The sequence below is a fragment of the Streptomyces sp. NPDC002911 genome (assembly GCF_053591835.1).
This window is the reverse complement of the sequence record NZ_JBSFUO010000003.1, coordinates 1-57,671: the sequence shown is the minus strand read 5'-3', so window position 1 is coordinate 57,671 and position 57,671 is coordinate 1. Positions and strand designations below refer to the sequence as shown.

At 74.1% G+C, this 57,671-nt stretch carries 7 protein-coding genes (1 of these 7 running past the window's edge); 6 read left to right on the top strand and 1 reads right to left on the bottom strand.

The genetic code is table 11. The features are described 5' to 3' along the window. The 6 genes in view from ACWD04_RS05550 to ACWD04_RS05525 are tightly spaced (at most 57 nt apart) and all read left to right on the top strand, a layout consistent with a single transcriptional unit that may run on beyond the window. Positions 1-1,244, top strand: the end of a protein-coding gene (locus ACWD04_RS05550) for a beta-ketoacyl synthase N-terminal-like domain-containing protein (protein WP_451128418.1). The gene continues 4,750 nt to the left of window position 1, outside the view; only the last 1,244 of its 5,994 coding nucleotides appear in the window; the start codon falls outside the window, past its left edge; its stop codon occupies positions 1,242-1,244. A 57-nt stretch (positions 1,245-1,301) separates the two neighbouring features. After that, positions 1,302-14,405: an SDR family NAD(P)-dependent oxidoreductase gene (locus ACWD04_RS05545; RefSeq protein ID WP_451128416.1), complete on the top strand. Its 13,104-nt coding sequence runs from the start codon at positions 1,302-1,304 to the stop codon at positions 14,403-14,405. Further along, entirely contained in the window at positions 14,402-19,126 is a 4,725-nt protein-coding gene (locus ACWD04_RS05540) for an amino acid adenylation domain-containing protein (protein WP_451128414.1), read from the top strand. The genes ACWD04_RS05545 and ACWD04_RS05540 overlap by 4 nt, the downstream gene beginning before the upstream one ends. Next, positions 19,126-38,574 carry an SDR family NAD(P)-dependent oxidoreductase gene (locus tag ACWD04_RS05535; RefSeq protein WP_451128412.1) on the top strand — a complete coding sequence of 6,483 codons (19,449 nt, stop codon included), beginning with the start codon at positions 19,126-19,128 and terminating at the stop codon, positions 38,572-38,574. The genes ACWD04_RS05540 and ACWD04_RS05535 overlap by 1 nt, the downstream gene beginning before the upstream one ends. Next, positions 38,571-45,524 (top strand): SDR family NAD(P)-dependent oxidoreductase, encoded by a 6,954-nt coding sequence (locus ACWD04_RS05530; protein WP_451128410.1) that lies wholly within the window; start codon positions 38,571-38,573, stop codon positions 45,522-45,524. Before ACWD04_RS05535 ends, ACWD04_RS05530 begins: the two co-directional genes overlap by 4 nt. Continuing rightward, positions 45,521-54,805 carry a type I polyketide synthase gene (locus ACWD04_RS05525; protein WP_451128408.1) on the top strand — a complete coding sequence of 3,095 codons (9,285 nt, stop codon included), beginning with the start codon at positions 45,521-45,523 and terminating at the stop codon, positions 54,803-54,805. Before ACWD04_RS05530 ends, ACWD04_RS05525 begins: the two co-directional genes overlap by 4 nt. Positions 54,806-55,043: 238 nt before the next feature. Here the strand turns inward: ACWD04_RS05525 and ACWD04_RS05520 are convergent, their stop codons facing one another. Further along, complete coding sequence (locus ACWD04_RS05520) at positions 55,044-56,258, bottom strand: cytochrome P450 (RefSeq protein ID WP_451128406.1); 1,215 nt, start codon at positions 56,256-56,258, stop codon at positions 55,044-55,046. Positions 56,259-57,671: the final 1,413 nt, after the last annotated feature.

Sequence of the window (57,671 nt, the reverse complement as noted above, 5' to 3'; positions counted from 1 at the left end):
CGTCCGGCGGGACCGGACGGAGCCAGAGCAAATGGGGCGGATTCCTGGACGACGCCGCCCTGTTCGACCCGGAGTTCTTCGGATTCGACGCCGAGGCGGCACGCCACCTGGACCCGTTGGCACGCAAGGCGCTGGAAGTGTCCGTGGAGTGTCTGCGGGACGCCGGGTACCGCGAGGAGGAGGTGCGGGGAGCGCCGGTCGGCGTCTTCGTCGGCACCCGTACGGGAAACCACCGCGCGCACTTGCAACCTCCGCAGCGGCCGTACATAGCCGGTGTCAACCAGAACTTCGTCGCGGCCCACATCTCGCACTTCCTGGACCTGACGGGGCCCAACCTCGTGATCGACAGCGCGTGTTCCTCATCCCTGGTGAGCATTCACCTGGCCGCCCGGAGCCTGGCCTCGGGGGAGACCTCGATGGCTCTGGCCGGTGGTGTGGACCTGCTCTTCGACGAGGAGCCGTACCTCATGCTCAGCGCCGGCAAGGCGCTGTCGCCGAGCGGCCGCTGCCGCACCTTCGACGAGTCCGCGGACGGTCTCGTCCCGGGGGAGGGCGCCGGGATGGTGCTGCTCAAGCGCCTCGACGACGCCCGGCGTGACGGGGACCGGGTGCTCGCGGTGATCGAGGCCTCGGGGGTCAACAACGACGGCCGGACGATGGGGCACACCACGCCCAGCGGTCCCGCCCAGCGCTCCCTGATCGCGGACGTGCTGAGCCGCGCGGGGGCAGACGCCCGCAGCGTGGGCTATGTGGAGGCGCACGGCACCGGCACGATGATCGGTGATCCGATCGAGCTCCAGGCCCTGACCACCGTCCACCGGAAGTACACCGAGGACCGCGGCTACTGCGGCATCGGCAGCGTCAAGAGCACGATGGGCCACCTCCTCAGCGCCGCCGGGGTCGCCGGATTCATCAAGGCGGTACAGATCCTGCGCCACGGCCTGCTCGTACCCACGCTGCACTGCGACAGGCCGAACCCGCGCTTCGCCTTCGCCGAATCGCCTTTCTTCCCCGTCACCCGGGTTTCGGACCTGCCGCCCGGCAGCCGGGTCGGTGTCAGCGCCTTCGGGTTCGGGGGCACCAACGCCCACGTCCTGCTGGGCCCCGGTGCCCCGGGCGAGCCGGGGCGGCCTCCGCTGGCACCGCCCGCCTACCGGCGCAGCAGGTTCTGGCGCCTGCCCGCCGAGCCCGGACCGGCCGCACGGCCGCTCCGCTCGGCCCGGCTCGACCTGACCTTCCCGTAGCCCGGCGCGGCCGGCCCCGAGCACGCTCCCGCATCGCCGACCACCAGGAGAGAACACGTGGACCGAAGGTCCGTTCGCTGTGCCCTGCACCTGAAGCGGGACAACCCGCTCGTCGACGACCACCGGGTGCACGGGGTGCGCACCCTGCCGGGTGTCACCTTTCTCGACATCGTCTACCGGATGCTCGCCGCACGCGATGTCCCGCTGGACCGAACCGGGTTGAGCGACGTGCTGTTCGTCGAACCAGTGGTGACCACGGACTCCTTCGACCGTGAGCTCACCGTCGACATCGCACCCGACGGCGCCGTCTTCCGGGTGACGGCGACCAGCCGCAGGATCCGCGACGGCGCCCCTGCGGACGACACCGTGACCACCCACTTCCGGGCCACCCTGCACACCGACCTGCCCCCGCTCGCCGAGGTACCCGCTCTCCCGGAGTCGGGCACCGCGAGCGATGTCGGCGAGGTCTACGCCACCGGACGGTCGGCCGGTGTCGAGCACCGGGCGTTCATGCGCTGCGAGGGCACCCTGCGGGCGACGGCGGGCCGGGTCCGCGCGCAGCTGGCACTTGGCGCCGAGGCACGCACCACGGCCGGTGACTTCCTGCTGCACCCCGCGCTGCTCGACGGCTCGACCATGCAGTCGTACGCGCTCGCCTTCGACGGATCGGACGCGGACGGACGCCCCCTCATCCCCCTGCACATCGGATCCTTCCGTGCCGCCCGCACCCTGGGGGAGGCCTGCACCGTCGACCTGCGCCTGCACCCGGCCGGGCCCGGGGCCGGGGACGACGTGGTGAAGGCCGACATGGAACTCCGCGACACCACCGGCGTGCCGGCCGCGACCTTCACGGACCTGACCTTCAAGCGGGTCCGCTCCGCCGCCGCGATCACCCGGCTCGCCGGCGAGCGGACCGACGCGGCCGCGAGCGCCTTCACCCCGGCCGCTCCCGTGCATCCGCCGAGCCCCGCCGGTCCGCCGGCCCGCGCGACCGGCGCGGGGGCGGACATCAGGGCTGAGGTGGCCGAGCTCGTGCGCCGCGCGGCAGCCGACCCCGCACTGGTGGTGGAGGACGACCGGGGCTTCTACGACCTCGGGCTCGACTCCTCCCAACTCATCACTCTTGTCAGGATGTTCGAGGAGAACTGGGGCATCACTCTCTATCCGACCCTGCTGTTCGAGTACCCGACCGTCGAAGCGGTCGCGGCCCATCTCGCAGGGCTGCTCCCCGCCGAACGCTCCGGCCGGCCGGCCGGCGTCGCCGCGCCGGCGGACGCTGCCGAGGCCCCCGCCCGTATCCGCTGCCTGACCGGGCTGTGGCAGCCGGCCCCCGGCCCGCCCGCGGCGACCGGCCCCGCACGCCTCCTGGTCATCGGTGACCTGCGTGTGCGACCCGACCAGATCACCGTCCGGCGCGGCCCCGCCTTCCGCCGGGTCGCCCACCACACCTATGAGCTCCGCCCGTACGACACCGGGGACCTGGGACTCCTCCTCGCCGACCTGGCCGACCGCGGCACAGCCCCGCAGGCGGTCCTGCACGCCGCGGAGCAGGGCGGCGGCCTCCCCGAGACCGTACGGTCGGCCTGCGGCGAAATCCTCGCCCTGGCCCAGGCCCTGAGCCGCGGGCCGATCCCCGTGATGCACGTGGGACCCGCCCCGGTCGCCGCCGCCGTGGCCGGACTGGCCCGCACCGTGAGCCTGGAGCAGCCCAGCCTCGCGATCACCGCTGTCGAGTGCGACGGCACCGCCGATCCGGACGCCCTGCTCGCCGAGTTCGCCGGCGACCCCGAGCCCTGGGTGCGGCACACCCCCGGCGGCCGCCACGTACGCCGCTACCGCGAGGCGGACCTCGGCGCCACCACCCCGATCCGGCCCGGCGGCGTCTACCTCATCACCGGCGGCGCGGGCGGCATCGGCCGGGAACTCGCCGCCCGGCTGACCGGACACGGGGCCACGGTCGTCGTCGCCGGGCGCACCCAGCGCCCGGAACACACGGAGAGCGCGTACGTCCGCGCCGATGTGACGGTCCCCTCCGAGGTGGACGCGCTCGTCGCCGGCGTCCTGGAACGGCACGGCCGGCTGGACGGCGTGGTCCACGCGGCCGGCGTGCTGCGGGACGGCCTGTTCACCACCAAGCCCGCCGCGGACCTCGCGGCGGTCCTCGCGCCCAAAGTGCGCGGAGCCGTGCTGCTGGACGAGGCGACCCGCCACCTGGACCTCGACTTCTTCGCCGTGTTCTCCTCGGTGACCGGCGTCGGCGGCAACGCCGGACAGAGCGACTACGCGGCCGCCAACGCCTTCCTCGACGCCTACGCCCGCGAACGCGGACTCACCTCCTTCGCCTGGCCGATGTGGGCCGGGGGCGGCATGCGCACGGACGCGGCCACCGAGGCCCTGTTCCGAAGGCAGGGCCAGGTCCCCCTGCCGACCGAGGCCGGCCTGGACCTGTTCGAGCAGGCCCTCGGGCTGACCGGCACCGAACTCGTCGTGCTCCACGGCGACCCGGACCGGGCCCGCGAAGCCCTGGGCCTCGCCGCCGCCGACATCCCCACCGGTGAGCCCGCTGCCCCCGCCGCCGGGCCCCTGCCCGTCCGGATCCCGGACACGGGGGAGACGGCCGACCGGGACATCGCGGTGATCGGCGTCGCCGGCCGCTACCCCATGGCCGAGGATCTCGACCGGTTCTGGACCAACCTCCGGGACGGCAGGGACTGCGTCACCGAGGTGCCGGCGGACCGGTGGGCCTCGGACGGGTTCTACCGGCCCGACCGCGCGCCCGGCCACTCGTACAGCAAGTGGGGCGGATTCCTGGAGGGCATCGACGAGTTCGACCCCGGCTTCTTCCGGATCACCCCGCGCGAGGCGGCGGGGATGGACCCGCAGGAGCGGCTGTTCCTCCAGACCTCCTGGCACGCCCTCGAAGCGGCGGGCCTGACCCGCGCCGATGTGGCCGGCCGCATGGTGGGCGTCTTCGCCGGAGTGATGTTCAACCAGTACCAGATGCTCGGTCTGGGCGCCGAGGAGCGGCTGCCCGTACTGCCCACGTCCTTCTCCTCCGCGGTGGCCAACCGCGTCTCCGCCTTCCTGGATATGCGCGGCCCCAGCCTGGCCCTCGACACGATGTGTTCCTCGTCCCTGACCGCGCTGCACCTCGCCTGCGAGAGCCTGCGGTCCGGGGACAGCGAGATGGCACTCGCCGGCGGAGTGAACCTGATCGTCCACCCGTACAAGTACCTGCACCTGAGCCAGGTCGGCTTCGTCTCCTCCGACGGCCGCTGCCGCGCCTTCGGCGACGGCGGGGACGGTTACGTGCCGGGCGAGGGCGTCGGTGTCGTCGTGCTCAAGCCGCTCGCCCGCGCGCTGGAGGACGGCGACCGGGTCCTCGCCGTGATCAAGGGCAGCGCCGTCAACCACGGCGGGCGCGCCGGGGGCTTCTTCGTCCCGAACCCCGCGGCACAGGCCGATGTGGTGCGCCGCGCCCTGCACCGGGCGGACGTGGACCCGGCCTCCATCGGCTACATCGAGGCACACGGCACGGGCACCTCCCTGGGCGACCCCATCGAGATCACGGCCCTCTCCCAGGCCTACGGTGCCGCGCCTGCCCGGCTCGGATCGGTGAAGTCGGGCATCGGTCACCTGGAGTCGGCCGCCGGTATCGCCGGACTGACCAAGGTCCTTCTCCAGTTGCGCCACCGCACCCTGGTCCCCTCCCTGCACGCAGACCCGGTCAGCACGAGCATCGACTGGGACTCGGTGGGCCTGCGCGTGCAGCGCGAGAGCGCGCCGTGGCCCGCCGCAGCCGGTGTTGCACGCCGCGCCGGGATCAGCGCCTTCGGCGCGGGCGGGTCCAACGCCCACGTCATCGTGGAGGAGTTCCCGCAGCAGCCCCCGGCCGCCGGGACCGCGTCCGCCGGACCGCAGGTGGTGCTGCTCTCCGCCCGCACCCCGCAGGCGCTGCGCGAACTGGCGGGGAGGTACGCGGAGCCGGCGACGGCCGACCGCCCCGCCGACGTGGCCGGCATGGCCGAGGCGTTCGGTCTCGCCGACGCCGATCCGGAGGCCGAACTCGACGAACTCGGCCTGGACGTGGCAGACCTGCGCCGGCTCTCCAGGATCCTTGCCGACCGTTTCCCGGGCCGCGCCCCGCACGTCGACGCCCGCTCGACCCTCGCGGGCCTCGCCGAGGCGGCGTCGGCCTGTGCCGGACCGGAAGCCGCGCTCGCCGACATCGCGTACACGACGCAGATCGGCCGGGAACCGCTGGAGGAGCGGCTCGCCGTGGTCGCCTCCGACGTCGCCGGACTCCGTACCGCCCTGCGCGCCTTCCTGGCCGGTTCGGAGACGGCCGCCGGCCATCGGGGCACCGTCACCGGGCAGCACCCCGCCGCCGTCCCGCTCCCCGCCGATCCCCACGCCTGGGCCCGCAGCTGGGCGGCGGGCGGCGCCCCCGACTGGCGCGAGCTGCACCGGGACCGGAAGCCGCGCAAGGTGCCGCTTCCGCAGTACCCGTTCGCCCGCGTGCGGTGCTGGGTCGACGCCGAGCCTTCCGCACAGTCCCCCCAGGCCACCCTCGCGCCGCCCCGGGAGCCCGCGGCCGAGGTGCCCGCGGCCGCGGCCGACGTCCCGGCCGAGGTCCTCGGGCTGGACGTGCCCACATGGGAGGCCGTCCCGGAGGCCACCCTGCCGCGGCTTCCGGACGGCCCCGTAGTGGTGCTGCACGCCCCCGCCCGCGCCGCCCTGGCCCGCGAACTGGCCGCCCGGCACGAGGGAGCCCATCTCGCCGAACTGGGCACGCCCGTCCAGGCGACGCCGCGTCTGGTCTATGTCCTCACCGGCCCCACCGCCCCCACAGGGAACGAGGCTGAGCGGGTCGTGCGCGGCGAGGAGGCGGGCGTCAAGGCCCTCGCCCCGTACGCCCGCGCCTGGTCCCGCGTCCACACCCTCGACTGGGTGATCGCCACCACCGGGGCCGCGGCCCCGCCCGGCCGCCCCGTCAGCGACCCCTACACCGCCGGGGTCACGGGCTTCGCCCGGGTCATGGAGAACGAGCACAAGGGCTGGTCGGTCGCCTGCACCGACCTCGACCCCACCCATGTGTCCGCCGGCCTCCTGAGACCCGCGCCCCGGGGTACGCGCCTCGCGTACACCGCAGCCGTCCGCCACATCCAGGTCCTGCGGCCGGCCGCAGCCGCGGCCGGCCCCGTCCCGCTGCGCCGGGGCGGCACCTATGTGATCGTCGGAGGCGCCCGGGGCATCGGCCTGGCCATCGCCCAGCGGCTCGTCGAGGAGTGGGATGCCCGGGTGGTGCTCGTCGGCCGCCGCGAGCTGTCCGACCCGGGCCTCGGGGACCGGATCCGCTACGTCCGGGCCGATGCCACCGATCCCCGCCGGCTGGCAGCCGTCCTCGACGAGGCGGGCCCGGTGCACGGCGTCGTCCACGCGGCGCTGGTGCGCCGGGACCGGCTCGTCCGCGACCTCACCGACACGGACCTCGCGCAGAGCCTGGCCGCCAAGTCCGGCGTCGCCGCCGCACTGGCCGACGCACTGCGAGGACGGAACCCGGACTTCCTGCTGTTCTTCTCCTCCGCCCAGTCCTTCCTCGGCGATCCCGGCCTGGCCAACTACGCCGCCGGCTCCACCTTCCTCGACGCATACGCCCACGCCCTCGACGCCCGCGTGCCCCACCCCGTGCGCACCGTCGACTGGGGCTTCTGGGGCACCGTGGGGGCTGTGGCCGACGACACCCACCGGGACCGCCTCACCGCGGCCGGCTTCCGGTCCATCACACCCCGGGCGGGCTTCGCCGCACTCGTCGAGGCGCTGCGGGGAGCGGCGCCCCAGAGCGCCGTCGTCCCCGGTACCAAGGCTCTGCGCGCGCGCATGGGAGCCCACAGGGAAACGGAGAGCACCGACGTGACGCCCACCGACGCGCGGCCGAACGCCGCCGACCTGCGCGTGGTGGAGGACTTCTCCGCGCTCGACCGGCAGATGACCCGCATCGCGGGCGGAGCGCTGCTCGCCCTGCTCGACGGCCTGGGCACCTGGCACGGCCCCGACCCCGACCCCGGCGAGGTGGTGCGCCGGGTGGGCGTCGCCCCCCGGTACGAGCGGCTGCTGCGCACCCTGCTCGACGCGCTCGTGGAACACGGCCTGCTCACGGCCCGCCACGGACGCCTGCGTCCCGCTACGGACGCCCTGGCCGAGGCCCGTGCGGGCGGACACCTCGGGCAGCTCGCCGCCCTTGCCGACGCGCACCCCGAATCCGCCGTGTTCGTACGGCTCCTGGCGCTGTGCCTGGAGCGCTACCCGGAGCTTCTCCGGGGCGAACTCCTCGCCACCGACCTGCTTTTCCCCTCCTCCGGCACCTCACTCATGGAACGCGTGTACCGCGGCAACCCCATCAGCGACCTCTACAACGACCTCCTCGTCCGGCGCCTCGCCGGCCACGTCGAGCACCGGCTCACGGAGCTGCCGGACACCGCCGCCGTCCGGATCCTGGAGGTCGGATCGGGTACCGGAGGCACATCCGCCGGACTCCTGCGCGCCCTTGCCCCGTACGGGGAGCGAATCGAGTACTGGTACACCGATCTGTCGGTCACCTTCCTCGCCCACGGCCGCAGGGAATTCGGCGAGCGGTATCCGTTCCTGCGCTTCAAGCGCCTCGACCTGGACACCGACCCCGTCGGCCAGGGCTTCGACGAGGCAGGCTTCGACCTCGTGGTCGGCGCCAACGTCCTGCACGCCACCTCGGACGTCGGCCGTGCCCTGCGCCATCTGCGGCGGACACTGCGTCCAGGGGGCGAGCTGCTCCTGAACGAACTGACGACGGTCACCCTGTCCGCCACGCTCACCTACGGGCTCTTCGACGGCTGGTGGGCCCACGGCGACACCGCGCTACGGCTGCCCGGCTCGCCGCTGCTGGACGTACCCGGCTGGACCGCGGTGCTCGGCTCCGCCGGATACGACGCCGTGTCCGCGGTGCCCGACTCCGCCCTGACCACCCAAAACCGCCAGCACGTCCTGGTGGCCAGGGCGGCTGCGGACGGCACGACGGGCGCACCGGCCTCCGGGACCGGCTTCACCGACATGCTGCTGGCCCTGACGTCGGACGCCTCCGGCATCCCCCTCGGCGAGCTCGATCTCGACCGGCGGATCGGGGACTACGGCTTCGACTCGGTCAGCTACAACCTCCTCGCGAGCCGGCTGAACGAGGCCTTCGACCTGGACGTGACGCCCGCGCTGTTCTACGAGACCCCCACCCTGCGGGCCCTCGCCGACCGGCTCGGCCACGACTTCCGCGAGCCGCTCCCCACTCCGGGCCCCGCTCCCGCCGTCGCTCCCGCGACGCCCACCGGGACTCCCGGCACGCGTCCCGCCGACCCCGGGGCGATCGCCGTCATCGGCATGGGCGGCCGGATGCCGGGCAGCGCCGACCTGTACGAGTTCTGGGACCATCTGGTGGCGGGTGACGACCTCGTCACCGATGTGCCGGCCGACCGGTGGGACCCGGACGCGCTCCCGGAGGGTGTGCACGCCCGCCGCGGCGGCTTCATCCACGACGTCGACCGTTTCGACCCCCTCTTCTTCGGTATCTCCCCGCACGAGGCCGAGGGCATGGACCCCCAGCAGCGACTGGTGCTCGAAGGGGTCTGGACGGCGCTGGAGGACGCCGGGATCGCGCCGGGCAGCCTCGCCGGATCCGACGTCGGCCTGTTCATCGGGGCGGGATCGAGCGACTACGAGAAGGTCCGGGAGGCTGCCGGCCTGCCGGTCGACGCGCACGCCGCCACCGCCACCACGCACTCCATCCTCGTCAACCGGGTCTCCTACCAGCTCGACCTGCACGGACCGAGCGAACCCGTCAACACCGGATGCTCCAGTTCCCTCGTGGCGATCCACCGGGCCGCCGAGTCCATCCGCGCGGGCGAGTGCGACATCGCCGTGGCCGGCGGAGTCAACCTGATCCTGTCACCGCACAACCACGTACTCCTCGGCACCACGGGCATGCTGAGCCCGTCCGGACGCTGCCACACCTTCGACTCCCGGGCGGACGGCTTCGTACGCGGCGAAGGCTACGGCCTGGTGGTGCTGACCAGCGCCGAGCGGGCCCGGGGACACCGGGTCCGGGCCTGGCTGCGCGGCACCGCAGTCAACCACGGCGGCCGGGCCCGGTCCCTGACCGCGCCCAACCCGGCCGCCCAGGCGGCGATGATCGTACGGGCCCACGAGCGCGCCGGAACCGACCCCGCCACCCTCGGCTATCTGGAGACGCACGGCACCGGGACCGAGCTCGGCGACCCGGTGGAGATCAACGGCCTGCGGCTGGCCTACGACGAACTGCTGAACCGCCGTGGAGCGCCCCGGCAGGCCGAGCCGCACTGCGCCCTCGGAGCGGTCAAGGCCGGCATCGGCCATCTGGAATCCGCCGCCGGCGCCGCCGGGGTCATCAAGGTGCTCCTCGCGATGGAGCACGGGGTGCAACCGCCGCTGACCGGTCTCCGGGAGCCGAACCCGCAGCTGCGCCTGGACGGCGGCCCCTTCCACCTGCTCCGTTCCGCACGGGCCTGGCCGCTCCCGGCCACCGGGGGGCCGCGACGCGCGGGCGTCAGTTCCTTCGGCTACGGAGGCGTCAACGCCCATGTGGTGCTGGAGGAGGCCGAAGCCGAGCACGGGGCCCGACGGCCGAGCGGCCCGTGGGTCTTCCCGCTGTCCGCCCGGACCCCGCAGGACCTGCGCCGGTACGCGGCCGCGCTGCTCGCGGCCGTGGAACGGAAGGAGCGGACACCGGAATTGTTCGACGTGGCGCACACCCTCCAGCACGGCCGCGACGCCATGGCGGAGCGGCTCGCGGTCACCGCCGCCGACCGGTCCACGCTCACCGCCGCCCTGAGAGCCGCCGCCGAAGGCGCCGGCCACCCCGCACTGGCCCGGGCCGGGGGTGTCACGGACGCCGACCGCTGGGTGGCCGGTGAAACGGTCGACTGGCCGAGGGGCGGGCTGGCGGTCCCGCTGCCCACCTATCCGTTCGAACGCCGCCGTTGCTGGGTCACCCCCGGGCGCACCCCCCGGCCGGCGCCGTTCGCCGCCGGGAAAGCGACGGCCGCGGCGGGTGTGTACGCCCCACGTCGGCAGCCCGTAGCCGACATGGCGCCGAACGGCCCCGCCGACGGCCCCGTCTGGGTGCTCGGCCCCGTCGAACTGCCGGGTGACGAGGTCCACCGGATCGGCGACGCACCTCTGGACTCCCTGCCGACGCCCATGGCGGTGCACGCCGTGGTCGACGGCGAACGCGGGGTCCTGGATCTGTTCCGGACCGTCCACCACCTCCAGGCACGCCCAGGCGGGGCCGGGGAACTCGCGCTGACCGTCGTCACCCGCGCCGCGACCGACCCGGCGTCGGCGGCCGCGCTGGGCCTGGCCCGGTCGCTGCGGCAGGAGTGCGAGCGCTGGCGGATAGCCACCGTCGACCTCGGCCCCGACGACCCGGCGTCGGTGCGCGTCGCCGTCCCCGGTGACTACGCGCTGCGCGAGGGACGCTGGTACCGGGAGGTGCTCCAGCCCCTCGACGCGGCGGCGTCCGTGCCCGTACTGCGCGAGGGCGGCACGTACGTGATCGTCGGCGGGACCGGAGACGTCGGTCTGGACGTGGCCGAGCAGCTCGTACGGCGCCACCGCGCCCGGGTCGTCCTCGTCGGGCGCTCCGAACCGGATGCCGAGAGGGCGGCCCGGATCAGGGCCGTCGACCCCTCGGGCACCAGGGTGGAGGTGCACCGGGCGGACGCCGCGGACCCGGAGCGGCTACGAGCCGTCCTCGACCGGGTGGGCGTCGTCCACGGGGTCCTGCACTCGGTGACCGTACCGAGCGACCGGTCGCTGGCGGCCATGGACGAGGAGTGGTTCCTGCGGGGCATGGCGGCGAAGAGCCGCACCACAGAGGCGCTCGCGGACGCGCTGGGAGACCGGCCGCTGGACTTCCTGGCGCTGTTCTCCTCGGTCCAGTCCTTCCTGGGCAACCCCGGACAGAGCGCCTACGCGGCCGGGTGCACTGCCCAGGACGCCATCGGGCGCGCGCTCGCGGCACGGCTGCCCTACCCCGTCCGGGTCGTGAACTGGGGTGCCTGGGCGGGATCCGCGCTCACCGAGCGCCACCGCGGCCGACTGGCCGCGGCAGGGGTCCACCCGCTTTCGCCGGAGGCGGGATTCGAAGCGCTGAGCCAGGTGCTCGGCCGACAGGAGGTTCAGGTGGCGGTGGTCTCGGGAACGGACGAGTTCCTCGCCGGGATCGGTGTCCCGGCGACCGGTGCGGACGCGCTCTTGCAGTCCGCAGACGAGGGCGAGGCGGGGCCCGCGGCGGCGTCCGGGGCCGTGGCCTCGTGGCGGGCGGCAGCGGTGGACGAGATGCTGGCCTTCCTGCGCGAGGTGGCCGGCATCCGGCCCGACGAACTCGCCCCGGACGATCTGCTCAGCCGCTTCGGCTTCGACTCCATCACGTACACGAGGCTGAGCCACCGCATGAACGCGCGCTGGGACCTCGATCTGACCCCGGCCACGTTCTTCGGGGTGGCCACCGCCGACGACCTCATCGACAAGATCCTTCGGCACCACTCGGACGCGCTCGCGGGGCACTGGAGCGCGAGCGCCGTGCCCGAGGCCCCGGCATCCGAACGGACCGCCGCACCCGGGCCCGTACCCCCGCAGGCCGCGGCAGCCGTCGCCCCGGGCCTTCAGGCGGTGGTCACCGTCTCCCCGGCCACCGCCCCGCCGGCCGCTCCCGGCGAGCCCGGAGCCATCGCCGTAGCCGTCGTCGGGATGGCCGGTGTGCTGCCCGGCTCCGACGACATCGATGAGTTCTGGGAGCACCTGAGGGCGGGCGACGACCTGGTCGGCGAGATACCCGCCGACCGCTGGGACTGGCGCCGCCTGCACGGGGAGCCGCAGCCCGGTGAATTCCGCACGACGGCGAAGTGGGGAGGATTCATGCGCCGGGCCGACCTGTTCGACCCGCAGTTCTTCGGCATCTCGCCCCACGAGGCCGTGGCGATGGACCCGCAGCACCGCCTCGTGCTGGAGGCGGCCTGGACCGCGATGGAGAACGCCGGCATCCGGCCGTCCGCACTGGCGGGCTCCGACACGGGCGTGTTCATCGGCAGCAGCACCTACGACTACTTCGAGCTCCAGCACGCCCTCGGCGTCCCGCTCGACGGCTACAGCACCGTGGGCAGGGCCCACGCGATCATGTCGAACCGGGTCTCGTACCTGCTGGACCTGCACGGCCCCAGCGAGACCATCGACACCGCCTGCTCCTCCTCCCTCGTCGCCGTCCACCGGGCGGCCGAGGCGATCCGCAGCGGCGATTGCGAGGTCGCGCTCGCGGGAGGCGTGAACGTCATCGCCTCACCGACGCTGTTCGTGGACATGAGCCAGGCCGACATGCTCAGCCCGGACGGCCGCTGCCGCACCTTCGACGCGCGCGCCAACGGCATCGTGCGCGCCGAGGGCGTGGGTTTGGTGGTGCTCAAGCGCCTCGACGCGGCCGTCGCCGACGGCGACGTCATCCACGGTGTCCTGCGGGGCAGCGCCGTCAACCACGGGGGCCGCACCAACTCGCTGACCGCCCCGAACCCCGACGCGCAGGCCGCCTGCATCGTCAAGGCGCACCGCCGCGCGGGGGTGGACCCGCGGACCGTCACGTACGTCGAGACGCACGGCACGGGTACCGAACTCGGTGACCCCGTCGAGGTCGAGGGCCTGAAGTCGGCGTTCGCGGAGCTGTACGCCGATCACGGCGCCACCCCCGGGCCGGCGCACGTGGTCCTGGGTGCGGTGAAGACCAACACCGGCCATCTGGAGGCGGCCGCGGGCGTCACGGGCCTGATCAAGACGCTGCTCGCGATGCGGCACGGCGTCATCCCCGGCAACGTCCACCTGGAGACGCTCAACCCGTACCTGCGGCTCGACGGCAGCCCGCTGCGTCTGCCGGCCGGGAACGAGCCCTGGCGACGGGTCCGGACGCCGGACGGGGCCGAAGCCCCGCTACGGGCGGGAGTGAGCTCCTTCGGCCTCGGCGGGGTAAACGCGCACCTGGTGGTGGAGGAGTACCGGCAGACGCCGGTCCTCCCGACGCCGGGGGAGCGGCTGTTCGTCCTGTCGGCGAAGACCCCGGAGCGGCTGCGCGCCTACGCCGGGCGCCTGGCCCGCTGGGCCGCGGCCCACGAGGACGTCGACCCCGACGCCCTTGCCCACACGTTGCGCACCGGCCGTGATGTCTTCGCCGAGCGCCTCGCCGTCGTCGCCGACTCGCCGCGCGCACTCGCGGCGGCCCTGGAGGCCTGGCAGACGGACGGCCCCGTCCCGGGGGTGTTCGCCGGGGACGGCAAGGACGCCACCGTCGCCCTGCTGCTGGACGGGCCCGAGGGCCGGCGGTACCTGCAGTCCGTGGTGGACGCCGGCCGGCTGGACAAGGTCGCCCGGCTGTGGGCGGTCGGCGCTCAGGTCGACTGGGCGCAGGTGTGGCCGGGCACGGCGCCCCGGCGGGTGCCCGCGCCCGCCTACCCGTTCGCGCGGGAGAGCTACTGGCTGACGCCCGGAGCGCGCTTCGACACGGTCCAGGCCACCGAGACGGGCCTGGTCGCCGGGGCCGAGCCGGCAGCCGGAGCCGAGGCCGGGCCGGGGACCGGTGCCGCACCCGTATCCGTGGCGGAGACCGCCCCCCCTGCCGGAACAGCCGCCCACCCACGGCCGGTGACGGCCGGGGACCCCGCAGATGACGAGGCCGGGGGCGCGGAGGGCGCGGTCCGTACGCACGTTCGCGCGCTGCTGGCGGCGCACCTGGGCATGCGGCCCGACCGTCTTTCCCTGGACCGGGTGCTCTCGGACGCCGGGGTGGACTCGCTCGGCCTGCGCCGGCTCGCCCGCCGCCTCGGCGCTGACTACCAAGTGGAGGTACCGGCCCGGATGTTCGGGGTGGCCCAGACGGTACGGGCGGTGTCCCGCGCCGTGTTCGAGACGTACGGGCCACTGCCCGCGCCCCGGGAGCCGGATCCGGCTCCCGCCGCCGCTCCGGCGGCCGACAGCGTGGCCGCCCTGCTGGCGGGGCTGCGTGACGGAACCGTCCGCGTGGACGACGCGCTGGCCGTACTCGAAGGAGGGAGGGGCCGATGAGCACCGATCTGCGTGAACTGCTGACGGCGATCGCCGCCGGCAAGGTGTCCGGCGAGGTGGCCGAACTGCTGGTACGGGGCCTCGTCGACCCCGCACCCCCGGCAGCCGCACCCCCGGCAGCCGCACCCCCGGCAGCCGCACCCGCGGCGGCCTGCGGCGCCCCGGCGCCCCGTGGGCCCTACGCGCTCAGCCGCGGGCAGGCCGCCCTGTGGGCCCTGCACGCCGACGATCCGCAGACCCTCTCGTACAACCTGCCCCTGGGTCTCCGGCTCGGCGAGGGCGTCGAGGAGGACCGGCTCGCCGAGGCACTGGCCGCGACCGTGCGCCGCCACCCCGAACTGGGTGTCTCCGTACGCCTGGACGCCGCCGGACCGGTGCAGGAGGTCACCCACCGGACCTGTGAGGTGACCCGGCTGGACCTCGGCCACGTGACGGACGGGGAGTTCGCCGCCCGCGTACGCAACCTGGTGCGGGCCCCGTTCGACCTGGAGCAGGACCCGCTGTACCGGATGTGGCTCGTCGCCGCGCCCGGCGGGACCACCCTGCTGCTCCTGGTGTTCCACCACCTGATCACCGACGGGGTCTCCAGCCACCTCCTGCTGCGCGACATCGTCGCCTGCTACGACGCGCTGGCCGCCGGCCGAGAGCTACCTCCCGTCGAACCGGCCGCGTCCTATGCCGAGTTCGTGGACTGGCAGCGGGCCATGCTCGCCGCCCCGGAGGCCGAGGGGCACCGCCGGTGGTGGCTCGACCGCCTGACCGGTGCCTCCACCGCGCCGGTGCTGGAGGCGCTCGCCGACCGCAGGCGCGGCGGCCCCGCCTCGCACGTCCGGGGGGAGATGGTGCAGCTGCGGCTCCCGCACTCCACCTGGGCCGCCGTTCAGGACACCGCACGCCAGGGGGGACTGACTCCCTTCAGCGTCGTGCTCGGCGCGTTCCTCGCGCTGCTGCACCGCCACTCCGGGCATCGGGACCTCAGCGTGATGGTGCCCACGGACGGCCGTCCCGCCCAGCGCTTCGACCGCACCGTCGGCTACCTGATCAACCCAGTGGTCCTGCGGGTGGACTGCGACCCCGGCCACAGCTTCGCCGGGCTCATGGCCGAAGTCGGCAGCCGCATGGCGGAGGCCGACGAGCACGGTGCGTACCCGTTCGCGTCCGTCGTCGACGACCTGCGCCGCACGACCGACGCCGGGGCCGGCTTCGACATCGGCTTCTACCTGCAGCAGGGCGTCGGCGGCGACCAGGACATGGCGGTCGGGCAGACCCTCTTCCGGGACGCGCTCGAATTGACCCAGGAGGGCGAGAACGACCTCGTCGTCGAGGTCGTCGTGCGAGACACCGGCGCGCTCCTCTACCTGAAGTACGATCCGGAGCTGTTCGACCGCTCCACCGTCGAACGGCTGGCCGAGCACTACCGGCTGCTGCTGGACGCGGTGACGGCGGATCCCTCCGCACGCGTCGGGGACCTCGACCCCGCCACCCCCGCGGAACGGCGTACGGTCGAGCGCGCCAACGCCACCCGCACCGAACGGCCGCGCGACGTCACCGCCGCCGACCTGGTGCTGGCCCACGCACGGAGCACCCCCGGGCGCACCGCCGTGGTCGACACGTCGGGACCGCTGACCTACGCGGAACTCGCCGGACAGGTCCACGCCCTCACCCGGATCCTCACCGAGCAGGGGGTGCGCCGGGGTGACGTCGTCGGGGTTTTCGTCGGCCGCAGGGCCGCGCTCGTCGTGGCCCTGCTCGCGGTCCAGGCCGCGGGGGCCGCGTACGTTCCCCTCGACCCGGGCTTCCCGGCGGCCCGGCTCGCCCATATCGCCGCGGACGCGGCGCCGGCGGCGATGATCGTCGACCCGCACCTGGCCGAACGGCTGCCCGGGGACGCGCCCGGCGTGCGCATCCCCTTGACCGGCCTGCAATCCGAGGAGCGGACCGTGCCCCCGGTCGCCCGCCGGGACGGCGACCTCGCGTATGTGCTCTACACCTCCGGGTCCACGGGGGAACCCAAGGGTGTCGAGGTCTGCCACGGCAATCTGGTCAACCTGCTGGCCGCGACGGCCGAACGGCCCGGCTGCGCCGAGGACGACATCCTGCTGGCCGTCACCACTGCGGGGTTCGACATATCGGGTCTGGAACTGCTGCTGCCGCTGACCCGTGGTGCCACCGTCCACATCGCGCCCGAGGACGTGGTCCGGGACGGGCCGGCACTGGCCGAGCTGATCGGCACGGCGGGCGCGACGGTCGTGCAGGCCACCCCCGCCACCTGGGAGATGCTGCTGCACGCGGGCTGGACCGGCCGGGTGGGCAGGCTGCTCTGCGGCGGCGAGGCGCTCACTCCCGGACTCGCGGACCGGCTGCTGGACCATTGCGACGAGCTGTGGAACATGTACGGGCCGACCGAGACGACCATCTGGTCCTCCGCGCAGCGGGTGCGGCGGGGAGGGCCCGTCACTGTGGGCACCCCGCTCGCCAACACCACCTTCCGCACCGCCGGTCCCGACGGGAGCCCCGTACCCTTCGGCGCGGTCGGCGAACTGCTCATCGGCGGCGACGGCGTCGCCCGCGGCTACCGGGGCAAGCCGCAACTCACCGAAGAACGCTTCGTCCGGGACTCGGCGTCCGGGGAACGGCTGTACCGCACCGGCGACCTGGCCCGATGGTCGGCAGGGGGCGACATGGTGCTCCTGGGGCGCGCCGACCGGCAGGTGAAGCTGCGCGGCCACCGCATCGAGCTCGGCGAGATCGAGGCCGCCCTCCGGCGCGCGGGCGAGGCGGGCGCCGATGGTGGCATCGGCGAAGCGCGGGTGGCGCTGCGCGAGGACCTGCCGGGTCAGCCGCGCCTGGTGGCCTTCGTGACGGCCGCGCCGAAGGCCGCGGAGGCCGCGGCCGACCGAGTCCGGAACTGGCTGCCCGACTACATGGTCCCCTCCCGCACGATCGCGCTCGCCCGTCTCCCGCTGACGCCCAACGCCAAGGTGGACACCGGTCCGCTGGTGGAACTCCCTATCGGGGAACTCGTACGCCGCTTCGGCCACGGGGACCTCACCACCGCGGCGGAGGAGGCCGCGGAAGGCGAACCGGACCGCGGGACCGGGCCCACCGGTCACGGTGGGCTGGCGGCCCGGCTGCGGCAGAGCGCCGCCGACATCGCCGGGCTGCCGGCGGAGGAGATCCCGCTCGACCGGCCGCTCGGCGAGGTGGGGTTCGACTCCATCGGCTTCACCCGCCTCGCGGTGGCGCTGCGCGAACGGTTCGGCATCACCGTGCGCCCGACCGTCTTCTACGCCCGGCCGGACCTCACCTCGCTGGCCGCCCACCTGAGCACCACCCACCCGGAGGTGTTCGCCGCGGCGGGGCGGCGGACCGCCTCCAGGACCGCACCCGGCCCGGCCCGCCCGGCTGACGCCGCTCCGGCCGCCGCGCCGCGCGGATACCCGCCGGTGGCCGTCGTGGGCATCGGCGGACGACTTCCCTCCTCCGCCGATCTGGAACAGTTCTGGCAGCACCTCGCCGCCGGACGTGACCTCACCCGCCCGTACCCGATGGAACGGGGCTTCTCCGCACGGGTGTTCCCTCAGGGACTGCGCGGTTCCTTCGTCGACGACGTGGACGCCTTCGACGCCGGACTCTTCCGCGTCTCGCCCCGGGAGGCGGCGCAGATGGACCCCCAGCAGCGCCTGCTGCTGCACGCCGCGCACGAGGCCGTGCTCGACTCCGGCCAGATCCCGGCGGCGCTCGGCGGCAGCCGGACGGGGGTGTTCGTCGGACTCAGCGGTACGGACTACCTCAGCCTGCTCGGCCCCGGCTCGCCGGAGATGGGGGACCACTTCCTGATCGGCAACGTCCCCTCCATCGCGGCGAACCGCATCTCCTACGTGTTCGACCTGCACGGCCCCTGTTCCGTCTTCGACACCGCCTGCTCCAGCTCGCTCGTCGCCGTCCACCGCGCGGCCCGCGCCCTCCAGCAGGGCGACTGCGAACTGGCCCTGGCCGGCGGGGCCAACCTCCTGCTGTCCCCGCACGGGTTCACCGGCCTGCGCCGCGCCGGGATGCTCAGCCCGGACGGCCGCTGCAAGACCTTCGACGAACGTGCGGACGGCTACGGCAGGGGCGAGGGCGTGGTGCTCCTGGCTCTGAAACTCCTGGACCGGGCCCTGGCGGACGGGGATCCGGTGCACGGCGTGCTGATCGGCTCGGCGGAGAACCACGGCGGGCAGACGCACTCGCTCACGGTCCCCAACCCGCAGGCACAGCGCGACGTCGTGCTCGCGGCGCACCGGGCGGCCGCGGTGGCGCCCGACACGATCGACTACATCGAGGCGCACGGCACCGGGACCCCGCTCGGCGATCCGATCGAGGTCGACGCCCTGAAGGAGGCGTTCGACCGTCTCTACACCGACTGGGGAACCCCGGTCGTTCCCGGGCGCACCGGCCTCGGGTCGGTCAAGACGAACATCGGCCACCTGGAGGCCGCGGCGGGCGTGGCCGGCGTCGTGAAGGTCCTGCTGGCGATGCGTCACCGCACCCTCCCCGGCCTGGTGGACCTGCGGACGCCGAACCCGATGCTCGACCTGGCGGGCAGTCCGTTCCGGATCCAGGCGACAGCACAGACATGGGAAACAGCTGAGGGGAGTCCGGCACGGGTCGGCGTCAGCTCGTTCGGTATGGGAGGCAGCAACGTGCACGTGGTAGTCGAAGAGGCGGGACGGCGTTGATGAGCGGCACCACCGAGGACAGGACCGCCCGACTGGTCGTGCTGTCCGCCGACGGCCCCGAACAGCTCGACGGATACCGGGCCGAACTGTGCGCCTGGCTGGAGGAGCACCCCTCGGCCTCCCTTGACGGCGTCGCGCACACCCTGCGTGTCGGCCGGGAGCCACTGCGGGACCGGCTCGCCGTCGTCGTGGAGAGCATCGCCGAACTCGCCGCGCGCCTGCGCGACGGGAACGGCGTCGCCACCGGCACCGCGGCGGCCAGGCCCTCCGGCGACGACGAGCGGCCCGTCACCACCGAGGACCTGGCCGAGGCCGCCCGTCTGTGGGTCGAGGGCCACGAGATCGTCCTGCCCGAGCCCCCCGGGGACCGGCCCGCACGGCTCTCGCTGCCGAGACCTGCCCGGCCGACCCGCCGCTACTGGATCAAGCCCCCCGCCGCCCTGGCGGACGGGCCGTCGGAGCGGCTACTGACCGGCGACGAGTTCTACCTCCGCGACCACGCCCTGGGCGGAATCCGGATCCTGCCCGCCGTGGCCGCCCTCGAATTCGCCGTGGCGGCCGCCGAACAGCGCGGCCACGGCCGCGCCACCGGCATCGACAACGTGCTGTGGTCCCGTCCCGTGCTCGTCGAGGACAAAGCGGTGCGCGTACGCCTGCATCTGGTCCCGGTGGCGGACGGGGTGTCCTACGAGCTTCGCCGGGCCGACGACGACACGGACGGCACACTCTGCTCCACCGGGACCCTCCGCTTCGGAACCCGCCCGGAGGAACCGCGACTCGACCTGGACGCGATCCGGGCCAGGCTGCCGCGTACGGCCACCGCACAGGAGTGCTACGACGTCTTCTCGGCGCTCGGCGGCGGCTACGGTCCCAGCCTCCAAGGCCTGCGTTCCGTACGGTCCGCGCCGGGCGAGGTCCTCGCACATGTCGCCGTACCCGAGGCCGCGGACCTTCCGTTCTCCGACTTCGCTCTCCACCCGTCCCTGCTCGACGCGATGCTCCAGTCCTGTCTGTGGACCGACGAGGACCCCCTGGCCCCGCGCGCACGGGAACTGCCCTTCTCCCTGGACGCCGTCGAGATCCTCGGCCGGCTCCCGGAGCAGGGCCACGTGCACGCCGTCCGGACCCCGGCCGGCCACGACGTCGCCCTCGCCGACGACCAGGGCCGAGTCCGCGTACGGCTGCGCGCCGTGGTCACCCGGCCGGTCGACGGCGCCGCCCGGCTGGACGGCACCGTAGCCGCGCACCTGCTCGTCCAGCGCTGGCAGGACGCCCCGGCACCGGCTGGGGGCCCGGCCGCACGCACGGTGGTGCTCGGCGGGGCGAGCTTCCCGGGAGCCGAACGCGGCACCGGGGACTCCGTCTTCCCCAGCGACGGGGAACTCCTCGTCGTGCACACCGCGGACGGCGACCCACTGCCCGCCCTCACCGGGCTGTACCGCTCCTGGGCGGCACAGCCGGTACGCCGTCCGGTCCGCGTGCTGCACGTGTTCCGCACGTCCGGCGGTGTGGAGGACGCGCGGGCCCAGGCCCTGGACGGCTTCGCGCGAGCCCTCGCCAACGAGGACCCGCAGTTCCTCGCCTCCGCCGTCGACGCGGGCACGGCAGACCTCGCCGCCGTCGTCGGGTCCGAGGCGCGCGCCGACCACGAGTTCCGCGTCCGGTACACGGCCGGGGGCAGGCAGGTGCCGCGCTGGCAGCCCGTCGCCCCGGCACCCGCCCCGGCACCTCTCGCACCGCACGGCACCGTGCTGGTCACCGGAGGCGCGGGCGCGCTGGGCCGCCGGCTCCTCACGCATCTGGGAGGCGACGCCCGCTACGTCCTGACGGGCCGTTCGGCACGGGCCGACCTCACCGAACTGCGTGCCGCCGGGCTCGACGTCCACTACCTGCCCGCGGACCTGGGCGCCCCTGGCGCCGCCGCGGACCTCGTCGAGCGGATCCACGGCGCCTTCGGCCCGCTCCACGGGGTGCTGCACCTCGCCGGGACCACCGACGACGCGCTGCTCATCGGCGGGAACGACCGGCGGAGCACGGCCGTGCTCGGTCCCAAGGTGCGCGGCACCGTCGAGCTGGACCGGGCCACCGCCGACGACCCCCTCGACTTCTTCATCTCCTTCTCCTCGATGTCCGGCGCCGCGGGGAGCCCCGGCCAGACCGACTACGCCTACGCCAACCGGTTCCTGGACGCGTTCACGGCCTGGCGCCGGGGCAGCGGACGCCCCGGCCGCAGCCTCTCCGTGCTGTGGTCGCTGTGGGCGGACGGAGGCATACGCGTCGAAGCCGACGAGGCCACCGCCGACCGGACCGCCCGCCGGATCGGCCTGGTGGCCATGCCGACGGACGCCGGTCTCAAGGCCTTCGACCAGGCGCTGGGGCACGACGGCGACCACGTCCTGGTGGCGTACGGCACCCTGGCGCGGCTGCGCGAGGTGCTGAACGCGCCGGTGCCCGCGCCGGCCGCCGCTCCCTCTGCCCACGCCCCGCGCGCCACGTCGCCGGACCCGTCCACGGAGCCGGCGTCCGTCGCCGCCGACGCGGCCGAGGACTTCCTGCGCGAGGTGCTGGCGGAGGTCTTCGAGCTGCCGGCGCGGGAGATGGAGACCGACGCGCCGTTCGAGCGCTTCGGTATCGACTCGCTGCTGATCATGGACCTGACCCGCCGGCTGGAGGAGTACTTCGGATCGCTTCCGAAGACGTTGTTCTTCGAATACCAGGACCTGCGCTCGCTCGCGGGCTGGTTCACCGAACACCACGGCCCCCGCCTGGCGGAACTGGCGCCCGCGCCGCGGCCGATGACCGAGCCGGCGTCCCCGGCGGCCGTCGCGGCGGAGCCCGAGGCCCCCGTCCCGGCGGAGTCCGTGACCCACGCACCGGCGGTGCTCCCCACCGCCGCCGTGACTCCCGACCCCTCCGGGCCGATGCCCATCGCCATCGTCGGTGTCGCCGCCCGCTTCGCCGAGTCGGACACCCTCGAACAGTTCTGGGACCACCTCGAGGCGGGCCGCGACCTGATCACCGAGATCCCGGCAGACCGCTGGAACTGGCGGGACTACGACCGCGCGACCCCCGCCGACCGGGCGGCCCCCTACAGCCGCTGGGGCAGCTTCCTGCGCGGCATCGACATGTTCGACCCGCTCTTCTTCGGCGTCTCGCCCCGCGAGGCGGAGATCGTCGACCCCCAGGAACGGCTCTTCCTCCAGATCGCCTGGCACGCCATGGAGAACGCCGGACGCACCCGCGCCGACCTGCGCTCCCACCGCGTCGGTGTGTACGTCGGCGCGATGTACGGGCTCTACCAGCTGCACGAGGCCGAGGACGGCCGGATCGGTGCCTCCTCGCACGCCTCCATCGCCAACCGTGTCTCGTACACCCTCGGCCTCACCGGCCCCAGCCTGGGCGTGGACACGATGTGCTCCTCCTCGCTGACAGCCATCCACCTGGCCGTCCGCGACCTGCGCGCCGGGGACACCGACCTGGCCGTCGCGGGCGGCGTCAACCTGCACGTCCACCCGTACAAGTACCGATTCCTGGGCCAGGGCGGCTTCACCTCCAGCGACGGCCGCTGCCGCAGCTTCGGTGCCGACGGCGACGGCTACGTCCCAGGCGAGGGCGTCGGCGCGGTGCTGCTCAGGCCGCTGGCGGACGCCGTCCGCGACGGCGACCACATCCACGGCGTCATCCGCGGGACCAGCGTCAACCACGGTGGCCGCACCAACGGCTTCACCGTGCCCAACCCCGTCGCTCAGGGCGAACTCGTCGCGCAGGCACTCGCCGAGGCGGGCGTGGACCCGGCCACCCTCGGCTATCTGGAGGCGCACGGCACCGGCACGGCCCTCGGCGACCCCGTCGAGATCCGCGGGCTGGCCCGCGCGCTGGCCGAGGCCGGCCTGCCCGCGCGCAGCCTGCCGATCGGTTCGGTCAAGTCCAACATCGGCCACCTCGAATCGGCCTCCGGCATGGCCGGGCTGTGCAAGGTGCTGCTCCAGATGCGCCACGGCCGGCTCGTTCCGTCGCTGCACGCGGACCCGCCGAACCCGAACATCGACTTCGACTCCACGCCACTGCGCGTGCAGCGCGACCTCGCCCCCTGGCCCCGGCCGAACGGGGCACCCCGGCGCGCGGGCCTCAGCTCCTTCGGCGCGGGCGGGGCCAACGCCCACCTCGTGGTGGAGGAGTACGTCGCCCCGCCGGCCGCCGCACCGGATTCGGGACCCCACCTGTTCCCGCTCTCCACCCGGGTCCCCGAGCAACTCCCGGTGCTCGCAGCCCACTTGGCGGACGCCCTGGAACGAGGCCTGGCGGACGGCTCGGCACCCCGCCCCGCCGATGTGGCGTTCACCCTCCAGCGGGGACGCGAGGAGTGGGCGGACCGCATGGTCGTGCAGGCCTCCACCCTCACCGAACTGGTGGCCCGGCTGCGGGGGGAGGACACGACGGGCGTCTGGACCGGCAGCGCACGAGGCCGCGCCTCCTCCCGGGCCGCCGCGCCCACCAGCACCGACCCGGGGGAGATCGCCGCCGCCTGGGCTGCCGGAGCCCCGGTCGCCTGGCCGACGCCGGACGGCAGTCGCGTACCGCTGCCCGGATACCCCTTCGAGGAACTACGCTGCTGGCTCACCGATGCCATCTGGTCGCCGCCCGCCGGGCGGCCCGCGGCGGGTCCGCCGCACCCGCTCCTGGACGGGATGGACGCGGCCGAGAGCCTGGACGGTCTCACCTTCCGGACCGCCTTCGGCCCCGAACACCCTTACATCGGCGGTCACCGGCTGGGAGGCACCCGACTCCTGCCGGCCGCCGCCGTACTGGAGATGGCCCGGGCCGCCGCCGAGGCCGCCGGGACGGGGGAGCGGCTGCGGCTGACCCACGTCCGCTGGCTGCGGCCTTTCGTCGTGACCGGCGCCGAGCGAACCGCCCGTACGCGGCTGCGCCGGACCGACACCGGCACTCGGTTCGACCTGCGCGAGGACTCCGGCGAACTGCTGGCCGAGGGCCGGGTGGAGTCCCTGTCCGAGCAGGCCGGGCAGACCCTGGACATCGATGCCGTGCGGGGCCGCCTCGGCCGCCGGCACGAGGGCACCGACCTCTACGACGACCTCACACAAGCCGGACTGTTCTACGGGCCCGCTTTGCGGGCCGTCGAGTGGATCGCGGCCGGCGAGGGCGAGGCGCTCGTACGCCTGCGGATCCCCGCCGAGGCCGCCCCGTTCGCCGGCTGCGCCCTCCACCCCTCCGCGGTCGACGGCGCGCTGCACGCCTTCGCCGTGCTCCGGGACAGGGACGACGGCCCGGCGATGGTCCCCTACGCCCTCGCCGCGGCCGAGGTCCACGCCCCCGTGACGGACCGCGGATACGCCCACGTACGCACCATCGGCGCCGACCGCTACGACCTGACCCTGACCGACTCCGAAGGGCACGTCCGCGTACGGCTGCGCGACCTGTCGCTCAGGCCCGCGCCCGGTGTCGCGCCTTCGCGGCCGGCCGTAGCCACCGCCGGAGCCACAGCCGCCGCGACGGCCGCCGCGGACGACCTGATGTTCGTACCGCGGTGGACCGAACTACCCGTTCGGACCCCGCAACCGCTCCCGGCCGGGAGCGCCACCTGGCTCGTGCGCGGACCGGACACCGCACCTCTCGCAGCCGCCCTGCGCGCCCGCCTCGGCGGCGACGTCGTCGAAATGGACCACGACCGTGTCGCCACCGCGACCGGCCGGCCCGGCCACGTGATCCTCCTCGCCCCCGGCGCCGGACCCCGGACAGACGACACCGACGCGCTCGAAGCGGCCCAGGAGCGCGGCGTCCTCGCCCTGTTCAGGCTCGCCAAGGTCCTCCAGGGGACCCGCTCGGCGGTCCGCCTCACCGTGATCACCGAGGACGCCCTCACCACGATGGGCGAGCCCGTCGGCAACCCGTACGCGGCCGGTCTGCACGGCCTCGCGCTGTCGCTCGCCCAGGAGCACCCCCGCTGGCAGGTGGCCGTCGTCGACCGGTCCTCCGCCGACGCCCCGGCCGCGGACGTCCTCGACGCCCCCGCCGGAGGCCCCTACGCCCTGCGCGGCGGCGTGCTCCACCACCGTCGCCTCGTCCCGGTCACCGCGACACCCCCGCGCGAAGGGATCCGCCGGGACGGCACCTACCTGATCCTCGGCGGGGCCGGTGGCATCGGCCTGGAACTCAGCGCGTGGCTGGTACGGGGCCACCGGGCCAAGGTCGTCCTGCTCGGCCGCAGCGAACTGGACGCCGAGCGCCGCGCACGGCTGCGTGCCATCGACCCGGACGGCACCCTCGTCTCCTACCGCAGGGCCGACGCGACCGACCCCGCCGCGCTGCGCGAGGCCGTCGAGTGGACCAGGACCACGCACGGCGCACTGCACGGGGTCTTCCACGCCACCATCGTCCTGCGCGACCAGACCGTCGCCACGATGACGGAGGAGACCTTCCGCTCGGTCCTCGACGCCAAGGCCCACACCTCGGTCGCCCTGCACGCCGCCCTGCGCGACGCGGCGGACCTGGACTTCGTCCTCTTCTTCTCCTCGGCGGTGGCCCTGTCCGGCAGCGCCGGCCAGGGCAACTACGCGGCCGGATCCACCTTCGAGGACGCCTTCGCCCACCACCTCGACGGAGTGCTCGGCGCCCGGGTGGCCGTCATCAACTGGGGTTACTGGGGAACCGTCGGCATCGTCGCCGACGAGCGCCACCGCGACCGGCTCGCCGCCGCCGGAATCCACTCGATCACCCCGGAGGAGGGGATGGCCGCCGTCCACGCCGTGCTCGGACGCGAGGACCGGCAGGTCGTCGTGGTCAAGGCCGACGCGGCGGCACTCGCCGCGGTCGGGGCCCAGCCGCGCCGGAGCGCCGACGCGGACCACGAGGACGACACGGATCCCATGGACCCCGGGACGCCCTCCGACGACATCACCCTGGTGCCGTCGCTGGCGCAACTCCCTCCGGTCGCCCGGCTGCTCACACAGGCCGACGACGCCCGGCTGACCGAGATCATGTGCGACTGGCTGTGGACGCTCTTCCAGGGCGAAGGCGTGTTCCTCGGCGACGCCGAGAGCTGGCGCCCCGCCGCGCTCGCGGAACGGCTGCGCGTGGTCCCCGCACAGCAGCGGCTCTTCACCGAGCTGCTGCGCCAGCTGGCCGAGTGCGGCTTCCTGTACGACCGGGACGGATCGCTCCTCGCCGCCGGGCGCCGGGCCTCCGAGGACCCCGAGGGCGACCTGGTCGGCCTGTGCGAGCGCAAGCCCGCGCTGAACCGCTTCGACCGGCTGCTCCGCCCGTGCATGCGCAACCTCTTCGGCGTGCTGCGCGGCAGCGTCCATGCCACCGACGTGATGTTCCCCGGCGGCTCCAGCGCCCTCGTCGAGGGCGCCTACCGGGGCAGCCCGGTCGTCGACCGGGCCAACGAACTCGTCGTGGGAGCGGTACAAAACCTGCTGCCCCGCCACGAGGGCCCCCTCACCGTCATCGAGATCGGCGCGGGCACCGGCGGCACCACCGCGAGCGTCCTTCCCGTCCTCGCCGCCTCGGACACGGAGGTCACCTACGTCTACACGGACATCTCCCGCGCCTTCCTGCGGCACGGCGAGCAGCGGTTCGCCCAGACGCATCCGTATGTCCGCTTCCAGCGGCTGGACATCTCCGCCGACCCCGAGGCCCAGGGCTTCGCGCCCGGCAGCGCCGACCTGGTCGTGGCGGCCAACGTGCTCCACGCGACCGCCGACCTGCTCGCCACCCTGCGGGCCGTGGCCCGGCTGCTGAGGCCCGGTGGCCGGCTCGTTCTCAACGAGGCCAGCAGCAACGTCCTCACTGCCACGCTCACCTTCGGCCTCCTGGACGGCTGGTGGCTGCACGAGGACGCCGGACTCCGCCTGCCCGGCTCGCCGTTGCTCTCCGCGCCGGGATGGCGAAAGGCCCTGCGTCTCGCTGGTTTCACCCGCAGCCGGGCCCTGCCCGCGGACGAGGGGCTGAGCCAGCACGTGGTGGTCGCGGAAACGGCGCCGGAAGGCGCGGCGCCCGCTCCCGCCGTGGCGGAACCCCCGGCCGAACACCCGGTCACGGCGGAGCTGCCGAAGCCTCCGGCACCGTCGGGCGGGGACACCGACGAACTGCTGGAGGCCGCGCGCGCGTACGTGAGGGACGCCTTCGCGCAGATCCTCCAGATCCCTCGCGAACGGCTCTGGCTGGACGAGACGTACGAGAACTTCGGCGTCGACTCGCTGACCGTCCCCCTCATCGTGGACGTCCTCGCGGAGGGCATGGGCGAGTTGCCCGTGTCGTTGCTGTTCGAGTACCCGACGGTCCGCGAGGTCGCCGACTACCTGGTCGAACGGCATGCGGACCGGGTGCGAGAGCTGGTTCCCGCTCCGGCCGGCCAGCCTGCCGCACCGCCCGCCGCGCCGAGCGTTTCGGTGCCCGGGAGGGCTTCCGAAGCGGTGTCCGGGCCGGCTTCCGCATCGGCGGGCCTGCGGCCGGCGGAGCCCGTGGCGGGCGCCGATCACCGTGTCGCGATCGTCGGGATCGCCGGCCGCTACCCCCAGGCCGGGGACCTCGACGCCTTCTGGGCGAACCTGCGCTCGGGCCGCGACTGCGTCAGCGAGGTTCCGGCCGACCGCTGGGACCACCGGTCCGCCGCCGACGCGGACGGCCGCCCGGCCGGGCGATGGGGCGGATTCCTCGACGGCATCGACGAGTTCGACCCCCGCTTCTTCCAGATGTCCCTGCGCGAGGCCGAACTGACCGATCCCCAGGAGCGCCTGTTTCTCCAGACCTCCTGGCACACGCTGGAGGACGCGGGGTACACCCGGGCACGCCTGCGGGGCAGCCGCGTCGGCGTGTACGTGGGTGTCATGTACGGGCACTACCAGCTGTTCGAGGACGAACGGGGCCTCGCCGGAGGCATGGGGTACGCCTCCATCGCCAACCGGGTCTCGTACTTCTTCGACTTCAACGGGCCGAGCCTGGCGATCGACACGATGTGCTCCTCCTCCCTCACGGCCATCCACCTCGCCTGCGAGGCCCTGGCGGCCGGGCGCACGGACTACGCGCTCGCCGGCGGTGTCAACCTCGCCCCGCACCCGCGCAAGTACCGGCAGCTGGCGGCGGGCGGCTTCACCGGCGACAGCGGCCGGTGCCGCAGCTTCGCGGCGGACGGCGACGGCATGGTGCCCGGCGAGGGCGTCGGCGCCGTCCTGCTCAAGCCGCTGGCGGCGGCCGAACGCGACGGGGACCGCATCCTCGGCGTGATCCTCGGCAGCTCGGTCAACCACGGCGGCAAGACGGGCGGATTCGCCGTGCCCAGCCCCGGCGCCCAGGGCGAGGTCATCACCCAGGCCCTGCGTACGGCCGGCATACCGGCCGACGGGATCTCGTACGTCGAGGCGCACGGAACCGGCACCGCCCTGGGCGACCCGGCCGAAGTGGCCGGACTCGTCAGAGCCTTCGGCGATCTGCCGGCCGGCTCGGTCGCACTCGGCTCGGTGAAGTCCTCGGTCGGCCACCTGGAGTCGGCGGCCGGCATCGCGGCCCTCACCAAGGTCCTGCTCCAGGTGAAAGCCCGTGAACTGGTGCCCTCCCTGCACGCGGACACCCTCAACCCGGCCGTCGACTGGAACGCGGTGCCCTTCCGGGTGCAGCGCGAACTCGCCCCCTGGACGGGGCCCGGGCCCCTGCGCGCGGGCATCAGCGCATTCGGCGCGGGCGGCTCCAACGCCCACCTCGTGATCGAGGAGTACCCGGTCGCGGCCCCACCGCCCGCTGCCGCGGGAGAACCGGCCGTCTTCCCCCTCTCCGCGCGGGACGAGGACGGCCTGCGCCGTGTCGTCTCCGGCCTGCGGACCTGGCTGGGTTCCACCGGTACCGGCACCGGCCCCGAGGACATCGCGGCCGCAACCGGGGTCCCCGTCACCGCGGTGGACGAGCCTTTCGACGAACTGGGCCTGGACCCGGCCACGATGGTGCGGCTGATCGGCCTCGGCGACCTCGCCGGGGCGGGCTCCGTTCACGGCGGCACGACCCTGCGCGAGCTCGCGGGACGCGTCGGAGGCGGAGCCGGCGTCGACCTCGGCCGGCTCGCCCACACCCTTCAGACCGGGCGCGAGGCCATGGCCCACCGGTTCGCCGTCGTGGCGCGATCGGCGCGGGAACTCCTCGACGCGCTCGACGCGTTCCTGGCCGACCGGCCGGGCGGCCACACCGGCGTCGTGACCGCCGAGCCCGGACCGGCAGTCGCGCCCTCCCCGGCCGGCCCGGACGACACGGCCCGCCGCTGGGCCGGGGGAGAGGCCATCGACTGGGGTGCGGGCCGGGCCGTTGCGCCGGCACCGCTGTCCGTGCCCGGATACCCCTTCGCGCGGACCCGCTGCTGGATCGACGCCGTGACCCCGGCCGCTCCCGCCGCAGCGCACGTGGCTGTCGCGAGGGCCACGACGGCCGCCGGGCCCCCGGCCGGACGCGTCGGCGGCACCCCGCTCCTGGACACCGTCCTGGCCCTGCTGGGCACGGCCAGCGGCTACGCACCCGCCGACCTCGACCCGGCGGGCTCCTTCCACGACCACGGCCTGGACTCCCTCGGCCTGATCCGGCTCGCCGACGAGGTCTCCAACGCTTTCGGCGTGCCCGTCGGCCCCGACCAACTGCTCGCCACGCCCACGCCCCTCGCACTCGCCGCGTGGCTGGAGAGCGAGCACCCGGACGCCATCGCGACCCTCCCGGCGGGCGCCACGGGGGACCGGCCGCCCGAGGACGATCCCGTCGTGATCGTCGGCATGGCCGGCATCCTGCCCGGCGCACGCGACCTGGACGCGTTCTGGGCGGCCCTTCAGAAGGGCGGCGATCTCTTCTCCGAAGTGCCCGCCGATCGCTGGGACAGTCAGGCCCACTACGGGGACCCGGCCCTGCACCCCGACCGGACCCGGATCACCCGGGCCGGGTTCATGCCGGACATCGACCGCTTCGACCCGCTGTTCTTCGGCATCTCGCCACGCGAGGCCCGCTGGATGGATCCCCGCCAGAGGCTGCTGCTGAGCACGGTCTGGTCGGCGCTGGAGCACGCGGGCATCGACCCGACCCGGCTCGCCGGCACCGACACCGGACTGTTCGTCGGCGTGGGGGCGTCCGAGTACGCCGAGCTCGTGCAGCGCTCGCGCACCGCCACCGACGCCTACTCCTCGACAGGCCTGACCCCCTCCATGCTGGCCAACCGCATCTCCTACCACCTCGACCTCCGCGGTCCCAGCGAACCCGTCGACACGGCCTGCTCCAGCTCCCTGGTGGCCCTGCACCGCGCCGCTGAGGCCCTGCGGCTCGGACACTGCGACACGGTCATCGCGGGCGGTGTCAGCCTCATGCTGTCCCCGGTCACCTTCGCCTCCCTCGAACGGGCGGGCATGCTCAGCCCCGACGGGGTGGGCCGGGCCTTCGACCGGGACGCCGCCGGGTACGTACGCGGCGAGGGCGTCGGGGCCGTCGTGCTCAAGCGGCTCAGCCGCGCCCGCGCCGACGGAAACCCGGTGCTCGCCGTCCTGCGCGGCACCGCCGTCAACCACGGAGGACGCTCCAACTCGCTGACCGCGCCCAACCCGCGCGGCCAGGCCGAGGTGATCGTGCGCGCCCACCGCGAGGCGGGCGTCGACCCGGCGACCATCGGGTACATCGAGACCCACGGCACGGGCACGGTCATCGGCGACCCCGCCGAGACCAACGGCCTGCGCCAGGCCTTCACCGAGCTCTACCGCGACTGGGGCCACCCGGCCCCGGCCGCCCCGCACTGCGCCCTGGGAGCCCTGAAGAACTCCATCGGCCACCTCGAACCGGCGGCCGGCATCGCGGCCGTACTGCGCGTACTGCTGTCGATGCGCCACGGGCGGATCACCGGTGACCCGCACGGACCGGAGCGCAACGCCCACCTGGCGCTGGAGGGCACGGCCTGCGAGATCGCGGTCGAGGCCCGGGACTGGAAGCCCGTCGCGCCGGGTGTCCCGCGCCGCGCCGGGGTCAGCTCCTTCGGCTACGGCGGGGTCAACGCCCACGTAGTGCTGGAGGAGTACCCGGCCGACGAGCCTCCGGCCGGGCACTCCTCGCCGGCCGTGTTCGTCCTCTCGGCCCGCGACCCGGAGCGGCTGAACGCCATGGCGCTGTCCCTCCTCGACACCCGGGACACCTGGGAGCACGACCTCGCCGGAACCGCCCACACCCTTCAGGCCGGCCGGGCGGAACACGCCGAACGCCTGGCGTTCGTCGTGGACTCGGGGGAACAGGCGGTCGACACCCTCCGCCGCTTCCTCGACGGGGACCGCTCCGGCGTCCACCTGGGGCGCGTCGAACGGCACGCCGACCGGACGCCGTTCGAGGGGCGCGGCGACGAGGAGACCGCCGCCGCGTGGGTGCGCGGCGCGGCGGTCGACTGGTCCGCCCGGTGGGACCGGAAGCCGAGGCTGCGATCACTGCCGTCGTATCCCTTCGCCGCGGACCGCCACTGGTTCACCGACGGGGCGACCGGCTCCGCGGAGCCGACGACGGCGCCGACGCCCGTGAACCCGACCGTGACCGCCTCCGGACCCCCGTGTGCGACCGTGACCGTCCCGGCGCCCGTCAGCCTGTTCACGGCCTCCTGGATTCCCGAGCCCGTGCCGCCCGCCGCACCGCACGCGGGCCGGGTGCTGGTCTTCGGAGACCTGCCGGTCCCCGGCGCCGTCACCGTACGAGCCGGATCCGCGTACGCGGAGGAGGGCTCCACCGTCACCATCCGCCCGGGTGAGGCCGAGGACTACGTACGGCTGTTCGCCGCCGGCGCGGACCGGATCGTGCACCAGTGGCCGCTGCTCCGGCCCGAACGCCCGGACCTGGGCATCGATTCGGTCTTCCTCCTCGTCCGGGCCCTGACGGCCTCCCGTGCCGCCGCCCGGATCCAGGTGCTGGTGCCCGAGGGCGCCGTAGCGGAGGCCCTGGGGGGGTTCGACACCTCGTTGCGCGCAGCACTGCCCGGCACCGCCTTCGGCGTCGTGCGCGTCGTCGGCCGGGCCGAACCGGCCGCCCTGCTCGCCGAGGTGGCTGCCGAGCGGCTCTCCTCGGCCGCGGTCCGCCTCTCGCCGGCCGGGCGCACCGTGCGCGTACTCACGGAAACCGATGTCAGCCCCGTCACGGACTCCCCGCTGCGCCCGAAGGGTGTCCACCTGGTCACCGGCGGCGCCGGGGGCCTCGGGCTGCTGCTCGCCCGCACCCTCCTGTCGCGCGGCGCCCGGGTGGCCCTCACCGGCCGTTCCCCGGCGGCCGACCGGGCCGGGGAGCTCGCCGGGCTGCGCGCCCTCGGTGATGTGGCGTACTTCCAGGCGCACGTGGACGACCCGGCCGCCATGGCCCGGGTCGTGGCCGAGGTCAAGGAGAAATGGGGTGCGCTGCACGGGGTCTTCCACCTGGCCGCGAGCGCCTCGCGCACGCCGCTGCCCGGCAAGGACCTCGCGGAGTTCCGCTCCCACCTGCGGGCCCGGTTCGAGGGCTCCCGCGTCCTCGACGAGGTGACCCGCGACGAGCCGCTCGACGTGTTCGTCCTGTACTCCTCCCTGGCCGGGCAGCTCGGCGACTACGGTCTGGCCGACTACGCGGTCGGCGCCCGTTACCTCGACGGATTCGCCGAAGAACGCGGGGAACTGCTCGCAGCGGGCCGCCGCAGCGGGCACACGGTCTCGATCGACTGGCCCATGTGGCGTGCCGGAGGCATGCACGTGGACGCCGGGGACGAGCGCCGCTACCTCGCCGATACCGGCTTTCGCTATCTGGAGGCCGACGAGGGCGAGAGACTGCTCGACCTCGTCCTGCGACTGGGACGCCCGCAGGTCGCCGTGCTGCCCGGAGCACCCGAACGGATGCGCGAGCAGGTCGAGGCGATGCGGATTCGGGAGCACGGGCACCACGTACGGCGGGCCCTCTCGCCGGCGGCCGTCACCACCCCTGCCCCCACCGTTCCCGCCGACGCCGTCCCAGCCGCCTCTGTCACCGCTCCGGTCGCGGTGAACCCAGGCGAACTGACCGACCGGCTGCGGGACCTCGTCGCCGGGCTGCTGGGCCTGGCACCGAACGCCCTCGACCCGGAAGCGGGCTTCGGCGAGTACGGCCTGGACTCCTTCGGGCTCCAGTCGCTCTCCGCGGCCCTGGAGAAGGAGTACGGCGCCTCAGTGCCGACGACCACCCTCTTCGGCGAGAACACCCTGGAGAAGCTCGCCCGGTACCTCCTCGCGGAGCACCCCTCCCTGGCGGACCGGGCCGGGGTGCCCGTCGCCGTGGATCAGGAGCCGGGCCTCGTACCCGCCACGGTCCGGACCCCGGCTCCGCCCGCCGCGCCCCCGGAGGACGCCGTCGCCATCGTCGGCATGTCCGGCCGCTTCCCCGGCTCGGCGGACCTGGAGGAGTTCTGGCGGCACCTCAGGGAGGGACGGGATCTGATCACCGAGACCCCTGCCGACCGGTGGGACTGGCAGGAGGTGTCCCGGCGCTTCGGCGGCACCGCCCGCTGGGGCGGCTTCCTCGGCGACGTCGACCGTTTCGACGCGCGGTTCTTCAAGATCTCGCCCGCCGAGGCGGAGGTCATGGACCCCCAGCACCGGCTGTTCCTGGAACACACCTGGGCGGCTCTGGAGGACGCGGGCTGCCGGGCCGACCGGCTCGCGGGGCGCCGCGTGTGCGTATTCGCCGGCGTGCAGTTCAACGACTACGAGTCCATGGTGCTGCGCGGCGAGCGGGTCAACCCCCATGCGGGCACCGGGCTCGCGCGGACCATCCTCGCCAACCGCATCTCCTACCTGCTGGACTTCAGGGGTGAGAGCGAGAGCATCGACACCGCCTGCTCCAGCTCCCTGGTCGCGCTGCACCGCGCCGTCCGAGCCCTGCGCGCCGGGCAGAGCGAACTCGCTGTTGCGGGCGGTGTGAGCCTGGTGCTCTCACCCCAGACCGTCGTCGCGGGCAATCAGCTCGGTGTGCTCTCCCCGGACGGCCGCTGCAAGGCCCTGGACGCCCGGGCCGACGGGTATGTGAAGGGGGAAGGAGTCGGCGTGCTGGTGCTCAAACCGCTCTCCCGCGCCCTCGCCGACGGCGACCGGGTGCACGCGGTGATCCGCGGCAGCGCGGTCGGCCACGGCGGGCACGCTTCCTCGCTGACCGCCCCCAACCCACTGGCCCAGGCAGATCTGCTCGTCGAGGCCTACCGGGACGCGGGGGTGCCCGCCGGGACGGTCTCCTACACCGAACTTCACGGCACCGGCACCGCCCTGGGCGACCCGGTGGAGATCGACGGTCTCGTCCGGGCCCACCGGACCCTGGCCGACGGGCCCGCCACCTCCTGCGGCATCGGCACCGTCAAGAGCAACATCGGGCACCTGGAGCCGGCCGCGGGCATCGCCGGAGTCATCAAGACGGTACTGGCGATGCGGCACCGGACCCTGCCGAGGACCCTGCACCTGCAGACCCTCAACCCGCTGATCGACCTCACCGGCACTCCCTTCCGGCCCGTACGGGAGAGTGAGCCATGGGCACCGAAGGACGCCGGAGGCGAGCCCCTGCCGCTGCGCGCGGGCGTCAGCTCCTTCGGGTTCGGCGGCGTCAACGCGCACGTCGTCCTGGAGGAAGCGCCCACCACCGCGCCCCCGGCCCCGTCCGGTGCCGAGGCGGGAGAGGTGTTCGTACTGTCGGGCAGGGACGAAGCCGCCCTGCGCCGGTACACCGCCGCGATGGTGGAATTCCTCGACGCGGCCGATGCCGCGGACGCCGACGAGGCTGCCCCCACTCTGTCCTCGCTCGCGTACACCTCCCGGACCGCACGCGTCCCCATGGCCGCTCGGCTCGCCGTGGTCGCCCGCTCCACCCGTGATCTGCGTGAGCAGCTGGCGGCCCGCCTCGCGGCCGAGCACACCCCCAGCGCTCCGGGCGGCGGCCACGCGTGGCTGTCCGAACCGGAGGGGGCCGAGTACCTGGCCCGCCTGGTCCGGGAAGGACGGCTCGACCGGCTCGCACGGCTCTGGCAGGAAGGCGCCGACATCGACTGGGCCGCGCTGCGTGCCGACAGGCCACCGCTGGCATCCATGCCGACCTACCCGTTCGCCCGCGAGCGGCACTGGCTCGCGACGGAGACCGTCACACGGGCGGCGCCCGCCCCGCAGGACACCTCGCTGCTGCTGGTCAAGGACTGGGAGCCGGCGTCACTTCCCCCCGGCGAGCCGCCCGCCGGGCTCCTGGTGCTCGCCCGCGCAGAGAACGAGTCCCTCGCCGCGCGGGCCTTCGGGCCCGCCACCGTGGTCCGGGTGGACGACGGCGACGCGCGCGACGAGGACGCCGTCGCGCGCATCGTGGAAGCGGGCCGCCGCGCCACGGCCGTCATCGACCTGGCCGACGTGTCGGCCGTACCCGTCACCGCGCCGCGGCCCGACTGGTCACGGATCACCCTGTTGCGCGAACTGGTCGCCGCGAACCGCACCCGCGGATTCGCCTACCTCCACCTGACCCGGGGGCTCATCACCTTCCGCACCGGGCAGCCGACGCTGCGCGGCGCCGCCTACGCGGGCCTCGTACGGATGCTCACCGCCGAATACCGGGGCCTGTCCGCCCGCACCCTCGACCTCGACACCCTGGACCCGGCCGCGATCCGTGAGGCGGCCGCCGCCGAACTCGCCGCGGCCGACCCCGTCACCGAGGCCTGTGTACGGGAGGGCGTGCGCTACCGCCCGGTGCTGCGCCGGGCCGACCGGGCGCCGGTGTCCGTCGACTGGTGCGCGGACCTGGCCGGCCGGACCGTTGTCATCACCGGAGGGACAGGAGCGCTGGGCCGGCTGCTCGCCGCCCGGCTCCTCGAGCGGGGCGCCGACCGCCTCGTGCTCCTCGGACGCACCCCACTGCCCGCCCGGTCCGAGTGGCCCGCGCTCCTCGCGGACCCCGGCACCGATCCTGCCCTGGCGGCCAAGCTGCGCGACATCGAGGCTCTCGGACGTCCTGGGGTCCAGGTGGCCGTCGAGGCCGTCCCGCCGGACGGGATCGCCGAAGTGCTCGACCGCGCCCGGCGTTCGATGGGCCCGATAGCGGGGATCGTGCACTGCGCCGGACTCGGCGTCATGCGCGACCCGGCCTTCATCGGCAAGCAGATCGAGGACGTCCAACGGGTGCTGGAACCGAAGACGGCAGCACTCCAGGCCGTCCTGGACGACTGCGCCGGGGACCCACTGCGGTTCGTCGTGCTGTACTCGTCCGTCGCGGGTGCCGTGCCCGCACTCGCCGCGGGCATGAGCGACTACGCGCTGGCCAACTCGGTGCTCGACCGCGTCGCAGAATACCGCTCCGCCACCGGCGGAGCCGACGCTCCCGTCATCCGGTCCCTGCAGTGGCCGAGCTGGCGCTCGGCCGGCATGCCCGAGGCCGACACCCCGGCCTACCGGAACCTCGGCCTGCGGACCCTGGATCCGGAGGCAGGACTGGACCTGCTGGACCGCGCCATGAGCGGGTCCGACCCGGTAGTGCTGCCCTGCGTGGTGGACGACACACGCTTCGACGCGGCCCGTCTGCTCGCGGTGCCCGCACCGAACCGCCCGACCGGGGCGGTGCCCCCGCCGGCCCCACCGGCGGACCCGCGCGCGGTGCCGGCCGCCGGGGACGTCCTCGTCCGCCGCGTGAGCGAGGTCGTCGCCGCGACGCTCGGGCTGGACCCCGAAACGATCGGCGGGGACGAGGACTTCGCCGACCTGGGCGTGGACTCGATCATGATCGCGCAGATCCTCGCCGCGCTGGAGCGGGAACTCGGCGTCGTGGCGGAACCCTCGGTCGTCCTGGAGAACCCGACCGTGGCCCTCCTGGCCGAGGCGCTGCGGGACCGTGTGCCGGACAGCACGGCCTCATCGCGGGACGCGGCCCCGGCCGCCCCCGTCGCTCCATCGGCCCCGGGCACAGTGCCCGCCCCTGCCGGGGCGACCGCTCCCGCCGTGGCAGTCGCGTCCGTCGCTCCCGACGCCGCGGCGCCCGCGCGGCGCGAGGAACTCGCCGTCATAGGCATCGCCGCGCACTTCCCCGGCGCCCCCGACCACGGGACGTTCTGGCGGAACCTGGTGGCCGCGACGGACTCGGTGACCGAGGTGCCGTCCTCCCGCTGGGACCCGGACCGCTTCTGGCGGCCCGATCCCCGGCCTGGCACCACCGTCAGCAAGTGGGGCGGCTTCCTCGACGCCATCGAGGACTTCGACCCGGAGTACTTCCGGATCGACCCGGCCGGCGCCGCGTACGTCGACCCCCTGGTCCGTCAGGTACTGGAGACCGGTGTGGAGTGCCTGGCCGACGCCGGGCTCACCCCCGAGCAGGTCGCGGGACGCCGGGTGGGCGTCTTCGCCGGCGCCCGTACGGCGAACTTCGGCGCGCACATCGCCGCCGCCGGTCCGCACTCGATCAGCGGAATGGCGCAGAACTTCATCGCCGCGCAGCTGTCCCACCATCTCGACCTGCGCGGTCCGGCAGTGGTCATCGACACCGCCTGCTCCAGCGCACTCGTCGCAGTGCACCTGGCGGCCGGAAGCCTCCGGACCGGGGAGTGCGACCTCGCCTTCGCGAGCGGCGTCGACCTCCTCCTCGACGAGGTGCCCTTCGTCGGCATGAGCGGGGCGGGCGCGCTGTCGCCCACCGGACGCTGTCACACCTTCGACGAGCGGGCCGACGGGATCGTCCTCGGTGAGGGCGCCGGAACACTGCTGCTCAAGCGGCTGTCCGACGCCGTGCGGGACGGCGACCGCGTCTACGCGGTGATCGAGGGCAGCGCCGTCAACAACGACGGCCGCACGATGGGCATCACGACGCCGAACCCGCGCGCGCAGCGGGAGGTGATCGAGGCGGCCCTGGCCGACGCGGGAGTCTCCCCGGCCCAACTGGGCTACGTGGAGGCCCACGGCACGGGCACCATGATCGGTGACCCGATGGAACTGAAGGCGCTCACCGAGGCCTTCCGCGCCCGCACCGACGAGTCCGGCTTCTGCGGAGTGGGCAGCGTGAAGACCAACATCGGGCACACCCTCAGCGCGGCCGGCATGGCCGGGCTGATCAAGACCGTGCTGTCGGTCCACCACGCGCAACTGCCGCCGACGCTGCACTGTGCGACCCTCAACCGCCGTTTCCGGTTCGAGGACTGCCCGTTGTTCCCCGTACGGGAGCTGAGCGGTTTCACCGGCCGGGACGGTACGCGCCGGGCGGCGGTCAGCTCCTTCGGCTTCGGTGGCACCAACGCGCACATGGTGGTGCGCCAGGCGCCCGACGGCCACATGCCCTCGCGCGCTCCGCTGGACCCGCCCCGGTACAGGAGGCGGCGGTTCTGGTTCCAGCCGCCGGCCCACACACCCGTGCCCGTACCGGAGCCCGCGCCTGCGCCCGTACTGCCCCCCGCACCGTTCTTCGAGCTCCAGTTCTCCACCGTGCCGGAAGGAAAGAAATGAACGCGTTGGACGGCCTGACCTGCACCGTGGTCGTGCGCGGGACGGACCCGGTGCTGCGTGACCACCGGGTGCACGGCACGCGGATCCTGCCCGGTGTGGTGTTCCTCGACATGATCTACCGGATCCTGCGAGCCTGCGGTGCCGACACCTCCCGGGTGGAGCTGCGCCGTGTGCTGTTCCGGAACCCGGTCGCCGCCGGACCGGATTTCGACACCGAGCTGCGGGTGGACTTCGCCGCCGACGGGGACGGCCACCGGGTGTCCGTCACGGGAACCCGCCGCCCCACGGGCGAGAGCGAGCCGGTACTCGACTGCCGGCTTCATCTGGACGTCCCCTTCCAGGCCGAAGCGGTCGACCTGTCCGCCCTGCGCGCGGGCATGTCCCGTACGGCGGACATGGCGGACCTGTACACGCTCGTCCGCCGGACCGGCATCGAGCACGGGGAGTTCATGCGGGCCCGCGGCACCCTGCACGTCGGTGACGACGAACTGCTCGCGGACCTGTCGCTGGGCCCGCAGGCCGCCGCGTACGCCGACTACTTCCACTTCCACCCGGCCGCGCTGGACTCCTCGACACTCCTGCCGACGCAGTTCGCCACGGCGGACGCGGGCGCGTCCACCCGGCCCTACATCCCGATGCTCATCGACTCCTTCCAGGCCGGTGGACCGGTCGGGGCACACACCCTGGTGCACGCGACCCCGCCCCGCGCCGCCGGCCCGGACGGCGACCTGACCACCTGCGACCTCCGCTTCCTCGCCCCCGACGGAGCCGTGCTGCTCCGGCTCCGGGGCCTCACCTCGAAGCGGGTCCGTGAGGAGGGTGCCATCACCCGGCTGGACAGCTCCGCGCGGATGTCCGGGCTGTCCGGGGCCACGACGGACACCGGGGCCCCTGCGGGGGAGAGCGCCGAGAGCGTGGTGCGCGGATTGCTCGCCGAGCGCCTCGGCCGGGCCGAGTTCGACGAGGAGGCGGGTTTCTACGAACTGGGGCTGGACTCCACGGCGCTGCTGGGCATGGCCGCCGATCTGGAGCGGGCGTACGGCACCGATTTCTCACCCACCCTGTTGTTCGAGCACAGCTCCCTCACAGCGCTGACCGCGTACCTGCGCGCGTACGAACTGCCCAGGGGAGCGAGCCCCGGGCAGGCAGCCGCGCCCCGGGAGGAGCCCCGCGAGGACACGCCCCGCGAGGTCGTCTGGTTCGAGCCCCACTGGCGTGACACACCGCTGCCGCCGGCACCGGCACCGGACCCCGTCCTGACCGTCGACGCGAGGACCCCGCGCGACTGGGATGCCCTGCTCACCGGGAGTGCGGCCTCGGACGTGCTCTGGACGCCCGCCGATCCGCAGGACGTGGAGGGTGAGGCGGTCGCCCTCACCGCCTTCGCTGCGGCCCTGGCGGCGCACACCCGGCGCGGTCCCGTACGGATCGTCTGCCACCTGCCCCCTGGCGCACCGGCCTCGGCGGTCGCGGGTCTGCTGCGCACGCTCCGCAGCGAGCAGCCCGGCGTACGCGCCGCCGCGGTGTGCTCACCGGACCGGGCCGACGCCCTGGCCGAGCTCGCCGCGGGCGCACCCGACGTGGAAGTGCGGTACGAGGCGGGGCGGCGCCTGGTGCGCGAGATCCTGCCGGCCCCGGCCCCGGACCGGCCCGCCCGTCTACGTGAGCGGGGCGTGTATCTGATCACCGGTGGGCTCGGCGGCGTGGGCCTTGCCCTGGCCCGCCACCTGGCGGAGACCGTGCGGGCGCGTCTCGTGCTCTGCGGACGGACGGCCGTCGACTCTCCGCGGACCGCCGCGCTCGCTGCCGAACTGACCGCACTAGGGGCCGAGGTCACCGTCGTCGGCGCGGACGTCTCCCGTGCCGAGGACGTGCGCCGGGTGGTCGGCCACGCGCTGACCCGGTTCGGCGCCCTGCACGGGGTGGTGCACGCCGCAGGCGTGCTGCGTGACGGGCTGATCGTGGGAAAGAGTGAGGCGGACGTACGCGCCGTACTCGCGGCCAAGGTCACCGGAACCCGCCTGCTGTACGGGGCCACCCAGGCGCTGGGGCTGGACTTCCTGGTGCTCTGCTCGTCCACGGCCGCCGCCTGGGGCAACCGGGGCCAGTCCGACTACGCCTGCGCCAACGCCTTCCTCGACGGTTTCGCGGAGGGCCGGCCCGGGGTCGTCTCGATCGGCTGGCCCGGCTGGGCGGACGGCGGCATGCCGCTCGACGCTGCCGCCCTGCGCCGGATGGGACTGCGGGCGATGGACACCCCGACCGCCGTGGACATCATGCTGCTGGCCGTCGGCAGCGGCCGGCCGCATCTGGTGGCCCTCGTCGGCTCGGCGGCCGAGATCACCGCCCGCTTCACCCCGGAGGCCCCGGTCGCACCCCTCGCCCCCGGCGCCCCGGCTCTCGAGCCCGGCGCCCCCGCAGCAGCCCCGCTCGCCTCCGCGCCGGAGGCCCGGAGTTCCGGCGGTGACGAGGGAGACGCCATCGCCGTCGTGGGGATCAGCGGCCGTTACCCGGGCGCCCGTACGCTCGACGACTTCTGGGAGAACCTGCGGTCCGGCCGCGACGGCATCACCGAGGTGCCCCCCGGCCGCTGGGACCACCGGGCGATCCACAGCGACACCAAGGGCGTGCCCGGACGCTCGTACGGCCGCTGGGGCGGATTCATCGAAGGAGCCGACGAGTTCGACGCCGTGTTCTTCCACATCTCGCCCAACGAGGCCGCCGTCCTCGACCCCCAGGAACGGCTGTTCCTCCAGGAGGCGTGGCACGCCTTCGAGGAGGCGGGACACGCCCCCTCCGCCTGGCGGGGACGCGGCGTCGGCGTGTTCGCGGGTGTGATGTACAACCAGTACCAACTGCACGGCGTCCGGGAGGAACCGGGGCTCGTGCCCTCCTCGTTCAGCGCTTCGATCGCCAACCGCGTCTCGTACTTCCTCGATCTCAAGGGGCCGAGCATCGCGCTCGACACCATGTGCTCGTCCTCGCTGACGGCGCTGCACCTGGCCGTCCAGGCCATCCGGCGCGGCGAGTGCGAGGCCGCGCTCGCGGGCGGAGTCAACCTGCACGTACACCCCAACAAATACCTGCTGCTCAGCCAGTCGTCGTTCCTCTCCACCGACGGCCGCTGCCGTGCGTTCGGCGAGGGAGGCGATGGCTACGTGCCCGGAGAGGGCGTAGGCGTGGTGCTGCTGCGGCCACTGCGCGACGCGCTGCGAGACGGCGATCACGTGCACGCCGTGATCCGCGGTACGGCCCTCAACCACGGTGGCCACACCGGTGGGTTCTCCGTGCCCGGTCCGGCCTCGCAGGCCGCCCTCGTCCGCGACTCGCTCACCGGCGCGGGCGTGGACCCGGCCGACCTCGGTTACATAGAGGCCCACGGCACCGGCACCGGCCTGGGCGATCCCATCGAGGTGACTGCCCTGGAACAGGCCTTCGACGCCGTCGGCGCCGGCCGTGGTCCCTGGCCCATCGGTTCCGTCAAGTCGAACATCGGGCACCTGGAGTCGGCGGCGGGCATCGCCGCGCTGACCAAGGTCGTCCTCCAGATGCGCCACCGGGAGCTGGTGCCGTCCCTGCATGCCGAGCCGCTGAACCCGGCGGTGGACTGGGCCGGTTCGCGGTTCCGCGTCCAGCGTGCCCTGGAATCATGGACCCCGCGTACGGGAGCCCCGCTCACCGCCGCGATCAGTTCGTTCGGGGCCGGCGGTGCCAACGCCCATGTGGTGCTGGCCGAACACCCGGTCCCCGGGACCCCGCGGGTTTCCGCAGCGGACCGTCCCCGGCTCTTCGTGCTCTCGGCGAAGGACGACGCCCGGCTGGACGAGACCGTCGCCCGGCTGCTCGCCCACCTGGACCGGGCGGGCCGGGAGGACGGTTCCGCACTCGTGGACCGGATCCTGACCGAGGTCGTGGGCTTCTCGGTCGACGCCGACGAACCGTTCGCGGAACTCGGTCTCGACTACCCGCGTCTGTCCCTGCTCGCCCGGCGCGTGGAGGAGGAGTCCGCGGTCCGCCTCGACATCGACGGGGGAACGACCCGGGCCGGACTGACGGAACGCCTGGCCCGGGCCGGTGCCGCCGTGGATCCCGCCGCGCTCGCCTTCACCCTCTGGTCCGGCCGCGACCACCTCGACGAGCGGCTCGCCGTCGTCGCCACGACGACCGCCGAGTTCGCGGAGGCGCTGCGCACCGGTACGGGGTGCGTCCGGGGCCGCAGGCGGCGCTCCGCCGAACCGGCCCACGGCGAGGACCTGCGCGAGCTCGCGCGGGCCTGGGCCGAGGGCGCCACGATCACCCTGCCGGTGCCCGACCGCCCGCACCGGATCTCACTGCCCGGCTACCCCTTCGCCCGCGAACGCCACTGGGTCGAGACCGTCCGGCAACCATCCGCGAACGCGCCCGGCGCGGCCGGAGCGCCCGAAGCCGTCGAGCTGCCGGACGGGCACGTCCTCAGCACACGGATCACGACGGCGGAGCGGCCCTGGCTCGCGGACCACACCGTCGACGGCGCCGTGATCGTCCCCGGGACGTACTTCGTGGACCTGGCCCTCCAGGCGGGAGCCCTGCTCGACTGTCCCTGGATCGCCGAACTCGTCACCCACACGCCGCTGGCCTCGAGCGAGGCCGACCTGCGCCTCGTCGTGGACCTCGCCGGCGCCGACGGGAAACGGGCCTTCCGGATCCACGCCCGGACGGGGGACCAGGCCGGCTGGACGGACCACGCCACCGGCGTCCTCGCCCCCGCTCCCGAAGACGCCCCGACCGCACGGCCGATGCCCGAGGACGCCGAGGAACTCGACGTCGGCCGCCTCTACGAGACGCTCACCGGGTACGGTCCCGCCTTCCGGGGCCTGCGCCGCGCCTGGCGCACGCCCGGCGCCGTCCACGCCGAGGTCGTCGTACCCGAGGGCGGATCCGGGACGCACGCACTGCATCCGGTGCTCCTCGACGCCGCTCTGCACACGGTGGCGCTCACCTCCGCCCTCGACGGCGACATCCCCTATCTGCCGTTCGCCTGGTCCGGCGTACGTGTGCACGCCCCCGGTGCGACCGCCGCCCGGGTACGCGTCGTCCACCACCGGGCCGACACGGTCGAGCTCCGGCTCACGGACGCCACGGGCGCCCCGGTGGCGTCCGTCGACTCGGTGGTCCTGCGCCGGGCGGGCGCGCCGGCCGAGCCGCTCCACCACGTGGAGTGGCAGCCCGTCGGGACTCCCGAGCCGCACCGGGGGGCCCGCTACGCGGTCCTGGGACCCGACCCGGACGGGGTCGGCGCCGCCCTCGCCGCCTCCGGTGCGCACCTGGTGCGGGCCGATGGACCGGGCGCGCTGACGGAGGTCCCGCCAGTGGTCGTGCTGCCCGTCGTGTCCGACGCGTTGGCCGGGCCGCCGTCCGACGCCGCCCGCACCCTCACCGCCGAGGTGCTCGACCGGCTCCAGGAGTGGCTCGCGGATCAGCGGTTCGCGTCCGCGCGCCTGGTCCTCGTCAGCACCACCCCGGACCTGGCCACGGCCACCGCCTGGGGGCTGGTGCGCTCCGCGCAGTCCGAACACCCCGGGCGTTTCGGCCTGGTGGAGGCCGAGGACCTCGCGCAGCTGCACCGCGCGCTGGGTTCCGACGAGCCGCACCTGTGCCTGCGCGACGGCCAGGTGCTGGGCGCCCGGCTGGTCCGTGTACCAGCGTCCGCACCGGCGGCCGAGCCGTGGCTGCCGGGTACGGTCCTGGTCACGGGTGCGAGCGGCGCCCTCGCCGGACGGGTGGTCCGCCACCTCGTGGAGCGGCACGGCGTACGCGACCTGCTGCTGGTCAGCCGCAGCGGCCGGGGTCCGGCCGGGCTGGCCGGACTGGATGCCCGTATCGAGACGGCGGCCTGCGACGTGGCCGATCGGGATGCCCTGGCGGCCCTGCTGGCCGGGCGGCCGGTGACCATGGCGGTGCACGCGGCCGGCGTGCTCGACGACGGGGTCGTCACCGCCCTGGACACCGAGCGCCTGGAGCGGGTGCTGCGGCCCAAGACCGAAGGCGCCGCCAACCTCCACGCGCTGCTGCCCGAAGCCCAACTGGTGCTGTTCTCCTCGGTGGCGGGCGTGCTGGGCGGCCCCGGCCAGGGCAACTACGCCGCTGCCAACGCCTTCCTCGACGCCCTCGCCCGGCAGCGGGCCGCGTCCGGAGGGCGTGCGGTGTCCGTGGCCTGGGGGCCGTGGGCGGTGGACGAGGGCATGGCCGCCGACCGCGACCGCCTCGCGCGCGGCGGCATCGAGCCGCTCCCGTCCGAGGCGGCCCTCGCGCTCTTCGACGTCGCCCTCGCCGGACCGCACCCGGCGGTCACCGCCCTCCGGCTCGCGCGCGGCCCGGCCGCCGTCGTGCCGCATGTGCTGCGCGGCCTGATACGGGCGCCCGAGGCGGCGCCGGTCACCGACCCGGGTCTGGCCGGCCTCGGCCCCGCGGAGCGCCGCGCCAGGCTGTCGACGCTGGTCCGCGGACAGGCCGCGGCCGTCCTCGGCTACGGCGGCGCCTCGTCGATCGAATCGGACCGGTCCTTCCAGGAGCTCGGTTTCGATTCGCTGAGCTCCATCGAGTTCCGCAACCGGCTGGGCGCGGCCGTCGGTCTGCCCCTGGAGGCCACACTCGTCTTCGACCATCCGACCCCGGCCGATCTGGTCGACCACCTCGACGAGCGGTTCGCCGGCGAGTCCGGAGCGACGGACCTGCCGACCCTGTTCGCCGCCTTCGACCGCCTCGCCGTCGCGCTCACAGCGGCGGCGACGGACGACATGTCCCGCGACCGCACCGCGGAACGCGTCCGCGGCCTGCTCGACCACCTGACATCCCACGGCGCGCCAGAACCCGTCGCCGCTTTCGCCTCGGCGACCGACGACGAGGTCTTCGCCCTGATCGACGCCGAGCTCGGCAGCCCGCTGCCGGGACTGGAGGAACGCTCCCGATGACCAACGAGGACAAGCTCCGCGACTACCTGCGCCGGGTGACCGCGGAACTGCAGTCGACGCGGCAGCGGCTGCGTGACGTGGAGGAGCGATCCGCCGGACCGGTCGCCATCGTCGGTATGGCCTGCCACTACCCGGGCGACGTCGCCTCACCCGACGACCTGTGGTCGCTCGTCGCCGAGGGCCGGGACGGGATCACCCCCTTTCCCGCCGACCGGGGCTGGGACCTGGACACGCTCCACCACCCCGACCCCGACCACCCGGGTACGACCACCGTCCGCGAGGGCGGCTTCCTGCACGCCGCCGCCCGGTTCGACGCCCAATTCTTCGGGATCTCCCCCAAGGAGGCCCTCCGGACCGACCCCCAGCAGCGGCTGATCCTGCAGACCTCCTGGGAGGCCGTCGAGCGCGCGGGACTGGACCCGAGCTCGTTGCGCGACAGCCGCACCGGCGTGTTCACCGGAGTCATGCACCACGACTACCCGGGCGCACAGGGCGCCGGCAGCGTGGTCTCCGGCCGCGTCGCCTACCAACTGGGCCTGCGCGGTCCCGCCGTCACACTGGACACCGCCTGCTCCTCGTCGCTCGTCGCCCTCCACCTGGCCGTGCGGTCCCTGCGCCAGGGCGAGTGCGACATGGCCCTCGTCGGAGGGGCCACGGTGATGGCCACCCCCGCCGCCTTCGTCGAGTTCAGCCGCCAGCGCGGCCTGGCCCCCGACGGACGCTGCAAGCCCTTCGCCGCCTCGGCGGACGGAACCGCCTGGTCCGAGGGCGTCGGCGTCATCGTCGTCGAACGCCTCGCGACGGCCCTGGCCGCCGGCCACCGGGTGCTCGCGGTGGTCCGGGGCACCGCAGTCAACTCCGACGGCGCCAGCAACGGCCTCACCGCGCCGAACGGCCCCGCCCAGCAGCGCGTCATCCGCGAAGCCCTGGTCGACGCGGGCCTGGCCCCGGGTCAGGTCGACGCGGTCGAGGCGCACGGCACCGGCACCCCGCTCGGGGACCCGGTCGAGGCCCAGGCCCTGCTCGCCGCGTACGGCGGCGAGCGCACCAGGCCGCTGCGGCTGGGTTCGGTCAAGTCCAACCTGGGGCACACACAGGCCGCCGCCGGCGTCGCCGGGATCGTCAAGATGGTCATGGCCATGCGGCACGGAGTGCTGCCCCGGACCCTGCATCTCGACACACCGACCCCGTACGTGGACTGGTCGGCGGGCGGTGTGGAACTCCTGGCCGAGGACGCGCCCTGGCCCGCCGGAGCAGAGCCCCGGCGGGCGGCCGTCTCCTCCTTCGGCGTCAGCGGGACCAACGCCCACGTCATCCTGGAGGAGCCGCCCGTTCCGGTGGACGACGGGCCGCACGGCAGGGCAGCGCGCGACGGGCACTTCGACCGGGCGGCGGACCGCGTGGGCGCCGAGCGCTCCGCGAAGCCGTCCACCGGACCCGGCCCGCTGGCCTGGCCCCTGTCCGCCCGCTCCGACGCCGCGCTTCGCGCCCACGCCGCCACCCTCGCCACCTTCCTGACCGGGCATCCGCAGGACCCCCGCCCCGAGGACGTGGCCCTTTCCCTGGCCACCACCCGCGCCTGCCACGAGCACCGCGCGGTCGTCCTCGGAGCCGACCGGGCCGAACTCCTCACCGCACTGGCCGGCCTGGCCGTCGGCAGCCCCTCGCCCGCCGTCGTCGAAGGGACATCGGGCCCGAGCGGCGGCGTCGCCTTCCTCTTCCCCGGTCAGGGGTCGCAGTGGCGGGACATGGCCGTGCGCCTGCTGGACTCCAGCTCGGTGTTCCGGGAGCGCGTCGCGGAGTGCGGGGCCGCGCTGGCGCCGTACGTGGACTTCGAGCTGACGGCGGTCCTGCGTGGAGAGGGAGACCTCGACCGGGTCGACGTCGTCCAGCCCGTCCTGTTCGCCGTCATGGTCGCCCTCGCGGAGGTATGGCAGTCCCTCGGCGTCCGCCCCGCCGCCGTCGCCGGACACAGCCAGGGGGAGATCGCCGCCGCCTGCGTGGCGGGAGCCCTCACTCTCCAGGACGCCGCCCGCGTCGTAGCCCTGCGCAGTCAAGCGCTGACCGCGCTCTCGGGCCGCGGTGGCATGATGTCTCTCGGGCTGCCCTCCGGCGAGGCCCGCGAGCGGCTGAGCCGCTGGGACGGCAGGCTGTCGCTGGCCGCCGTCAACGGCGCGGCCTCCGTGGTCGTGTCCGGCGACACCGACGCCCTCGACGAACTCCTCGCCGCCTGCGAGGAGGAGGATGTACGGGCCCGGCGCGTCGACGTGGACTACGCCTCGCACAGCGCCCATGTGGAGGCCGTCCGCGCCCAGGTGCTCGACGCCCTCGCCCCCGTCCGGCCGCGTGCCCCCGAGATCCCCTTCTTCTCCTCGGTGGAAGGCCGTTGGATCGAGGCCGCCGACGCCTTCGACGCCGACTACTGGTACCGCAACCTGCGCGAGACCGTCCGCTTCGACGAGGCCGTCACCGCCCTCGTCCGGCGTGACTGCACCATCCTGCTGGAGGTCAGCCCTCACCCCGTCGTCGCGAACGGCGCACAGGAGACCGTCGACGCCCTCGGCACCGATACCGCCGTCACCCACACCCTGCGCCGCGACGAGGGCGGCCCCGAGCAACTGCTCCACGCCCTCGCACAACTGCATGTGAAGGGCGTACGCCCCGACTGGCCGGCACTCTGGCCCGGGGCCCGGCGGATCGACCTGCCCACCACCACCTTCGTCACCGAGCCGTACTGGCTGCGCGCAGCCCCCGGCGCCGGCGGCGCGGGCGCCCTGGGCCTCGACGACATCGGCCATCCCGTCCTGCGCGCGGCCCTGCCCGCGGCCGAGGGGATGGTGCTGACCGGCCGGCTCGGCCTGTCCGCCCAGCCCTGGCTCGCCGACCACACGGTCGAAGGACAGGTGGTGCTTCCCGGCGCGGCTCTCGCCGAATTCGCCTCCCGGGCGGCGGACGAGGCCGGCTGCGCGGCGGTCGACCAGCTCACCCTGCTCACACCGGTCCTCCTCCCCGAGGACGCCGACATCCGGCTGCGCGTCGACGTCACGGCCCCGGCCGAGGACGGCTCCCGCGGCCTGACCCTGCACACCCTCACCGGGGCGGGTCAATGGACCACGCATGCCACAGCAGTCCTCCTGCCCGACGCCGCCGAACCGCCGGCCGCCACCACCGCGTGGCCGCCGGCCGGAGCCGAACCCCAGGACGTCGAGGCCCTCTACGCCACTCTCGAGGACGCGGGCCTGGTCTACGGACCGGCATTCCGGAACGTGCGGGCCCTGTGGCGGGGCCGCGGCGGGGACCTCCACGCGGAGGTCGCGCTGCCCACCGACCACGCGGACGCGTTCACCCTCCACCCGGCCCTGCTCGACGCCTGTCTGCACCCCATCGCCGTCGACGGGTTCCTCACCACGGGCGAGGGCGGCCGCCCCGCGCTGCCCTTCGAATGGCAGGGCCTGCGCATCCACGCCTCCGGCGCCGACACCGTCCGCGTGACCCTGTCCGCGGGAGGACCCGGCGCCGTCCGCCTCGCCATCACCGACACAGCCGGGGCGCCCGTGGCCTCCGTCGACACCCTCGTACTGCGCGAGCTCCCGGCAGGCGCCCCCGGCCGACCGGACCGGGGCGACCTGCTGTGCCCCCGCCAGGTGCCCCGGACCCTGCCTGAACGCGCGTACGAGGACTACGCCGTACGCGACCCCGAACTGGCCCGCCAACTGGGGAAACGGCCCACCGAGGACTCCGCGCGCCACGTCCTTGTCCCCGTACCGGCCGGCGAGCCCGGCGAAGCGGTGTGTACCGCCCTCGCCCTCACGCACGCGTGGCTGGCCGACGCGCGGCACGCGGACTCCACCCTCGTCCTCGTCACCCGCCGCATCCATCACGACGTGGCCCAGGCGGCCGTCGCGGGTCTCGTGCGGTCCGCCCAGCTCGAACACCCAGGCAGCTTCCGGCTGCTGGACCTGGCAGACCTCGATGAAGCCACCCTCGCAGCGGTTCCCGCGGCCCTCGCCACGGACGAGCCCCAACTCACCCTGGCCGCCGGGACCGCGACCGTGCCGCGGCTGGTACGCGCCGCCCCCGCGCCGGGCCGGAGCGGCGAACTCGGCCGGACCCTGGTGACCGGAGCCTCCGGCACCCTGGGACAGCTCGTCGCCCGCCACCTCGTCCACGCACACGGGGTACGCGACCTGGTGCTGGCCGGCCGACGGGGCCCCGGGGCACCCGGCATGGCCGCCCTCACGGACGAACTGACAGCGGCCGGAGCCGAGGTGCGGGCCGTCGCCTGCGACGTCACCGACCGCGCCGCCCTCGCCGGGCTGGTGGACCCCGACCCCTTCACCACCGTCGTCCATGCCGCCGGAGTTCTTGACGACGGCCTGCTGAGCGGGCTGACCCCCGAACGCCTCACACGCGTGCTCGGGGCGAAGCTCGAAGCGGCGCTCCACCTCCACGAACTGCTGCCCCATGCACGCCTCGTGCTGTACTCCTCCGCCGTGGGCACTCTCGGCGGTCTCGGGCAGGCCAACTACGCCGCGGCCAACTCCGGCCTCGACGCCCTGGCTCGCCGCCGCCACGCCGAGGGCCTGCCCGCCATCTCCCTGGCCTGGGGCCTGTGGGAGGCCACCAGCGGCATGACGGACGGCGTGGACCTCGCCCGCCTCGGCCGCTCCGGCTTTCCCCCGCTCCCCACCGCGGACGCCCTCGCCGCCCTGGACGCCGCCCTGGCCTCCGACGAGCCGGTGCTCGCCCCGATCCGCCTCGACCCCGGCGCTCTGCGGGCGCAGGGCGAGAACGTACCCGCGCCGCTGCGCGACCTGTACGGGAAGCCCACGCGCCGCACGGCCGCCTCCGGGGGCGGCGCCGCCGTCTCCGAACTGGCCGCCCGCCTCGCAGGGAAGACCGGACCCGAGCGCCTGCGTATCCTCCTCGACCTGGTCGTCGGGCACACCGCCGCCGTACTGGGACACGCCTCGGCGGAGGCGGTCGACCCCGGCCGGGCCTTCAAGGAAGCGGGCTTCGGCTCGCTCGCCGCCGTCGAACTGCGCAACCGGCTCACCGGAGCGACGGGTCTGCGCCTGCCGGCCACCCTGGTGTTCAGCCATCCCGACCCGGCCGCAGTCGCCCGCCACCTCGACGGCCTCCTCGCGGGCACCGCCCCGGTGACCGCCCCGGCGGTCCGCGCCCCTACCGCCGACGCGGACGACCCCGTCGTCCTCGTCGGCCTAGGATGCCGGCTTCCCGGTGGCGTGCGCGGCCCCGACGACCTCTGGGAGATGCTGGTGCACGAACGCGATGGCATCTGCCCCTTCCCCGACGACCGTGGCTGGCCCCTGGAACGCCTCTACGACCCGGACCCGGCGGCCCCCGGCAGCTCCTACACCAGGCACGGCGGGTTCATGTCCGACGCGACGGCCTTCGACGCCGCCTTCTTCGGAGTGGCGCCGCGCGAAGCCGTCGCGATGGACCCGCAGCAGCGGATCCTGCTGGAAACGGTCTGGGAGGCGTGCGAGGACGCGGGCATCGACCCGACCTCGCTGCGCGGCAGCCGGACCGGTGTGTTCGTGGGCGCGATGTACCAGGACTACGGCCGCCTCCTGGAGAACGCCGCCGCCGAGGGCTTCCTCGCCCCGGGCGTCGGCGGCGGCGTCCTGTCCGGACGGATCGCCTACACCTACGGTCTGGAAGGCCCGACCGTCACCGTCGACACCGCCTGCTCCTCCTCGCTCACCGCCCTGCACCTCGCCGCCCAGGCGATACGGGCGGGGGAGTGCGACCTGGCGCTCGCCGGGGGAGTGACCGTGCTCTCGACACCGGTTCCCTTCGTCGAGTTCAGCCGCCAGCGCGGACTGGCCGCCGACGGCCGGTGCAAGCCCTACGCCGCCGCGGCGGACGGCACCGCACTCGGCGAGGGGGCCGGAGTGGTCCTCGTCGAACGGCTCTCCCGGGCCCGCGCCCAGGGACACGAGGTCCTGGCCGTCCTGCGTGGCAGCGCCCTCAACTCGGACGGTGCCAGCAACGGCCTCACCGCCCCCAACGGCGCCGCCCAGGAGAAGGTGATGCGCGCGGCCCTCGCCGCGGCCGGCCTGCTGCCCGCGGACGTCACCGCCGTCGAGGGGCACGGCACGGGTACGGCACTCGGCGACCCCATCGAGGCGCAGGCGGTCCTCGCCGTCTACGGCCAGGACCGGCGAACCCCGCTGCGGCTCGGCTCGCTCAAGTCGAACGTCGGCCACGTCCAGGCGGCCGCCGGTATCGCGGGAGTGATCAAGGCGGTGCTGTCCATCCGCAACGGTCTCCTGCCCCGGAGCCTGCACATCGACGATCCCTCCCCGCACGTCGACTGGTCCCTCGGCGAGGTCGCCCTGCTGGACCGGGCACAGCCCTGGCCCGAGGACGACGCTCCGCGCCGCATGGGCGTCTCCTCCTTCGGTATCAGCGGCACCAACGTCCACGTGGTGATCGAGCAGGCACCGGTTCCCGACGGCACCGGCACCGGCATGGACACGGCGGAACCGCTGCCCGCCCTGGACGGAGTGCCCTGGCTGCTGTCGGCGCGCTCCGAACAGGCCCTGCGCGGACAGGCCCGGCGACTGCTGGAGTCGGACACCGCCGACCTGCCCGCCGTGGCGCGGGCCCTGTCCACCACCCGGGCCGCCCACCGGCACCGGGCCGCGGTGACCGGCGCCGACACACAGCAGCGCCGCGCCGCCCTCACGGCTCTGGCCTGCGACGGCGCGGCCGAGGGCCTGCGCCGGGCGCGGGCGTCCGGGCAGCGCCTCACCCTGCTCTTCACCGGACAGGGCAGCCAACTCCCCGCCATGGGAAGGGGACTGTACGAGACGTTCCCCGTGTACGCGCAGGCCTTCGACGAGGTGTCCGCACACTTCCGGCTCGACACTTCGCTGCGCGAGGCCGTCTTCGAGCGTAAGGACCTGCTGGACCGCACCCAGTACACCCAGCCTGCCCTCTTCGCCCTGCAAGTGGCGCAGTTCCGGTTGCTGTCGAGCTGGGGCGTCACCCCCGACAGCCTGATCGGCCACTCCATCGGCGAGCTCTCGGCAGCCTGCGTGTCCGGGCTGCTGCCCCTCGCCGACGCCGCCGCACTCGTCGCCGCGCGCGGCCGCGTTCTCGGCGAACTGCCGGCCGGGGGAGCGATGGTGGCGGTACGGGCGACCGAGGAGGAGGTCCTCGCGTTCCTGGAGGGCCGCGCCGGCCGCGTGGACGTCGCCGCCGTCAACGGCCCCCGCTCGGTCGTCCTGTCCGGGGACGAGGACGAGGTCCTCGCCGTGGCCGGCGAACTCACCGGGCGGGGGCACCGCACCCGCCGGCTCCGCGTGGACGTCGCCTTCCACTCGCCCCGCGTCGACCCGGCCCTCGCCGGGTTCCGGGCGGTCGCCGAGAAGACCGGTTTCGGACGGCCCGAGATCCCGGTCCTCTCCACGGTCCGCACCGGACACGCGATGGACACCCCCGACTACTGGGTGGACCAACTGCGCGGACCGGTGCGCTTCTTCGACGCGGTCCGGAAGGCCCACGAGAACGGGACCACGGCCTTCCTCGAACTGGGGCCCGATACCGTCCTGGCCCCGGCCGCCGAAACCTGCCTGCCCGGCCACCCGGTGCGCCCCGTCTCGTTCCTGCGCCGTGACCGTGACGACGTACGAACCGCCTTGGAGGCCCTCGGGGTCCTGCACACCTACGGCGTGGACGTCGACTGGGCGGCGGTGCACGCCGGCCGTCCGACGACCCCGGCACGCCTGCCCAAATACGCCTTCCAAAGCCGTCGTCACTGGCCGGAGCCGGCTGTTCCGGAGCCGGCCGTCGTGGCACAGGCCGCGCCCCCACCGGAGCAGGCCCCCGCGCTCGGCCCGTTCTGGTCGGCCGTCGAAGGGGCCGACCTGGTCGCCGCCCTGGACCTGCTGGATCTGCGGGGGGACGAGTCCCCGGACCAGGTGCTCGCCGCCCTCGGCCGACTGCGCTCCGGAGCGGCGGCACCGGTCCTGGAGGGCGCGCGGTGGAAACGGCTGCCGGAGGTCGCCACGCCCCTCCTCGCGTACGACGTCCTGCTGCTCGGCCCCTCCACGGGCGACGAGAACCTGGCGGACGCGGTCGCGGGTGCTCTGGTACGGCACGGCGCCCGGGTCCGCTCCGGCGGCGACCGGCGACCGGACCTGGTGGTCGCCCTGCCCGGCGCCGAACCGGCCGCGGAGGCGGGCGTGACCCGGTGGGCCCTCGTCGACGGCGACGGGACGGTTCCCGACTGTGACCATGTGGTGACCCTCCCCGAGGAGCTGGACGCCCCCGCCCGCAGGCGGCTGTGCGCGGCGATCGCCGAAGGACGCCGGGAGACGCGGATCGAACCGGACGGCACGTTCGTGCGCGAGTACGAGCCACTGGGCCGGACCGGCGTATGGCGGCCCGAAGGAGACGTACTGGTGGCCGGCCCGCCGGACGAGCTCACCCGGGCGACGGTCGACGCCGTGCTCAGGGCCGGGGCTCGCTGCCTGGTGGCCGGGGGAGCGGACGTCCGGCCCGGCGCCTTGCAGTTCGAGGACGCCAAGAGCATCGGGGGCTCCGTGCGGCTCACGGCGGCGATCGTCCGGGCCGGAAGCGGATTCGAGGACGCGGCGGCGCCACTGGTGACGGTCGTCTCCATCGGGGAGTCCGCGGGCATCACCCTGCGGCCATCGGGTGCCGCACTCGCCGTGGCAGTTCACCCCGGACTCGACGCGCGGGCCGCGGTGGCCGGGCTGTGGCGGGCCATGACGACCGAGGAGACCGCCGTACGCCTCGTCGACACCGCGGCCGTCCGCGACGAGGATCCCGGGGCGGAGGAGAAGGCCGAGCCCGGGGCCGGTCCTACGCCGGACCTGCTGACCGAGCGTGAGCCGGAGCCGGAGCCGGAGCCGGAGCCGGAGCTGGAGCCGGAGACCGAGCCGGAGACCGAGCCGGAGACCGAGCCCGACGGGCGGCATCCGCAACAGGACGCCGAACTCCTGGCGAGCCTGGCGGGACTTACCCATGAGGAGCGGGTCGCAGCCGTCCTCGGCGGCGTCCAGAGACTCTCGGCCGCCGTGCTGGGGTACGACGCCGCGGCTGAGATCAGTGCCGAGGACGAGTTCTTCGATCTGGGCCTGACCTCGGTCACCGCCCTCGAACTGCGCGACCACCTCACCCGGTTGACCGGTCTCGAGTGGCCCGCCGACCTGCTCTACGAGTGCCCGACGCCCCGCGAGCTGACGGACCACGTGCTCACCCGGCTGAGCGCGGACCCGGCCTGAGCCGCGGGCCGGAGTGCCCGGGACGACGACCGCGTCCCGCGGTACGGACAGGTCCGTACCGCGGGACGGACATTCCCGGGCGGTGCTCCGCCCGGTTCGCCGTAGGGGAAGCGGAGTCTCCAGGGCCCCCGCACGAGGCCGACGCCCGGAGGATGCGGCCTCTCTCACCTCACGACGAACCGGCCTGCGCGCTCCAGCCGCACGGTGCTCCTGGCCGGCGGGCGCGGTCGGCTCCGCGTTATCGGGCCATCACGCCTTTCCGGGTCCGCAGCGGCAGGGAGCGGGCACCGGTCATCTCCGGGGAGGGCATGAAGACCGGCGGGTTCTCCGGGTCCGTACGGAACTCCGGCAGACGGTCCAGCAGGATGTTGAGAGCGATTCGGCCCTCCAGCCGCCCCAGCGGCGCGCCCAGACAGAAGTGAACGCCACGGCCGAAGCCGAGGTGCGGATTCGGGTCACGGGTGACGTCGAAGAGCTCCGGCCGCTCGAACTGCGCCACGTCACGGTTCGCGGCGGAGAGCGAGACCGCCAGCACCTGCCCCGCCTCGATGCGCTCCCCGCCGAGACGTACCTCGGAGGTGGTGGCCCGGAAGACGGACGAGAGGGGCGCCAGGCACCGCACCGACTCCTCGATCGCCCCTGGCAGCAGCCCCCGGTCCTCACGGACCAGCTCCAGCTGATCCGGCTCGTCGTCGAGGCAGAGAATCGTGTTCCCGAGCAGCATGGTGGTGGTGATGTGCCCGGCGGCGAGGAGGAGCGTGGCGAAGTTGGCGATCTGAGCATCCGTCAGCTGCCGGCCTTCCACGTCGGCTTGGACGAGCTTCGTCAGCAGATCCTCCCGGGGCTCGGTCCTGCGCTTCGCGGCGTGCTCGTGGATGTACGCCTGCATCTCGGCGTTCAGCTCAAGCCCTTCCTGGACCATCTGCCGGAGCTCCTCCTCGTTGGAGACCAGCGAGACGGTGCTCTCGTTCGAGAACATCCTGTCCACCCACTCACGGAACAGTGGCCTGTCGCTGCTCGGTACGCCGAGCAGTTCGGTGATGACGATCACCGGGAGCGGGAAGGCGAGGTCCTCGACGAGGTCGAAGCTGTCCTTGCCCTCGAGCTCGTCGAGCAGCTGGTGGGTGATCTCGGCGATCCGAGGCTCCAGGTTGGAGATGATCTTCGGGGTGAACGCGTGGCCGACGATGCTCCGCAGTTGGCCGTGGTCCGGCGGATCCATCCGGACCAGGTTGCCCTCGAGCGCCGAGACGTCGACATCGCTCCGGACGAAGTACTTGGTGATGTCGGAGGAGTAGGTCGCCGGGTCACTGAGAACCTGGATGGCCTCGGCATATCCGTACACGTTCCACATCCCCGTCTCCTCGTCGTAGCGGGTCGGCCGCTCCGGCCGCTGTCCCCGTAGCCAAGGGTGCTTCGGTTGGATGTCCCAGCGGTTGGCGAGAAAAGACATGAGCTTCCCCTCTTCGAGAGATGGTGGGAGTTCCGCATGGCAGGTGTGGGACAGGAGCGGAGGAAATGCATCGAACCGGCCGGCCGGCTCCCCCCGAGGCAACTCGCCGTCCGGGCTCGGCCGGCTGACCGGCGGGGCGCATGCCGCGGGGCAATTCCGGGTTCTGCCCCCTGCGCTCGGGTTCGTGCGCGACTGGCTCCCGGAACAGAGATCCGCACCCCGGTGAAGCGACCGCCCTGCGGATCACCGGTACGCGGAGCCCGCAGGAGGGGCGAGGGGCGGAGGGCGTACCGAAACATGTGAATGACCTGCCCTTCATGTGCGCCCGGACAGCACCCTCGTGGCCATCCTCGACCAGGCATGGTCGACAACCAGGCATGGAACGCGTTGACCATGCGGCGAACCGGGCGAAGGGCACCGAAGGGCCTTCGCATGAGGCCCCGCATGCAAAGGGGACCGGCCGCGCAGCCCAAGGCCAGCCTGCCCGCGGTGGCCTCTGGATGGTCGGAGGGAAACTCGCACACGCCTGTCGAGAATTCCGGCCCTCAACGTGACGGCGGGCGCGCTGGATTCCGGCACCCAAGGCGGTCGAAGGTGTGGTCGAGCCGGTCAGCCGGATCGGTGATCAGTTCGATGACGTGGCGGACCCGGAGTGGATCCGGGCCTGCATTGCGGGGAACTGAATAGCGAATCGAGAAGGTCAGGCAACTTTTCTGTGCCTTTCTTGTGAAGGGAGGAATCACTGGCCTGTGCTTTCACGGTTCGAGGGATCCGGTGCGCTTCGGGGGACTAATCGGCCGCACACTAGGAAACGCCCCTGTCTCCCGCAAGCCCGCAGTGACAATTCAAGCCACTCGGAATCCGGCCGGAACCCTGGTCGCATGCGGAAATGCGGCGGCGGGTATCGGCTCGTCGCCTCCGCCCTGCCATGCGCATCCCGCAACGTGTCGAGAAGTCTCGGCACTCGGGCTCCTCCTGTTCCGAACGGTTCGTATCCCCCTCGGGCTCCAGTGCGTAGCAGCCTTGTTTCCGTCCTGGTCGGTGAGCATCGGCGATCTTGAAAAGTGGGGTGCTGGAAGGTGCAGGTTGTTGTCCTGAATGGGTCAGAGTATTCCGGCCACATCCAGTCGAGGTCTTGACGTCCGAGTGATATGCGCGTCAGGCTTGCGGAAGCCACTGAAGATCCGCTCGATGGAGATAATCACGTGTCTCGCACACGAAAAGCTTCTCTGGTGTCGATGCCCTGGAACAGTGCCATACGCCCGTCCATTCAGGTGGGCATATTACGCTCGGTCGCCGAGGCCGAGGGGTGGCAGGTGGACGCCAGTTACGCCTACCTCGATTTCTACGGCCTTGCCCAGCAGGCGTTGGGATTCAGTGACGCGGAATGGTCCGATGCCTATGAGCTGGTGT

Excerpts from the sequence above, each read along its gene's own strand:
- ACWD04_RS05540 (WP_451128414.1), top strand. The coding sequence starts at position 14,402 with ATGAGCACCGATCTGCGTGAACTGCTGACGGCGATCGCCGCCGGCAAG.
- ACWD04_RS05535 (WP_451128412.1), top strand. The coding sequence starts at position 19,126 with ATGAGCGGCACCACCGAGGACAGGACCGCCCGACTGGTCGTGCTGTCC.
- ACWD04_RS05530 (WP_451128410.1), top strand. The coding sequence starts at position 38,571 with ATGAACGCGTTGGACGGCCTGACCTGCACCGTGGTCGTGCGCGGGACG.
- ACWD04_RS05525 (WP_451128408.1), top strand. The coding sequence starts at position 45,521 with ATGACCAACGAGGACAAGCTCCGCGACTACCTGCGCCGGGTGACCGCG.
- ACWD04_RS05520 (WP_451128406.1), bottom strand. The coding sequence starts at position 56,258 with ATGTCTTTTCTCGCCAACCGCTGGGACATCCAACCGAAGCACCCTTGG.